At 63.0% G+C, this 56580-nt stretch carries 47 protein-coding genes and 2 pseudogenes; 25 read left to right on the forward strand and 24 right to left on the reverse strand.

Annotated features, from left to right (window positions below):
- A pseudogene (locus AC07Z7_RS10565) lies at positions 1-176 on the reverse strand (ArsR family transcriptional regulator); the annotation flags it as partial.
- Between the two features lie 249 nt (positions 177-425).
- Positions 426-968: a helix-turn-helix domain-containing protein gene (locus AC07Z7_RS10570; RefSeq protein WP_494766226.1), complete on the reverse strand. Its 543-nt coding sequence runs from the start codon at positions 966-968 to the stop codon at positions 426-428.
- A gap of 123 nt (positions 969-1091) precedes the next feature.
- On the opposite strand from AC07Z7_RS10570, the gene AC07Z7_RS10575 reads away from it, so the two are divergent.
- The gene (locus tag AC07Z7_RS10575) at positions 1092-1484 is read left to right on the forward strand and encodes a hypothetical protein (protein ID WP_494766227.1); all 393 of its coding nucleotides are present in this window, start codon (positions 1092-1094) and stop codon (positions 1482-1484) included.
- On the opposite strand, the gene AC07Z7_RS10580 is transcribed toward AC07Z7_RS10575, so the two are convergent.
- Positions 1481-1783, reverse strand: a complete 303-nt coding sequence (locus AC07Z7_RS10580; protein WP_207253314.1) for a helix-turn-helix domain-containing protein — start codon at positions 1781-1783, stop codon at positions 1481-1483. The two genes, AC07Z7_RS10575 and AC07Z7_RS10580, sit on opposite strands and share 4 nt — an antisense overlap.
- A gap of 114 nt (positions 1784-1897) precedes the next feature.
- Here AC07Z7_RS10580 and AC07Z7_RS10585 point away from each other — a divergent pair, with 114 nt between their 5' ends.
- Together AC07Z7_RS10585 and AC07Z7_RS10590 are read left to right on the forward strand one after the other, a co-directional pair.
- Positions 1898-2350, forward strand: a complete 453-nt coding sequence (locus tag AC07Z7_RS10585; protein WP_207253315.1) for an HAD domain-containing protein — start codon at positions 1898-1900, stop codon at positions 2348-2350.
- Positions 2351-2476: 126 nt separating this feature from the next.
- Positions 2477-3043 (forward strand): HAD domain-containing protein, encoded by a 567-nt coding sequence (locus tag AC07Z7_RS10590; protein WP_207253369.1) that lies wholly within the window; start codon positions 2477-2479, stop codon positions 3041-3043.
- Between the two features lie 92 nt (positions 3044-3135).
- Here AC07Z7_RS10590 and AC07Z7_RS10595 read toward each other — a convergent pair whose 3' ends face one another.
- Positions 3136-3456 carry a hypothetical protein gene (locus AC07Z7_RS10595; RefSeq protein WP_207253316.1) on the reverse strand — a complete coding sequence of 107 codons (321 nt, stop codon included), beginning with the start codon at positions 3454-3456 and terminating at the stop codon, positions 3136-3138.
- Positions 3457-3608: 152 nt separating this feature from the next.
- Here AC07Z7_RS10595 and AC07Z7_RS10600 point away from each other — a divergent pair, with 152 nt between their 5' ends.
- The 3 genes from AC07Z7_RS10600 (at position 3609) to AC07Z7_RS10610 (ending at position 6426) form a co-directional block, all read left to right on the forward strand.
- Positions 3609-4247: a LexA family protein gene (locus AC07Z7_RS10600; RefSeq protein ID WP_494766228.1), complete on the forward strand. Its 639-nt coding sequence runs from the start codon at positions 3609-3611 to the stop codon at positions 4245-4247.
- Positions 4244-5029 (forward strand): phage Gp37/Gp68 family protein, encoded by a 786-nt coding sequence (locus tag AC07Z7_RS10605; protein WP_207253318.1) that lies wholly within the window; start codon positions 4244-4246, stop codon positions 5027-5029. The genes AC07Z7_RS10600 and AC07Z7_RS10605 overlap by 4 nt, the downstream gene beginning before the upstream one ends.
- Positions 5030-5202: 173 nt before the next feature.
- On the forward strand, positions 5203-6426 hold the full coding sequence (locus AC07Z7_RS10610; RefSeq protein ID WP_207253319.1) for a three-Cys-motif partner protein TcmP: 1224 nt from the start codon (positions 5203-5205) through the stop codon (positions 6424-6426).
- A gap of 27 nt (positions 6427-6453) precedes the next feature.
- Here AC07Z7_RS10610 and tcmP read toward each other — a convergent pair whose 3' ends face one another.
- Entirely contained in the window at positions 6454-7644 is a 1191-nt protein-coding gene (tcmP, locus tag AC07Z7_RS10615; protein WP_207253320.1) for a three-Cys-motif partner protein TcmP, read from the reverse strand.
- 356 nt (positions 7645-8000) lie between these two features.
- Here tcmP and AC07Z7_RS10620 point away from each other — a divergent pair, with 356 nt between their 5' ends.
- A complete protein-coding gene (locus AC07Z7_RS10620) occupies positions 8001-9089 on the forward strand; it encodes a DNA-binding protein (protein WP_207253321.1) in 1089 nt (362 codons plus the stop codon).
- Between the two features lie 56 nt (positions 9090-9145).
- Positions 9146-9514: pseudogene (locus tag AC07Z7_RS10625) on the forward strand (cation efflux transmembrane domain-containing protein); the annotation flags it as partial.
- Between the two features lie 30 nt (positions 9515-9544).
- Here AC07Z7_RS10625 and AC07Z7_RS10630 read toward each other — a convergent pair.
- The gene (locus AC07Z7_RS10630; RefSeq protein ID WP_067513109.1) at positions 9545-11476 is read right to left on the reverse strand and encodes a cytochrome c/FTR1 family iron permease; all 1932 of its coding nucleotides are present in this window, start codon (positions 11474-11476) and stop codon (positions 9545-9547) included.
- Between the two features lie 159 nt (positions 11477-11635).
- Here AC07Z7_RS10630 and AC07Z7_RS10635 point away from each other — a divergent pair, with 159 nt between their 5' ends.
- Complete coding sequence (locus tag AC07Z7_RS10635) at positions 11636-14662, forward strand: Tn3 family transposase (RefSeq protein ID WP_258536615.1); 3027 nt, start codon at positions 11636-11638, stop codon at positions 14660-14662.
- Positions 14659-15009 carry a Tn3 family transposase post-transcriptional regulator TnpC gene (gene tnpC / locus AC07Z7_RS10640; protein ID WP_207253322.1) on the forward strand — a complete coding sequence of 117 codons (351 nt, stop codon included), beginning with the start codon at positions 14659-14661 and terminating at the stop codon, positions 15007-15009. Before AC07Z7_RS10635 ends, tnpC begins: the two co-directional genes overlap by 4 nt.
- 173 nt (positions 15010-15182) lie before the next feature.
- On the opposite strand, the gene bioB is transcribed toward tnpC, so the two are convergent.
- The 7 genes from bioB to scpA form a co-directional block, all read right to left on the reverse strand.
- A complete protein-coding gene (gene bioB / locus AC07Z7_RS10645) occupies positions 15183-16259 on the reverse strand; it encodes a biotin synthase BioB (protein ID WP_207253323.1) in 1077 nt (358 codons plus the stop codon).
- Between the two features lie 432 nt (positions 16260-16691).
- On the reverse strand, positions 16692-17162 hold the full coding sequence (locus tag AC07Z7_RS10650; protein ID WP_094291186.1) for a VOC family protein: 471 nt from the start codon (positions 17160-17162) through the stop codon (positions 16692-16694).
- A gap of 117 nt (positions 17163-17279) precedes the next feature.
- Entirely contained in the window at positions 17280-19328 is a 2049-nt protein-coding gene (locus AC07Z7_RS10655; RefSeq protein WP_207253324.1) for an acetyl-CoA carboxylase biotin carboxylase subunit, read from the reverse strand.
- A 21-nt stretch (positions 19329-19349) separates the two neighbouring features.
- On the reverse strand, positions 19350-20882 hold the full coding sequence (locus tag AC07Z7_RS10660) for an acyl-CoA carboxylase subunit beta (RefSeq protein ID WP_056062687.1): 1533 nt from the start codon (positions 20880-20882) through the stop codon (positions 19350-19352).
- Between the two features lie 35 nt (positions 20883-20917).
- Positions 20918-21937 carry a methylmalonyl Co-A mutase-associated GTPase MeaB gene (meaB, locus tag AC07Z7_RS10665; protein WP_207253325.1) on the reverse strand — a complete coding sequence of 340 codons (1020 nt, stop codon included), beginning with the start codon at positions 21935-21937 and terminating at the stop codon, positions 20918-20920.
- Positions 21934-22404 carry a GNAT family N-acetyltransferase gene (locus tag AC07Z7_RS10670; RefSeq protein ID WP_207253326.1) on the reverse strand — a complete coding sequence of 157 codons (471 nt, stop codon included), beginning with the start codon at positions 22402-22404 and terminating at the stop codon, positions 21934-21936. The genes meaB and AC07Z7_RS10670 overlap by 4 nt, the downstream gene beginning before the upstream one ends.
- Before the next feature lie 17 nt (positions 22405-22421).
- Positions 22422-24593, reverse strand: coding sequence for a methylmalonyl-CoA mutase (scpA, locus tag AC07Z7_RS10675; protein WP_207253327.1), 2172 nt, complete (start codon positions 24591-24593; stop codon positions 22422-22424).
- Positions 24594-24735: 142 nt separating this feature from the next.
- Here scpA and AC07Z7_RS10680 point away from each other — a divergent pair, with 142 nt between their 5' ends.
- Positions 24736-25371 carry a GntR family transcriptional regulator gene (locus tag AC07Z7_RS10680; protein WP_207253328.1) on the forward strand — a complete coding sequence of 212 codons (636 nt, stop codon included), beginning with the start codon at positions 24736-24738 and terminating at the stop codon, positions 25369-25371.
- Between the two features lie 14 nt (positions 25372-25385).
- On the opposite strand, the gene AC07Z7_RS10685 is transcribed toward AC07Z7_RS10680, so the two are convergent.
- A complete protein-coding gene (locus AC07Z7_RS10685) occupies positions 25386-26603 on the reverse strand; it encodes a GGDEF domain-containing protein (RefSeq protein WP_207253329.1) in 1218 nt (405 codons plus the stop codon).
- A gap of 292 nt (positions 26604-26895) precedes the next feature.
- Here AC07Z7_RS10685 and AC07Z7_RS10690 point away from each other — a divergent pair, with 292 nt between their 5' ends.
- Entirely contained in the window at positions 26896-28752 is a 1857-nt protein-coding gene (locus tag AC07Z7_RS10690; protein ID WP_494766229.1) for an AMP-dependent synthetase/ligase, read from the forward strand.
- Between the two features lie 111 nt (positions 28753-28863).
- Here AC07Z7_RS10690 and AC07Z7_RS10695 read toward each other — a convergent pair whose 3' ends face one another.
- On the reverse strand, positions 28864-29979 hold the full coding sequence (locus AC07Z7_RS10695; RefSeq protein WP_207253370.1) for a saccharopine dehydrogenase NADP-binding domain-containing protein: 1116 nt from the start codon (positions 29977-29979) through the stop codon (positions 28864-28866).
- A 138-nt stretch (positions 29980-30117) separates the two neighbouring features.
- Here AC07Z7_RS10695 and AC07Z7_RS10700 point away from each other — a divergent pair, with 138 nt between their 5' ends.
- Positions 30118-30603, forward strand: coding sequence for an Lrp/AsnC family transcriptional regulator (locus tag AC07Z7_RS10700; RefSeq protein ID WP_494766230.1), 486 nt, complete (start codon positions 30118-30120; stop codon positions 30601-30603).
- A 221-nt stretch (positions 30604-30824) separates the two neighbouring features.
- Here the strand turns inward: AC07Z7_RS10700 and AC07Z7_RS10705 are convergent, their stop codons facing one another.
- Entirely contained in the window at positions 30825-31412 is a 588-nt protein-coding gene (locus AC07Z7_RS10705; RefSeq protein ID WP_207253331.1) for a lysophospholipid acyltransferase family protein, read from the reverse strand.
- Positions 31413-31768: 356 nt separating this feature from the next.
- Between AC07Z7_RS10705 and dusA the strand changes: the two genes are divergently transcribed.
- Together dusA and AC07Z7_RS10715 are read left to right on the forward strand one after the other, a co-directional pair.
- Positions 31769-32803 (forward strand): tRNA dihydrouridine(20/20a) synthase DusA, encoded by a 1035-nt coding sequence (gene dusA, locus AC07Z7_RS10710; RefSeq protein WP_494766231.1) that lies wholly within the window; start codon positions 31769-31771, stop codon positions 32801-32803.
- Positions 32800-33369, forward strand: coding sequence for a GNAT family N-acetyltransferase (locus AC07Z7_RS10715; protein WP_207253333.1), 570 nt, complete (start codon positions 32800-32802; stop codon positions 33367-33369). The genes dusA and AC07Z7_RS10715 overlap by 4 nt, the downstream gene beginning before the upstream one ends.
- Positions 33370-33424: 55 nt before the next feature.
- Here the strand turns inward: AC07Z7_RS10715 and AC07Z7_RS10720 are convergent, their stop codons facing one another.
- The gene (locus AC07Z7_RS10720) at positions 33425-36250 is read right to left on the reverse strand and encodes a bifunctional diguanylate cyclase/phosphodiesterase (protein WP_494766232.1); all 2826 of its coding nucleotides are present in this window, start codon (positions 36248-36250) and stop codon (positions 33425-33427) included.
- 179 nt (positions 36251-36429) lie between these two features.
- Here AC07Z7_RS10720 and AC07Z7_RS10725 point away from each other — a divergent pair, with 179 nt between their 5' ends.
- The 3 genes from AC07Z7_RS10725 (at position 36430) to rsxB (ending at position 39933) form a co-directional block, all read left to right on the forward strand.
- Positions 36430-37515 (forward strand): RelA/SpoT domain-containing protein, encoded by a 1086-nt coding sequence (locus AC07Z7_RS10725; RefSeq protein WP_207253335.1) that lies wholly within the window; start codon positions 36430-36432, stop codon positions 37513-37515.
- 139 nt (positions 37516-37654) lie between these two features.
- Positions 37655-39253 carry a polyhydroxyalkanoate depolymerase gene (locus AC07Z7_RS10730; protein ID WP_207253336.1) on the forward strand — a complete coding sequence of 533 codons (1599 nt, stop codon included), beginning with the start codon at positions 37655-37657 and terminating at the stop codon, positions 39251-39253.
- 38 nt (positions 39254-39291) lie between these two features.
- Complete coding sequence (gene rsxB, locus AC07Z7_RS10735; RefSeq protein ID WP_494766233.1) at positions 39292-39933, forward strand: electron transport complex subunit RsxB; 642 nt, start codon at positions 39292-39294, stop codon at positions 39931-39933.
- A 55-nt stretch (positions 39934-39988) separates the two neighbouring features.
- On the opposite strand, the gene AC07Z7_RS10740 is transcribed toward rsxB, so the two are convergent.
- Positions 39989-41473, reverse strand: coding sequence for a methyl-accepting chemotaxis protein (locus tag AC07Z7_RS10740; RefSeq protein WP_494766234.1), 1485 nt, complete (start codon positions 41471-41473; stop codon positions 39989-39991).
- A gap of 172 nt (positions 41474-41645) precedes the next feature.
- Here AC07Z7_RS10740 and dapC point away from each other — a divergent pair, with 172 nt between their 5' ends.
- From dapC to AC07Z7_RS10770, 6 genes are all read left to right on the forward strand, one after another.
- Positions 41646-42851, forward strand: coding sequence for a succinyldiaminopimelate transaminase (dapC, locus tag AC07Z7_RS10745; RefSeq protein WP_207253339.1), 1206 nt, complete (start codon positions 41646-41648; stop codon positions 42849-42851).
- Between the two features lie 45 nt (positions 42852-42896).
- The gene (gene dapD, locus AC07Z7_RS10750; protein ID WP_094291170.1) at positions 42897-43730 is read left to right on the forward strand and encodes a 2,3,4,5-tetrahydropyridine-2,6-dicarboxylate N-succinyltransferase; all 834 of its coding nucleotides are present in this window, start codon (positions 42897-42899) and stop codon (positions 43728-43730) included.
- 68 nt (positions 43731-43798) lie between these two features.
- Positions 43799-44962, forward strand: coding sequence for a PilT/PilU family type 4a pilus ATPase (locus AC07Z7_RS10755; RefSeq protein ID WP_094291169.1), 1164 nt, complete (start codon positions 43799-43801; stop codon positions 44960-44962).
- 163 nt (positions 44963-45125) lie between these two features.
- Positions 45126-46319, forward strand: coding sequence for a succinyl-diaminopimelate desuccinylase (gene dapE, locus AC07Z7_RS10760; RefSeq protein WP_207253340.1), 1194 nt, complete (start codon positions 45126-45128; stop codon positions 46317-46319).
- The gene (gene prmB, locus AC07Z7_RS10765) at positions 46316-47254 is read left to right on the forward strand and encodes a 50S ribosomal protein L3 N(5)-glutamine methyltransferase (protein ID WP_207253341.1); all 939 of its coding nucleotides are present in this window, start codon (positions 46316-46318) and stop codon (positions 47252-47254) included. The genes dapE and prmB overlap by 4 nt, the downstream gene beginning before the upstream one ends.
- 110 nt (positions 47255-47364) lie before the next feature.
- Positions 47365-49398, forward strand: coding sequence for an ATP-binding cassette domain-containing protein (locus AC07Z7_RS10770; RefSeq protein ID WP_207253342.1), 2034 nt, complete (start codon positions 47365-47367; stop codon positions 49396-49398).
- Between the two features lie 494 nt (positions 49399-49892).
- Here the strand turns inward: AC07Z7_RS10770 and phbB are convergent, their stop codons facing one another.
- The 3 genes from phbB to AC07Z7_RS10785 form a co-directional block, all read right to left on the reverse strand.
- Entirely contained in the window at positions 49893-50630 is a 738-nt protein-coding gene (gene phbB, locus AC07Z7_RS10775; RefSeq protein WP_094291165.1) for an acetoacetyl-CoA reductase, read from the reverse strand.
- A gap of 326 nt (positions 50631-50956) precedes the next feature.
- Positions 50957-52135: an acetyl-CoA C-acetyltransferase gene (locus AC07Z7_RS10780; protein ID WP_207253343.1), complete on the reverse strand. Its 1179-nt coding sequence runs from the start codon at positions 52133-52135 to the stop codon at positions 50957-50959.
- A gap of 249 nt (positions 52136-52384) precedes the next feature.
- Positions 52385-54085 carry a PHA/PHB synthase family protein gene (locus tag AC07Z7_RS10785; RefSeq protein WP_207253344.1) on the reverse strand — a complete coding sequence of 567 codons (1701 nt, stop codon included), beginning with the start codon at positions 54083-54085 and terminating at the stop codon, positions 52385-52387.
- A 125-nt stretch (positions 54086-54210) separates the two neighbouring features.
- On the opposite strand from AC07Z7_RS10785, the gene AC07Z7_RS10790 reads away from it, so the two are divergent.
- Positions 54211-54528, forward strand: a complete 318-nt coding sequence (locus AC07Z7_RS10790) for a hypothetical protein (protein ID WP_094291162.1) — start codon at positions 54211-54213, stop codon at positions 54526-54528.
- Here AC07Z7_RS10790 and pgeF read toward each other — a convergent pair.
- The 3 genes from pgeF to AC07Z7_RS10805 all read right to left on the reverse strand — a co-directional run bounded on the left by pgeF (position 54448) and on the right by AC07Z7_RS10805 (position 56526).
- Positions 54448-55317, reverse strand: a complete 870-nt coding sequence (gene pgeF / locus AC07Z7_RS10795) for a peptidoglycan editing factor PgeF (RefSeq protein ID WP_207253345.1) — start codon at positions 55315-55317, stop codon at positions 54448-54450. The two genes, AC07Z7_RS10790 and pgeF, sit on opposite strands and share 81 nt — an antisense overlap.
- Entirely contained in the window at positions 55317-55985 is a 669-nt protein-coding gene (gene maiA, locus AC07Z7_RS10800) for a maleylacetoacetate isomerase (protein ID WP_207253346.1), read from the reverse strand. Before maiA ends, pgeF begins: the two co-directional genes overlap by 1 nt.
- An 85-nt stretch (positions 55986-56070) precedes the next feature.
- The gene (locus AC07Z7_RS10805; protein ID WP_063460880.1) at positions 56071-56526 is read right to left on the reverse strand and encodes a MarR family winged helix-turn-helix transcriptional regulator; all 456 of its coding nucleotides are present in this window, start codon (positions 56524-56526) and stop codon (positions 56071-56073) included.
- Positions 56527-56580 lie beyond the last annotated feature (54 nt).

Here is a 56580-nt window from a genome sequence, read left to right on the forward strand (position 1 = left end):
TTGAGATGCGCGCTGGATTGGCGCATGTCGATACCAGCCTGCGAGGCCAAGGTCTCGACCGATTTCTCGCTTTGGGCGAGCAACTCCAGCAGCTCCAGCCGTTTTGGGCTGGAGAGGGACTTTCCGATGCGGGCAACCTGCTCGTAGAGCAGATCCTTCAGGGTTCGTGCGCTCATGATCTTTCATTCCAACGATTGTTAGATTGTATGGGAAAACCTTCTTTTCCTGCACAACCTGACTCGTACCCGCGAGAGTGGGACGTTTTTCTGGCACGGCTAAAGCGCCGTCGGGAGATGGGGAAATAACTCGATTAAGACCGGTGCGACCCGGTCGCCCAAACGATCTGTCACGGGCCGCCTAACACGCGCGTGATTGCTACCAGGCGCGTGTTACCTCTACGCATTGAGCGTTAAGGTGCTTCTTGCTCACCAGAGTCCTCGCTTGTTCACTTGGGCGAGTACGGTGGACAGGGTTGCCAGCCTTTGCTCCTCAGTCAGAACATCGGTTGCAGCGAGTGCTGGCGGCATCGGAAATCCGGCAACTTCATGAGTGCGCCTGAGCACCTGTTCCACCAAGCTGGTTCGCGGGACAAACACATAGCGCACTTCACAATCCAGTCCATGGGCCAGGCGCGCAAGGGTGTTCAGCGTAATGTTCCCGTTCGCCTCGGCCTGCTCCAGTTTGCGGGCACCCTGTGCTGTCACGCCCAAACGCGCTCCGAGTGCTTGGGAGCTCATGCCCAGAGCCAGTCGTACAGTCTTCGTCCAGCCGCACCTAGGGGCGGCCGTCGGCTGCAGCTTTGCGAATTCGCAAAACTGTCTGTCAAGTTCGGCTAGGCGAGTGAGATTGAGACGATTTTTCAAGGGGCAAATGGGCAAGGCAACAGGATGGTTGCCTGTCTGACCCAATCGAGGCAACCGGATTGTTTCCATTGAGAGACGTGCGCACCAGAAGCACGGAAATGGCATTCCTGCTCCGTTATCTTCGTACGTGACGGCCTTACACGGGACCAATTGGTCTCATATTAACTTGAAGAATGAACGATGCTACGTTTGGAAAGAGCCACTTTCGGAAAATTTGGACCACAAGACATGATGGGCCTGATCACGTCACAGGGTTGGGAGGCCATCCTGCCCGATGCCCTCCAGGACAACCACCTGTTGCTCATGTCAGACCAACTTAGAGACCTTCTTTCCGGCAACGATTGGAACGATGATGACCCGGAACCTGCGAGCGCAGCGCTACCGCTGGCCTTGTTGCTGCTTACCAAAGCCGGTGCCAACTCATCGGGAGATGGCTTTGAAGTCGGTCTGGAAACTTTGCAGGAGGCGCTTTGTTTGCTCAACACCGCCGTTGACCGCGAGATCGTCAACCGCATGCTGCAGCGCCAAGACGCCACTCCGATTGGCGCGGGGCTGATACAGGGACTTCAAATGCTGGTTCAACACGCGAAGAAGGAAGCGGATTCAAACTGCCACGCCTAATCGGCAACAAGGCCTTTGAGGTCAGTTTTGAGGGTCTTGAGCAAGTCACCGACCGATGTCGCATCCAACTCCGGGCAGTAGGCGACGGCAACCAGTGTCAAAGGATGGATCTGCATCTGCTCGGCCAAGACCTCTATGGTACGGACACTGGGAACTTGGTGGCCCTGCTCGATGCGGCTGATGTGGCGGCGGCTGGTGGCCAGCAGCATGTCTTCCTGCACCAAGCCGCGTGCCGCGCGCAGTTGGCGCAGCGCTCGACCGAAGTCGGCTTGCGGTGGGAAACGCTTTCGGGAAGACATCTCCCCGATTTCCGCCCAACGAGACTAAAAAGACCACGACCAACTAGTCTCATCGGCGTTCAAATCCCAACAGAAATTCAGTCGTTGTTGAAAAGTAGGAATTGAATCATCAACATGCCCGTCCTGTTTCTGGATTTTGATGGGGTACTGCACCCAGAGCATTGCCATGAATCGAAGCACTTCTGCCGAATGCCCATTCTGGAGGATGCATTGCGGCAGGTGCCCGAAACCAAAGTAGTGATCACGAGCACATGGCGACTGGAGCGGAATTTGACGGACTTACGGCAGATGTTCTCGCCGGACATAGCCAACATGATCCAAGGTGTCACCCCTAGGTACTGCGATCTGCAGAACGTTCCGAACACCTTGGTCAGCTATCAGCGGGAAGCAGAGTGCCATGCCTGGCTTCGGTCCAACAACTTGCCCCATTGCAATTGGCTTGCTGTCGATGACCGATCTTGGCTCTACAGACCGTTTTGCAAGTCGTTGTTGTTGGTCAATGGTCGCGATGGGCTCACAGTAGCCACCGCATACCAGTTGGTAACGCGTCTTCACGGCCTTTTGTAGAAGGACAGCGAGGACGGTGGGTCACACTTCATCAAACAAGAAATTAGGGCAATGAGCTCGCTCCGAAGTGATGACGAGCACCGAATTCGAAACTGCGTCGCGATGGGAGTTTCTCTTTCAGTGAACATGACTTCAAGCCATTTGGAGCCCTACATCCCAGCGTCCACTCCCCGCAGCGCTGACTTGATCGTGTACCTCGACCTCGACGGCGTGCTTCACCATGAAGCCGTCCTCTGGCACCCGAACCGTGGCATCTACATGAGTCCTTACGAAGCCGCAGGCCATAAGCTGTTTGAGTGGCTTCCTTTTTTGGAAGAGGCGCTGGTACCGCATCCCTCAGCAGCACTGGTGCTGAGTAGCTCCTGGTGTGTCAGGCCAGGCTATGCCAAAACGCTTGAGCGCCTACCGGCGCAGCTTCGGGCCCGATTCATCGGAGGCACTTACCACAAGCGCGTCCATGGGGCCGATCCAGGGACCCTTGCATCGTTCCAGAGTACGCCCCGTGGCATGCAGATCTTGGCGGATGTGCGGAGAAGAAGGCCACGCCACTGGATCGCCTTGGACGATGACATTGAGGGCTGGCCCTCCCAAGCCATCGACAACTTGGTCGCTTGTAAGGGCACTACTGGTCTCTCCAGCCCCGAAGTCCGCCGTGAACTTCGGCGAAAGCTGATGCGAAGTACTGTAGCTTGAGTGGTTTCCGCTGGGTGATTGATGCGCAACCAACCTTTCAAGGCCGTATCTCCAGGCCCTACTGAAACTGCGCTTTGCAGGTCTCAGGTTTCTCAGTTCGTCAATTCGATCCAGCGCAGTCCAAAACGCTGCATGTCGCCCGAATCGGGCCACCAGCCTCCAACTTCCCCTGCATCTGTCTGCGTGAGTTCGAGCCCATCGTCGGTTACCAAGCGGGTGTGCTCTGGGAAATCCAGAACGTAAGCGTGGCCCTCGAAGTCAATGACCGTTTTGACCCCAGACCAGCCGAAATGATTGGATCCATTGTTCTTCCCCAGATCAATGAGACCCACCACCTTGCCTACAGATCCCTGAGGCAAGAACTCATCCGGAGCATTCAATTTACGGCCTTCGCCGGAAGCAAAAATCTGCATAGGTGATCTCGTTTGACGCGGTCTGCCCAATGGCAGTCGCAAGTTCTGATTAGCAGGCGCTTCTAGGGAAAGAACAAAGTCTGCTGGACACCTGAAGGCGTGTTGGTGAGTTAAATTTGATTAGTGTACGTTTGTACACTAAAATATCGACCATGGCCCGAACCAACCGCGACACCATGCATTTACGCAGTCTCCGAGTTCTGTACAGGAGTGAGGGATGCTTTCCGTCCTACAGTCGGATCGCTTCCCACCTGGGGTTCAAGGCCAAAAACGCCGCCTTCAAGCTCATCGGCCGACTTGTCTCAAGTGGGCACTTGGTGAAGTCTCCTGGGGGACGCGTGGCACCAAGCGAGAGATTCTTTACGCTGGACCTCAGTGACGACGAGGTGCGCGCAGGATTTGGTGCCGACTTTGAGGCCAATGGCCTTATGCAAGCTCAGGCACTAGACCAAATGCTGACGGCAAAGCCTTCAAAAACAGTCTTTGTAAAAGTGCGCGGTGATTCAATGGTGGACGCTGGGATCCTGAGCGGGGACATTGCAGCGGTTGAGATTGCGCATCAAGCTGCACAAGGCGAAATCGTGATTGCGGAGGCGGATGGCCACGTCACGGTGAAAGAATTCCAGATGTTCGAGGGACGGCCTCGCCTAGTGCCTCGAAACGTCAGCATGCAGCCTCTAGAACCTCAAAAATCGCTGAGGATCATTGGTGTGGTCAGGGGAATTGTGCGAACTTTTAGACCACCGCCAACCGGCAAGGCTAAGCTAACGAAGTGGGGGGTAACGGTATGACAACGACCAGCAAAATTGAGTGGACAGAGCAAACGTGGAATCCAACAGTGGGTTGCACCAAGATTTCTCCTGGGTGTAAACACTGCTATGCGGAAGCCATGGCCAAACGACTCAAGGCAATGGGCACGCCGGGCTACGAGAACGGATTTGCTTTGACGCTCTTGCCGGACCGCCTCAATGATCCCATCAAGCGTAAGAAGCCGACGGTCTACTTTGTGAACTCAATGTCCGACCTCTTTCATGAGCGGGTGCCCAATGAGTACATTGAGAAGGTATTTGAGGTGATTGCGCAGACGCCACACCACACGTACCAAATTCTGACGAAACGGGCTGCCAGGATGGAACGCTTTTTCCGGCATCGCTCTGTTCCGAGCAACGCTTGGCTAGGCGTGTCCGTTGAGGACCGGAAATATGGAGTGCCTCGCATCGACCATCTGCGCAAGGTGCCGGCGAGTATTCGGTTTCTTTCCGTAGAACCGCTTCTTTCCGATGTGGGCGAGCTTGACCTCACAGGTATTCACTGGGTCATCGTCGGTGGTGAATCGGGGCCCAAGGCGCGTCCGATGAAAACTGAATGGGCGGAGGCTGTGCGTGTTCAATGCCAAGAACAAGAGGTCGCATTCTTCTTCAAGCAGTGGGGTGGCTGGGGTGCTGATGGCAAAAAACGTGCAAAGGCAGCCAACGGACGCGAACTCAACGGACGTACTTGGGACGAAATGCCGACTACTGTTGTTCAACGCGTGACCATTCCCATAAGGCTGGAACAAAGCGCTCAGTTGTGAAGTGTCAAGACCTTGATTCTTGAGCAGCCGAGCTTGGCTATAGAGGCTCTGCAATCGGTAGCGCGGCGATATCATGGAGCAGGCCCACTGCAACAACCAAGATGGTGAAACACTCCGATAAATACGTTTGGGTAGTTGGATCCTCACCGCCACCGCTGGACCCCCACAGCGTTGTGAAGCATGAAATCGTCAGGGAGTACCTGAGCCGCTATGTTCAGGTGCTCATGAGCAACTACGTCATTGATCGGCTTGTCCTTTCCATCGTGGATGGCTTTGCGGGAGGTGGAGAGTACAGCGGGGAGAAGGCGGGCGAATTCGTGCCTGGCTCCCCACAAATCGTGATTGACGCGTTGACCGAGCAAGGTGCACTTCTGAACGTGGGTCGCGAGAAGCCGCGTACCCTGGACGTGCGCTACTACTTCGTCGAGAAGACGCGCTCAAACTTTGAATACCTGAACGCGCTTTTGACTGCCCGATATGGTGTTCATCGCAAGGGACAAGACATCATCACTTTGCCAGGGACGTTTCAGAAGAACTTTGCTGGGATTCGGAAGGACATTCAGAGCAGGTCTAGAAAACACCGGTCGATATTCCTCCTTGATCAGTACGCCTGGGACCAAGTCCCAGGCGCATTGCTCAAAGAAATCTTCAGCACCATCGAAGGTGCCGAGGTCATCCTTACTTTCGCTGTCGATAGCCTGATTTCCTTTCTCAGCGACAACCACAAGAGCCGCGAGAAGATGGCGCAAATGGGATTCGCGGAGTACATCGACTGGACAGCGCTTGAATCCTTGCGCGGTACGAACGGGCCCGCCTGGCGAGGGGCTATCCAGCGCAACTTGGCCAATGCGCTGATACGGACCAGTGGCGCACGACATTCCACCATCTTCTATGTGACACCGCTCGGCAGCACTCCTTGGACGTATTGGCTCGTGCACCTGTCGAACAACTACAAGGCGCGCGATGTCATGATGGAAATTCATTGGAGCAAGTCCAACCAATTCACTCACTACCTTGAACCAGACATGTTCACGCTTGGATACTCTGCAAGCAAGGATGGTGAAGTGACAGGTCAGGACGCGCTCTCGTTTGGCGAAGAGTTTCAGTTCGACAAGCTTGCTGCACACAAGTGCACCTCGGGGTTGGAGCGCAAGCTCGTGCCTTGGGTATTTGACAAAGGCGACCAAGCAGTCACCTTTCGCGAGCTGGCCCACCACGTGGGCAGCAATACCCCCGCAACGGAAAAAATGCTCAAGTTATCTCTGGATGATGCCATCCGCTGCGGCGATATTCTCGTGACGACCAAGAATGGCGGCCAACGCAGGAAGGGCAGCTCACTGGAGGCCGAGGATCAGCTATCGGCACCAAAACAGCGATCTCTGATCCATCTCCCATAAGGAATGCGATTGTCAGCGCGAGATGTGCTAGAGCAGGACAAGCCTTTCCGCCTTTTCTGGGTGCAAGGGCCGCGTGTTTCGGGGATTCTGAGCATCCAGATTTTTGAGTTTTCCGGCCTTGATCAGGCGCAGCAGTGAAGCTTGCAAGTCTTGCGGCATCCAGTTTGTCGCCTCCAGAATATCGGCGAAGACGGGCTCATCCACTACCGTTGGAACTTGGCTGAGAGTGGTAAGCCAGTATCGATCCACGTCGTTCGCGTTGTGCAGCCCTGCGGGCTTCATCGGCATCTCGTCTGCAAACATGTCCCGAATACCGCTCGCTTCTTCGCGCGCATCTTTGCGGCGATCAGCGCGCACGCGTTGCTGTATGGCCTCAACCCCATGGGAGATAGTCATGAACTCGATGGTGCCCTTCGGATGGCTACTGAGATAGACCAGGTGATACTTGGCTCGTTCGCGGCTCGGATCAAGAACTCGAACGTAGGCTGTGCGTCCGATGAAGGGACTTCGCTGGGGTGGCAGAGCTGCTTTGAGGCTGCTGCGATAGTGCCCCAGTAGTTTCTCCTCGCGGTCCTGTGGGGAGTGATGCTCAAGCTCTTGAACCGCCCCAATAGGTACTCCCAGGAACTCCGCGATGTCGGACTGCCACTCGGCCATGGAGGCCGTGCGATTGATGAAGTCGTAGATGAAGTTGATCAGAAACTCGGAACGTGGCCGTTGCAGAAGCGGTCTTATCTTTTCAACTCCAATCGACTTCCAGCCCTTTGGGTCGATGAAGAAAAACGTGAATGCATCGCGTCCGCTCCAAGTGAGAATTTGCTCGCGGAGATCCACAAAGTCACCATGAAAGCACTTTGCGTTCACCGTATCTGGCGTCGCGCTATCGAGGTACCGTTCAAGGTTTGCGAAAGCCTTGTCGTCCCGTTCGATATAGAGGGCTCGCATAGACGCCGTGACGCCAAGTTCAGCAAGCTTCTGCCGACACTTAGCCATTGTCCTCAAAGATACGGCGATGGACGTGCTCTCCAATTCGCTCGTGCCCCATGGGCCGGAGAAGCAGTCAACGTAGCAAATCTCTATCGTGCCCTGCCTCTTGGCCGCCATGCCCACGATCAGCATGAGTTTCTCAAGGTAGCTTTCCAGCAATTGGTGCTTTATCCACGCCTGCTCGCGCCCTCTGTAACTTGGCGGGACTGACGATTGTCCTGCTTCAATCATGCAATAACTCCAAACATCCGCATGCCTCCTCACGCTCTCTTGCCCAAATGGGGCGCGATCCATGTTACGAGAGTGTTGCGCGAAGCCGCAAGAAATCTCTGAAAGCGCTGGAAGGCACAAGAGGTTGCAGGTCCGTTGGGTCCATCTGCGCGATACCGCTTTCCAGGCTCACGACGAATTGGCCCTCCATTCAGCGCAACAGCCGTCCGGCAGCGTCGGCACTTCAATTTGAAGGATCACAATCGATAACCTCCAATTACCCATTGTTAGATTTCACAAGAATTATGAATCCTTGACCGCTCAAATAGTATGCAATATCATAATACGTACTACGGTACGAAATTGTAGGAGCAACGATGGCAAGAGCTGGAATTTACAAGTCAGAGGTGCTGCGTGCACGTGATAGGCTGCTGGCCAACGGACGCTATCCGTCCATTGATGCGGTGCGAGAAGAGCTGGGCAATACCGGCTCCAAGGGCACGATCCACCGCTACCTCAAAGAGATCGAAGAAGAGGAGGGGCCGTCTACAGGCAGCCGCGTGGCCGTCAGCGAGGCCATTCAGGATTTGGTGGGGCGGCTGGCCGCCCGGATAAACGAGGAAGCCGAAGAACGCGTCACAGTCGCCCAGGCCAAGCATGCCGAACAAGTTGCCCAGCACCAACAGACTGCTGCCGAACTGAAGGCTGAAGCGCAGTCTGCCCGGCAGCAGCTGGAGCAAACCCAGCGATCACTGTCTGAGGAAAAGGTTGCCCACGAAAAAACGAGTCAAGCACTGAGTAGCAAGACTCTGGAGTGCACGCAACTCTCACAGCAGGTGCTCGACCTCCAGGAGCGCATGGCGGCCGAAGAGCGACACCGGTTATCTCTGGAGGAAAAGCATCAGCATGCCCGTCAGGCTTTGGAGCACTTTCGTGAGTCCGCAAGGGAACAGCGCGAACAAGACCAACGCAAACACGAGCAGCAAGTGCAATACCTGCAGGCCGAGCTACGCACCGCGAACGAGACTTTGGCTGCGAAACGACAGGAGTCCATTCACACCCTTCAAGAGAACGCGCGCCTGCTGGGAGAGCTGTCTCGCGCCCAGGGAGATTTGCGCCTTGTTCAAGAGGAGGTGCGGAGCCTGCGGCAGCTTAAGGATGAGCTGGGGTTCGCTCAAAGGCACGCGGAGGATTTGAGTAGACGCCTGGTGGAGCAGGATGCGGTCGTTCAACAACTGCGCAGCACGAATGAGCAGTTGCAGCACAGTTTTGATGAACTGCTTGCCACCAAGCAGCAACTGGAATTAGCGCTGGCAACGGCCAGATCATCGGTCACAGCTCAAGAGCAGGTCGTTGCGAGCATGCTGGAGCGGCTCAGCTCAATAACTGCGGGCCCAGATCAGCCGACAGGCAACTCGGATGAAGGGGCGAAAAGGTCAACTGCGAAGAGTCAAAAAACCCAATAGCGACAATGGGTTAAGCACGTTTCTGCGGTTTTTTACATGAATCCCTGCCGACCCTCTTCTTGCTCATCGGCCTGGCCGCGCTGCTGCTGTTGGAAGTCCTGCGCCGCTTCGCAGGAGGGGAAGAGCCTGTCGGCCCAGCCATGATGGCCATGGCCGCGCTGAACGCGGCTTTGAACCTGGTGTGCCTCAGACTGCTGCGCCGCCATCGCGGGGAAGATGTGAACTTCAAGGCGTCCGCGATCTTCACCAGCAACGACTCCATCGTCAATGGCGCGGTTGTGCTGTCCGGCGTGCTGGTGATGGGGTTCGGATCGAACATCCCGGACCTGATGCTGGGCGTCATCGTGGCCGGGATCGCTGCGAACGGCGGCCGGGAAATCCTGCGCGAGGCGTCGCAAACGGCACGGCGCAACGCCAGCGCATGAGGCCCGCCGTCGCCCCGTGCCTCCCGAAGGTCATGCCGGCTGCAACCGCCGGCCTCTGTATGCATTCAACGCGAAACCCGAAACTGCGATCAGGAGAACGACGATCTGCGCCACCACGGTCTCGGCCGACGGGTACATGCCCAGCAATTCGATCCGCGGCGCCATGATGGGACTGGCACCCAGCCAGCCAGCTTCCTGCAGCCCCGCCACGCCCTTACCGGCCAGGACAACGGCGAGCACAGCGACCAGGATCGAACTGATGCTGAAGAACTTGCCGATCGGCATCCGGGCGCTTGTGCGCAGCATCACCCAGGCAAGGACCGCCAGCAGGCCCACGCCCAAGCCGAACCCACCCAGCAGGGCATTGCCGTTGCCGTCTGCCGACAGCGCAGAGTAGAAGAGCACGGTTTCGAATACCTCGCGGTAAACCGCGATGAACGACAGGCCAAACAGGGCCCAAGCCGAGCGCTTCGACATGGCCGAGGAGAGCTTTTCCTTGAGGTAGGCCTGCCAGCGGCCGGCGGCGCTCTTCTGGTGCATCCACAAGCCCACGCTCAGCAGAACGAGCGCGGCAAAGAGGGACGAAAGTCCTTCGGTCACCTCGCGGCTTGCCCCGCTGATGTTCACGAAATAGGTTGCCACGGCCCAGGTCAGCCCGCCGGCGGCCAGGGCCACGATCCAGCCGCCATGCACGTAGCGCAGGACGTCTGGGCGATTGGCTTTCTTCAGGAAAGCCACCATGCCCACAACGATCAGCAGGGCCTCGAGGCCTTCTCTCAGCAAGATGGTCAGCGAGCCCAGGAAGGTGGTGAGCGGGTCCGCCGATTCGCCGCCCAGTTCCTTTTCTACCTCGGCAAAGAGGTAGTCCAGCTTTTGAGCTGCGGCCTCGGCTTGGGCCAGCGTGCCGTTGTTGATGGCCGATCGATAGGCCAGCATGCCGCTCTCCACCTCGGTCAGGAGTGCCTTGTTGCGCGCACCCAGGGACGGCTCCAGCGGCTCGAAGCCATCAAGATAGGCAGAGAGCGCCAGTCGGGTTGCCGCAGGCTTGTCGCCCTTGCGAATTGCGGCCAGGCTCTCACCCAAGCGCGTGCGGGACAGGGTCAGCCCGCCGGCGTTGCCGGCTGCCGATGCCACCTCGGGTCGGCTGCGCACGAAGGCCGTCAGATCACGGGCCGCTTCGGATCCGATGCGGCCGGCCGCTGCAGCCTCGGTGCCCGTGGTCACCGCGGCCAGGTCGGCGAACTCCTTGCGGGCAGCGGCATCATGTTTCCACAGCTGCTCGCCACGTTCGCGCATGCCGGCGTCATGGGAAAGCGTGCCGGCAAAGAAAGCGAGCGCCCATCGGTCCTCATCGGGCAGCCCAGCAAAACTCGGCATCGCCGTGCCGGTAACGCCCTGGGAGACGACTTGATAGAGCGCCATGAGGCTTCGCGAGCGAGCACGTTCCCGGTCCGTGAAAGCGATCGGCGGTGGCTCCAGTTTGGCTGCGAGTGGTCCGTCGCCTCCACCTGCGGTGCCGTGACAGGATGCGCACTGGGCTTGGAAGAGCGCTGCGCCTCGCTTGAGGTCAGGCAAGGCCTTCGGTGCCACGGGAATGGGATAGGCGGCCACCAGCAGCGCCTCCGCTTCATGCGCCAGGCGCGCGACCTCTGCGCCATCTGCCTTGCTGGAGACAGCCTCCTGCAGTTTGGTGGCAGCAGTGACTACCGCGTCCTTGGAGGCATGCGCAGGAAGGCCGCGCGCCTGGGTCACCGCATTGGCAGTGAAATCGCGCATTTCCGCATATTCCGATTCCCTGACGATGGCGCCCTTGTCGACCGCACCACCGTAGTCCACGGCAACATAGTCCAGGAGTTGCCATAGCTGACGCGGTCCTTCGTCGGCTCCAGCAGGAGGGGTCTGCGCGGTGGCAGAGCCCATGAAACACAGCCCAACCCACAGAATCAATAGCAAGCGCTTCATTCTTCAATCAGCCTCAAATAAGAACGACAACTATTTTCGTTCATCCGACCGTGCTTTTGGCCAGCCTGCTGGAAGTGCCTACCTTTCGCCCGGCGAGCAGGTCTTCGATCGGCTACGCTGCGTGTCCAGATCGACCCTGACCAGCGGGAGCTTTGTGCCATGGCGAGCATAGAACGTACGGCTTACCCTCGATTTCCTCGAACGTTGACGCTCAAGGATTTGCAGTCGTCGTTCACGCCGAGGCCCCAGGAGATCGAATGGGTCCACCAGCATTCGCGGACGCAGGAACGTCGTCTGGCCTTGCTCGTACTGCTCAAATGCTTCGAGTTCCTGCGTCACTTTCCGGCGCTCGAAGTCATTCCTGTCGAGTTGGTCGAGCATGTTTCCGCCACCCTGGGCATGGCGCCGACCGAGAAGATCGAGTTCGCGTCCCTGGCCACGCTGTATCGCCACCACAAGGCGATACGCGAACTGCTCGGTGTCAAGCCCTACACCGATGAAGAGACAAGGAAGCTGACGAGCCGGATCGCCCAAGACGCCGCCGGCATCGTGGAGACCCGTGCGGACATCATCAACATCACGATCGAGGAGTTGGTGCGACTGGGCTACGAGCTGCCGGTGTTTCGAACACTCGACGAAATAGCCGAGCAGGCGCATTCGACCGCCGAGGCTGCCTTGCACAAGCGGATCACCCAACGCCTGACCCTGGCCCAGCGAAACTGGCTTGATCGGCTGCTGATGGCCGAACTTCCAGCCCGACGCACGCTGTACAACCAGATCAAGAAGTCTGCGAAAAAAGCCTCGCGCAAGCACCTCGACCTCCTGCTGGACCAGATGACCTGGTTGGAGTCCTTGCCCGACAGCGACACGCTGCTCGACGGCGTGCCGGCGACCAAGCTCAAGCACATGGCCGACATGGCATCCGCGCTCGATGCGGGCGACATGAAGGATCTGCTGCCAGCCAAGCGCTACACGCTAATCCTGGCCTTGGTCCGTCAGATGCGCGTGCGGGCGCGTGACGACGTGGCCGAAATGTTCATTCGCCGCATCGGAGCCATTCACAAAACCGCCAAGGAGGAGCTGCAGGTGATCCAGGCGCGCCAGCGCGAACTGAGCGAGGAACTGGTGGCCACGCTGGAGCAGGTGCTGGAGATCCTCGCCGAAAACCTGGACGACGCGAGCACCGGGCAGCGCGTGCGCGATCTGCTCGCTCCGCACGGCAACCTGGACCAGCTGAGGACGGACTGCGAAGCAATTCGCGTGTGGAGCGGCGGCAACCACCTGCCTTTGATCTGGAAGGCCTTCAGCAACTGGCGCGCGGCGATGTTCCGGATGGCGAAGGCGCTGCAGTTCGAGGCGGCCACCCAGGACCGCAATCTGCTCGATGCCCTGGAGGTCGTGCTGGCCAACGAACACCGCAAGGTCGAGTGGATCTCAGACGACCTGACGCTGTCGTTCGCCTCTGAGCGCTGGCGCAAGCTGGTGCGCCGTTCGCATGGCTTGGGCCCCCCGACGAACCGGCGCTACCTGGAGGTGTGCGTGTTCAGTTATCTGAGCGGCGATCTGCGCTCCGGCGATGTGTGCATCGAAGGCTCGGAATCCTTTGCCGACTATCGCGCGCAGCTATTGCCCTGGAAGGAGTGCGAAGCGCTTCTGCCGACTTACTGCGACCGGATCGGCATACCAGCCACCGCGGGTGACTTCGTCGACGGTCTCAAGCAGCTGCTCACCGAGACAGCCGAAAAAGTCGATGAAGAGTTCCCGCAGCATGCAGGAGACGTGGTGATCGGCAGCACCGGCGAGCCGACCTTGCGGCGTGTCGTTGCGCGCGAAGTGCCAGCGTCAGCCATCGCTTTGCACGCCGCTATCGAAAATCGCACGGTGCCGCGCAACCTGCTGGATGTTCTGGCCAACATTGAGCACTGGACCGGATTTACGCGGAATTTTGGTCCGCAGTCAGGCGACGATCCCAAACTTCGCAACGCACGCGAGCGCTACTTGCTGACCGTGTTCGCGATGGGCTGCAACCTCGGGCCCAACCAGGCCGCGCGCCACCTGTCCAATGGGGTGACACCGCATCAGCTGTCCTATGCCAACCAGCGGCACATGAGCCTGGACCAGTTGGACAACGCCTGCCGGGATCTGACCGAGCTGTACCTGCGGCTCGAGTTGCCCAAGCTATGGGGCGAGGGCAAGAAGGTGGCGGCCGATGGCACGCAGTACGATTTCTACGACCAGAACCTGCTGGTAGGCATGCATTTCCGGTACCGGCGCATGGGGGCGGTGGCTTATCGGCATGTGGCTGACAACTACATCGCGGTGTTCCGTCATTTCATACCACCAGGGGTGCTCGAAGCGGTCTATGTCATCGAGGGTCTGATGAAGGCGGGCCTGAGCGTGCAGGCTGACACGGTGTATTCGGACACCCATGGTCAGTCGGAAACGGTCTTCGCCTTCACGCACTTGGCCGGCATTCAGTTGATGCCTCGCATCCGGAACTGGAAGGACCTGCGCTTCTATCGACCCGAGAAGGGCACGCGCTATCGCCATATCGACCGCCTGTTCAGCGACGTGGTGGACTGGAAGCTGATCCGCGACCACTGGCGGGATCTCATGCAGGTGTCCATCTCGATCCAGGCCGGACGGATCGCCTCGCCGATGCTGCTGCGCAAGCTCAGCCAGGAAGGGCGGCACAACCGGCTCTTTGCCGCGGCTCGCGAACTCGGCCGCGTGCTGCGCACCGTCTATCTGTTGCGCTGGATCTCCAGCAAGGAGATGCGCCAGGAAGTCAGTGCCACGACGAACAAGATCGAGTCGTACCACGCATTCACGAAGTGGCTGGACTTTGGGGGGGACGTGATCAACGAGAACGATCCCAACGAGCAGCAGAAGCGGGTGCGCTTCATCGACCTGGTGGCGTCGTCGGTGATCCTGCAGAACACGGTGGACATGATGCGAGTGCTGCAGGAGATGTACGCCGACGGGGAGCCGGTGTCTGCGGCCGATGTCGAATACCTGAGTCCGTACATGACCTCGGGCATCAAGCGTTTCGGCAACTACCACCTCGACCTGAAGCGGCCACCAGAGCCCTGGGTCAAGGAGTCGCAGTTTCGGGAGGCGGCCAAGCGCGCGCGAGCTGCTGCCGCAGAGGCGCAGCGCGCCGGGCAGAAAGGAGCAGGGACATGAGCGATCCAGACGCCACCATCGTCACGGCCTACGGCCGGCTGGACCGGGCTGCGCTGACGCGTGCGCAAAGCAGCTACGACACCACAGCGCTTCTGAGCGCGGTCGAGGAGTTGGACAGGATTGTTGGGAGTGCGCGAGGGCAGGATGGCCTTCGGGACATCCTGCTGCGGCTGCACGGCATGGCTCACGCCGTGATCAACGGCGCAGGGCTGTCGGTCTCAACGAGCCAGGGGAGTCTGCCGGAGATAGCCCTCGATGCGACTGCGGAGATTCTGCAAACGATCTCTACGCTGCAAAGGTGGGTGGAACTGATCGAACCATTGGAGAGCCTTCAGCCTCGCGATTGAGTGATGAAATCGCATAAAAGGTTCTGACTAAATAACCGCAGGGCTTATGAGTCAAAACTGGCTTTATCCCGGCTTGCCCTCCATAGCGGCGCCGCGCACAAGCACCCTCCTCCCACGGCCTTCCGCCTACCGGTGGCGCCCGTAAGCGCCATCCCGATGCGGCGCGCCGTGCCTCAGGCGTGGTGGTGGGCGTGCTCCGCCTCGGTGGTGGTCGTGCGGTGGCCGTTCAGCCCCAGCTTGGCCAACAGCTGCACGTCGGCATCCACATCGGGGTTGCCCGTCACCAGCAGTTTGTCGCCGTAGAAGATCGAATTGGCCCCGGCCATGAAGCACAGCGCCTGCACGGCCTCACCCATTTGCTGGCGCCCGGCCGACAGGCGCACGCGCGCCTTGGGCATGGCGATGCGGGCCACGGCAATCACGCGCACAAAGTCGAACGGGTCGATGGGATCGCTGTCGGCCAGCGGCGTGCCGGGCACGCGCACCAGGCTGTTGATGGGCACCGACTCGGGGTATGGCTGCAGGTTGGCCAGCTGCGCAATGAGGCCAGCGCGGTGGACGGGCGCCTCGCCCATGCCCACAATGCCGCCGCAGCACACGCTGATGCCCGCACTGCGCACGTTCTGCAGCGTGTCCAGCCGGTCCTGGTAGGCGCGGGTGCTGACCACATCGGTGTAGTACTCGGGGGCGGTGTCCAGGTTGTGGTTGTAGTAGTCGAGCCCGGCGTCCTTCAGGGCCTGGGCCTGGTGCGATTCGAGCATGCCCAGCGTGGCGCAGGTTTGCAGGCCCAGGCCCTTCACGGCGCCGATCAAGGCACTGACTTTCTCAATGTCGCGGTCCTTGGGCGCGCGCCAGGCGGCCCCCATGCAAAAGCGGGTGGCGCCCGCGTCCTTGGCGGCCTGGGCTGCGCGCACCACCTCATCCACTTCCATCAGCTTTTCTGCCTTCACGCCCGTGTCGAACTCGGCCGCCTGCGGGCAGTAGCCACAGTTTTCAGGGCAGCCGCCGGTTTTCACCGACAGTAGCGTGGCCAGCTCGATGTCGCCCGCAGGCCAGTGCTGGCGGTGCACGGTCTGCGCCTCGAACAGCAGGTCCATCAGGGGTTTGTCGAGCAGCGCCTGGATGGCCTCGACCGACCAGGGGCCTTGGGCCACGGGGGCTGGGGCGCGGCGGTGCAATTGAACCGGTTGCACGGACGAAGGTGCGGGCTGCACCGTGGAGGCAGCGGTAGGGGCCAGGGTGGCGGACATCGGGTGGGTTCCTTCAATCTAGGCGTTGGCCCTGCGGCGGCGGGTTGCCAGCCTTGGGCCAGGGTTGCTTACTCGGTCATCGATCCTTCGGTACGCACCGCCCGCTCCATCGGGTTGGGGCTGGGTACGCAGCGGCTGGGGCGGATTCTGGAGGAGAAAACGGCACAAACGCGCACCGCAGGGTCACAAAAAGTGCCAACAAAATGGCGTACACAACAGCAGGCAATTGCCAGGTTTTTTGAGCGCAGAAGCCAGCGTTTTCAGAACATTTGCAAGCCGTTCGACATCGGCACAAAACAGGCCTTCCACCCGTGGCGGCAACATGGGCCTATCTGCAGCCATCTGCCACGCAACAGCCGCCGCGCCCGCAGGGAGATGAGCGACGTTGCCGCAGGCTTGGGGCCCGTTGGCGGCCCGCAGCCCCGCAAAACCTCAGCCCAGCGCCGCAATCACCTCGGCAGGCGCCTGCACCAGCTCGATCAACACCCCTTCGCCCGCAATCGGAAACTCGTCATTGCTTTTGGGGTGCAAAAAGGTGATGTCGTAACCCGCCGCGCCCTTGCGAATGCCGCCGGGCGCAAAACGCACGCCCTTTGCTGTCAACCACTCCACCGCCTTGGGCAGGTCGTCGATCCACAGGCCGATGTGGTTGAGCGGTGTGGTGTGCACGGCCGGCTTTTTGTCGATGTCGAGCGGCTGCATGATGTCCACCTCGACCTTGAACGCGCCCTGGCCCATGGCGAGGATGTCTTCATCGACGTTCTCGCGCTCGCTCTGGAAGGTGCCGGTCTGCGTGAGGCCCAGCATGTCCACCCACAGGGTTTTCATGCGCTGCTTGTCGGTGCCGCCAATGGCGACCTGCTGGATGCCCAGGACCTTGAACGGGCGTTGGGGGTGGGTCATGATTACTCCTGATTTGATAGCTATCAGCGCTTGCTGGATGCGCGGAGAAGGCCAAAAATATTCAAAAAAGGGGCACAAGGCCCCGAGGATGGATGGGTCGCGGCGCCGCAGGGCCTATCACTGGAATTCCAGAATGATCTGGTCCACCGCCAGCGACTCGCCCTTGCCCGCCGTGATCTTGCCCACCACGCCGTCCTGTGCGGCAAAGAGGATGTTCTCCATCTTCATGGCTTCGATCACAGCCAGCTTTTCGCCCGCCTGCACCTTCTGGCCAGGCTGAACTGCCACATCGACCAACAGGCCGGGCATGGGCGACAGCAGGAACTTGGACAGGTCTGGCGGCGCCTTGAAGGGCATGAGCTTGTGCAACCGCGCGCCCAGTGGCGACAGGACCAGTGCGTCGATCTGCGTGCCGTTGTGTGCAATGCGCAGCGCCAGCGGGTTCTTGCCCACGCCCCGCTCCACCTGGGCGGTGAAGCCTTGGCCGTTGCACGCGCCCTGCACACGGATCTGGCCCAGCGTGGCGTTGCTACTGATCTGATAGCTATTACCGCCCACCTGGATGGCGCTGGAGCCCGATTTGTCTTCAAAGTCAGAGACCGTGACTTCGTGGTGCTGGTTCTGTCCTTCGGCGCCCAGCGTGACCACCACAAACTCCTCGCCCACCTTCACCTCGTGCCCCGCCAGCTGGCCGCTGATGCCCGAGGCACGTGCGCGGTAGCGGCGGTGCATGAACGCGGCCAGCGCCACCAGGAACAGCGGGTCGCTGTGCGGCACGTCTTCCGCGTTGAAGCCCTTGCCGTAGTTCTCGGCGATGAAGCCGGTGTTGAAGTCGCCGGTCACAAACTTGGGGTGCGCCAGCAGCGCGGCCTGGAACGGGATGTTGCTGCTGATGCCGCGAATCACGAAGCCGTTGAGCGCCGCGCGCATCTTGGCAATCGCGTCATTGCGGTCCGTGCCGTGCACGATGAGCTTGGCAATCATCGAGTCGTAGTACATGGGGATCTCGCCGCCCTCGTACACACCCGTGTCCACCCGCACGCCCAGCTTCTTGCTGGTGTCGGACTGGAACATGGTCTCCTCCGGCGGCTGAAAACGCACCAGGCGACCCGTGGATGGCAGGAAGTTGCGGAACGGGTCTTCGGCGTTGATGCGGCACTCAATGGCCCAGCCATCGCGCTTCACATCGGCCTGTGTCAATGGCAGCTTCTCACCCGCCGCCACGCGGATCATCAGCTCCACCAGGTCCAGGCCGGTGATGCATTCCGTCACCGGGTGCTCCACCTGCAGGCGGGTATTCATCTCCAGGAAGTAAAAATCCTGGTCCTTGCCGACCACAAACTCCACCGTGCCCGCGCTCTGGTACTTCACGGCCTTGGCCAGCGCCACGGCCTGTTCGCCCATGGCCTTGCGGGTGGCGTCGCTGATGAAAGGCGACGGCGCCTCCTCAATGACCTTCTGGTGGCGGCGCTGGATGGAGCATTCGCGCTCGTTCAGGTAGATCACATTGCCGTGGCTGTCGCCCAGCACCTGGATCTCGATGTGGCGTGGCTCCTGCACAAACTTCTCGATGAAGATGCGGTCGTCGCCAAAGCTGTTGCGGGCCTCGTTCTGGCAGCTGGCGAAGCCTTCAAACGCTTCCTTGTCGTTGTAGGCCACGCGCAGGCCCTTGCCGCCGCCGCCGGCCGAGGCTTTGATCATCACCGGGTAGCCGATGCCCTTGGCGATTTCCACCGCCTGCTCCGGGCCGCTGATGGCGTCGTTGTAGCCAGGAATGGTGTTGACCTTGGCCTCGTTGGCCAGCTTCTTGGAGGCGATCTTGTCGCCCATGGCCGCAATCGAATGCGCCTTGGGGCCGATGAAGGCAATGCCCTCGTCTTCGCAGCGCTTGGCAAAGGCTTCGTTTTCGGAGAGGAAGCCGTAGCCGGGGTGCACGGCTTGCGCGCCCGTCTGCTTGCAGGCGGCAATGATCTTGTCGGCCAGCAGGTAGGACTCGCGCGACGGCGCAGCGCCAATGTGCACAGCCTCGTCGGCCAGCTTGACATGGCGGGCTTCCTTGTCGGCGTCGGAGTAGACGGCGACGGTGGCGATGCCCATTTTTTTAGCGGTTGCGATGACTCGGCAAGCAATTTCGCCGCGATTCGCGATCAGGATCTTGGTAAACATGTTCTTGTGCTCCTTAGGCTCTTACAGCGGAATGTTTCCGTGTTTGCGCCAGGGGTTCTCCAGCTTCTTGTCGCGCAGCATCACCAGCGACCGGCAGATGCGCTTGCGTGTCTCGTGCGGCAGGATCACATCGTCGATAAAGCCGCGTGCACCGGCCACAAACGGGTTGGCAAAACGCTGCTTGTATTCCGCCTCCCGGGCGGCCAGCTTCACCGGGTCGTTCTTGTCTTCGCGGAAGATGATCTCTACCGCGCCCTTGGCGCCCATCACCGCAATTTCGGCGTTGGGCCAGGCCAGATTCACGTCGCCGCGCAGGTGCTTGGAGCTCATCACGTCGTATGCGCCGCCGTAGGCCTTGCGCGTGATGACGGTGATCTTGGGCACGGTGCACTCGGCATAGGCATACAGCAGTTTGGCGCCGTGTTTGATGATGCCGCCGTACTCTTGAGAAGTGCCGGGCATGAAGCCAGGCACGTCCACAAACGTGACCACGGGAATGTTGAAGGCGTCGCAAAAGCGCACAAAGCGCGCGGCCTTGATGCTCGACTTGATGTCCAGGCAACCGGCCAGCACCAGCGGCTGATTGGCCACGATGCCCACGGTCTGGCCTTCCATGCGGGCGAAGCCGATGAGGATGTTCTTGGCGTACTCGGGCTGCAGCTCGAAGAAGTCGCCATCGTCCACCGTCTTGAGGATCAGCTCCTTCATGTCGTAGGGCTTGTTGGGATTCTCGGGCACCAGGGTGTCCAGGCTCAGGTCCATGCGGTCGGCAGGGTCGTTGCTGGGGCGCACCGGGGCTTTTTCGCGGTTGTTGAGCGGCAGGTAGTTGTACAGGCGGCGCAGCATCATCAGCGCCTCCACGTCGTTCTCAAACGCCATGTCGGCCACACCGCTCTTGGTGGTGTGCGTCACGGCGCCGCCCAGTTCCTCGGCCGTCACCTCTTCGTGCGTCACGGTCTTCACGACTTCGGGGCCGGTGACGAACATGTACGAGCTGTCTTTCACCATGAAGATGAAGTCGGTCATCGCGGGCGAGTACACGGCGCCGCCAGCGCTGGGGCCCATGATCATGCTGATCTGAGGAATCACGCCGCTGGCGAGCACGTTCTTCTGGAACACGTCGGCATAGCCGCCGAGGGACGCCACACCTTCCTGGATGCGCGCGCCGCCCGAGTCGTTAAGGCCAATCACCGGTGCGCCCACCTTCATGGCCTGGTCCATCACCTTGCAGATCTTTTCGGCATGGGTTTCGCTCAGGGCCCCGCCAAACACCGTGAAGTCCTGGCTGAACACAAACACCAGGCGGCCGTTGATCATCCCGTAGCCCGTCACCACGCCATCGCCGGGGATCTTGTTGTCCTCCATGCCAAAGTCGGTGCAGCGGTGCTCGACGAACATGTCCCATTCCTCGAACGTACCGTCGTCCAGCAGCAGCTCGATGCGCTCGCGCGCGGTGAGCTTGCCCTTGGCGTGCTGCGCATCAATGCGCTTTTGCCCGCCGCCCAGGCGTGCCAGCGCACGCTTTTTCTCCAGTTGATCCAGGATGTCTTGCATGGTCGTCCTTTGGTGAATGGGTTGGTGTCTACTATTTATTTGATAGCTGCTTGCGCTTGATGGGTGTGCGCCAGCAGCAGATTTCTTGCTGCAGTCGATGCCGCAATACGTCCTGCGGCCACATCGGCCTGCATCTGGGGCAGCAGCTCACGCACCTGCGGGTGCTGGCGAAATGCGAGCTTGAGGCCCGCGTCGATGCGCTCCCACATCCAGGACAGCGCCTGCTTCTCGCGCCGCGTGGCCAAGCGGCCGTTGGCGGATTGCAGCTGGCGGAACTGCGTGACGGCGGCCCAGAAGCTGTCTACGCCCTGGCCCAGCAGCGCGCTGATCTGCACGACCTTGGGGTGCCACAGCGTTTCGTCGTGGTGTGCGTTTTCCGGATTGCCGTGTTGGCTGAGCAGGCGCAGGCTCGACGTGATCTGCGCCTCGGCGCGCGTGGCGGCGTTCTTGTCGATGTCGGCCTTGTTGATGACCACCAGGTCGGCAATCTCCATCACGCCCTTCTTGATGGCCTGCAGGTCGTCGCCTGCGTTGGGCAACTGCATCAACACGAACATATCCGTCATACCAGCTACCGCAATCTCGCTCTGGCCCACGCCCACGGTCTCGACGATGACCACGTCGTAACCCGCCGCCTCGCAGACCAGCATGGCTTCGCGGGTCTTCTCTGCGACTCCGCCCAGGGTGCCGCTCGACGGGCTGGGGCGGATGTAGGCTTTTTCGCGCACCGACAGGTGTTCCATGCGCGTCTTGTCGCCCAGGATGGAGCCGCCCGATACGGTGCTGGACGGGTCGATGGTGAGCACGGCCACGCGGTGGCCTTGGGCGATCAGGTACAGGCCCAAGGCTTCGATGAAGGTGGATTTGCCTACGCCGGGTACACCGCTGATGCCGAGGCGGAAGGCCTTGCCGGTGTGCGGGAGCAGCTGGGTCAGCAGCTCGTCGGCCTGGGCGCGATGGTCCACCCGCGTCGATTCGAGCAGTGTGATGGCTTTGGACATGGCACGGCGTTGAAGGGGGCCGGGTTGGCCCACCACTCCTTGGTAGAGATTCATGGCGCAACCTCCGCCGTGCGTGCATCGAACTCCGGGCTCCAACGGTACTCCAGATCGAACTCCTGCTCTTCCACCAGCCAGAAGCCATGGCGCAGGTAAAAGCGGTTGGCGTCGCTGCCGCGCAGCGCACCCAGCGTGATGTCCTGGCCCGCAGCCCGACCCTGTGCCTTGACCCATTCCAGCGCCCAGGCCCCCACACCGTGCCCCTGAGAAGCCGGGTGGATGTAGAGGTGATGCAGGCGCAGGCTGTCTGATCCTGTGTGCGGAATGAGCGTGAGGTAGCCCACACGCTCGCCGTTGAGGAGGATGTGCCGCATGCACGCAGGCTCGAACGCGCTGCGCAGGCGCTCTCGCACGCGCACCGGGTCAAAACGGCCCAGACGCTCCAGGCTTTCGCGCAAGGCCTCGGCGCGCAGGTCGGCCATGGACTCGAAGTCCTCGGCGGCGACGCTGCCCAAGCTCAACATGGACGGCTCCACCCAACTCACGCAGCCACAGCCTTGCGAATCTGCTCCAGCACATCCTTCGCGCTGGCCGGAATCGGTGTACCGGGGCCGTACACGCCCTTCACGCCGGATTCGTACAGGAAGTCATAGTCCTGGGCCGGGATCACCCCGCCCACAAACACGATGATGTCGTCCGCACCCTGGTCCTTGAGCGACTGGATGATGGCGGGCACCAGCGTCTTGTGGCCCGCAGCCAGCGTGCTCACGCCCACGGCGTGCACGTCGTTTTCAATCGCCTGGCGGGCGCATTCCTCGGGGGTCTGGAACAGCGGGCCCATGTCCACGTCAAAGCCCAGGTCGGCAAAGGCGGTGGCCACCACCTTGGCGCCGCGGTCGTGGCCGTCCTGGCCCAGCTTGGCGATCATCACGCGCGGGCGGCGGCCTTGTTCTTCGGCAAAGGCGTTGATTTCGGTCTTGAGTTTGTCCCAGCCTTCGGCCGAGTCATAGGCAGCTGCGTACACACCGGTCACCTTTTGCGTATCGGCGCGGTGGCGCCCAAAAACCTTCTCCAGCGCATCCGACACCTCCCCCACCGTGGCGCGCAGGCGCACGGCTTTGATCGACAGGTCCAGCAGGTTGCCTTCGCCGCTTTCTGCTGCAGAAGTGAGAGCATCCAAGGCTTGCTGGACGAGCGCAGAGTCGCGTTTTGACCGAATATTTTTGAGGCGTTCGATCTGACCGTCGCGCACCTTCACGTTGTCGATCTGCAGGATATCGACCGGGTCTTCCTTCGCCAGCTTGTACTTGTTGACGCCCACGATCACGTCCTTTCCGCTGTCGATGCGCGCCTGCTTCTCGGCGGCGGCAGCTTCGATCTTGAGCTTGGCCCAGCCGCTGTCCACGGCCTGGGTCATGCCGCCCATGGCCTCGACCTCTTCGATGATCTTCCAGGCCGCGTCGGCCATGTCCTGGGTCAGCTTTTCCATCATGTAGCTGCCGGCCCAGGGGTCGATCACGTTGGTGATGTGGGTCTCTTCCTGGATGATGAGCTGCGTGTTGCGCGCAATGCGGGCGCTGAACTCGGTGGGCAGCGCAATGGCTTCGTCAAAGCTGTTGGTGTGCAGGCTCTGCGTGCCACCAAACACTGCGGCCATGGCTTCGATGGTGGTGCGCACCACGTTGTTGTAGGGGTCCTGTTCGGTCAGGCTCCAGCCCGACGTCTGGCAGTGCGTGCGCAGCATCAGGCTCTTGGGGTTCTTGGCGCCCGTGGCCTTCATGATGCGGCACCACAGCAGGCGCGCGGCGCGCATCTTGGCGACTTCGAGGTAAAAGTTCATGCCAATCGCCCAGAAGAAGCTCAGGCGCCCGGCGAACTCGTCCACGTCCATGCCCTTGGCGATGGCGGTCTTCACATATTCCTTGCCGTCGGCCAAAGTGAAGGCCAGTTCCAGCGCCTGGTTGGCCCCGGCTTCCTGCATGTGGTAGCCGCTGATGGAGATCGAGTTGAACTTCGGCATGTTCTTGGCCGTGTACTCGATGATGTCGCCAATGATCTTCATCGACGGCTTGGGCGGGTAGATGTAGGTGTTGCGCACCATGAACTCTTTCAGAATGTCGTTCTGAATGGTTCCGGAAAGCTTGTCTTGCGAGACGCCCTGCTCTTCTGCCGCCACCACGTAGCCCGCCAGCACGGGTAGCACCGCACCGTTCATGGTCATCGATACGCTGACCTTGTCGAGCGGGATCTGGTCGAACAGGATCTTCATGTCTTCGACCGAATCAATCGCCACCCCGGCCTTGCCCACATCGCCCGTCACGCGGGGGTGGTCACTGTCGTAGCCCCGGTGGGTTGCCAGGTCAAACGCCACCGACACGCCCTGCCCGCCTGCGGCCAGCGCCTTCCGGTAGAACGCATTGGATTCTTCAGCGGTCGAAAAGCCTGCGTACTGGCGAATCGTCCAGGGCCGCACGGCATACATGGTGGCCTGCGGGCCGCGTAGGTAGGGCTCAAAACCCGGCAGCGTGTTGGCATACGGCAGACTGGCGGTGTCTTCGGCGGTGTACAGCGGCTTGACGGTGATGCCATCGGGCGTGACCCAGTTGAGGGCGCTGACATCGCCCCCCGGTGCCGACTTGGCTGCGGCCTTGGCCCAGGCTTCCAGCGAAGACGCGGCGAACTCTGGGGCGTTGTTGGTGGGTTTGTCACTCATGGCGAAAGCTACTCCGAAGATGGCATGGGGGCGTCCAACACGGCGCACAGGCGGTGACCGCACAGGTGCTGTGGTGTGGCGGCGAGTTTACATCATTCATAATTATTGATTCAAAATATTCTTCGCAGCTTACAATCCGCCCATGTCTGCCCTTACCCTCACGCCCCGCGCCCTGTACGAAGAAGTCGCCGAGCAGCTGCGCCAGCGCATCTTCCGCCGCGAGCTGGAGCCCGGCAGCTGGATCGACGAGCTCAAGATTGCGGAGGAATTCGGCATCAGCCGCACACCGCTGCGCGAGGCGCTGAAGGTGCTGGCCGCAGAAGGCCTGGTCACGATGAAGGTGCGCCGTGGCGCCTATGTGACGGAGATGAGCGAAAAAGACCTGCGCGACGTGTACCACCTGCTGAGCCTGCTGGAGAGCGATGCGGCCGGTGTGGTGGCCGAACAGGCCACCGAGGCGCAGCTGAAAACGCTGCAGGACCTGCACGCCGAGCTGGAAGCCGCCGTGGCAGACCGCGAAAAGTTCTTTGCCATCAACGAGCGCTTTCACATGCACCTGCTGGAGATGGCCGACAACCGCTGGCGCAGCCAGATGGTGGCCGACCTGCGCAAGGTGATGAAGCTCAACCGCCACAACTCGCTGTTCAAGCAAGGGCGTATTGAAGATTCGCTGGGCGAACACCGCGCCATCCTGGCCGCCATGGTGGCGCGCGACGCCAAGGCCACGGTCAAGGCCATGCAGGCGCACTTTGCGCAGGGGCTGGAAGCAGCGACCTGATTCTCAGCACCGGATCAGGCCGGTAGCCCGACGCCAGATCCCGTGGAACTCGGCTCCATCGCCCTCTCAGGAGCGATCTCAACCCGGTTGCGCCCGGTCGCCTTGGCCACATAAAGCGCCTCATCTGCGCGGCGCAGCAAGCTATCGAAGTGGGTGTCGTCGGCACGAAGCACTGCCAGGCCGATCGACACCGTCAATGGCAGCACCAGGTCACCCGCCGTGAACGGTGCCTGGGCGACGGCCTGGCGCAACCGCTCGCCAGCGGCCGGGGCGTCGTGCAGCTGCAGGTTGTCGAACAGCACCACAAACTCTTCACCACCTTGGCGAGCCGGTAGCTCAGCCCCTCGGCAGGCCGACTGCAGCCGCCCCGCCACATGCTTGAGGGCCACATCGCCCATCTCGTGGCCGTGCTCGTCGTTGATGCGCTTGAAGTGGTCAATGTCCACAATCGCCAGTCCAAAACCACCAGACGCCACGCTGGTGCGGGCTTGCTCAAAACGCTTCAGCCCCATCTCCACCAGCGTGCGGCGGTTGGGCAAGCCGGTCAGGTAGTCGGTGGAGGCGGCACGCTCCCACTGGCGGCGAATGCGCTCCGAGCACATCAGCAAGAACGCGGTGGTGCCGATCACGGGCAAGGTGGCGGCCACTATGGGGGTGGCAATGTTCATCCAGGCGCCCGCCCCCAGCACGCTGAAGGCCGGGTTCACCCCGATCACCACAAAGTAGCCCGCGCGGAACAGCACAAACAAGGCGACGGCCGTGAACAGGCCCGCCATCACGCGCCGACTGCGGGCATCGTCACGGCGCTCCTGCGAGACCAGCACCACAATGCAGGCCACCATCAGCACCGACCAGACCACCGACACCGTCAGGATGCGCCCCCCGACATCGGCCGTACCCAAAGTCAGCCAGAAAACGGCCACCGTGCCCAGCGCCGCAGGCACCATGACCCACAGCTGGTCTTTGAGTCCGTAGAACTGCCGCAAAGCACGCAGATAACCGGTAAACCCGAACATCACCAGCGCATTGGCCAGGGCCAACGTGTAGGCAGGCGGGTTGAGACCTTGCGCAGCAAACAGGATGGAGCCCCCGGCAAACAGCAGCGTGGCAACGCGCCAGCTGGCCGCTGCGGGGCGCATGGGCAAAGGCAGGTCCTTGTGCATCAGGCCAAGTACCCCACCGTTTGCCAGCATCATGAGTGTGGCAATGAAAAAGATGGTGACGGGGTCCATGGGTGTTGCAGGTGCGGCGTTCGCGTGGCTGTGGAATGGCGCCTATTGTGCCCATGGCGCCTGCAGCCTTCGGCGCGCCATATGGCAGCCCCCCAAGTGCCCACCCCGGTATTCCATCTTTAGGAATGCACCATTTCTCACAAAGCAGGCCACCGGATGGGCGCCCCAGGCACCGGCGCTGGCTATGATCCCCGGGTTTGCCCTGATCCGGGCCAAACGCTCCCGGCAACGCGCTCCAGAACGAGCGCGCGCCCGACTGAAAGCCCCGCTGCGGGCCCCTTTCGCCAGCCAGATGACCTCCGCCACGACCCCCACCCGAATTTCCGACGTTCAGACACTGCCCCAACTGCTGGCTTTCCGGGTGGGTCAGACGCCCCAGGCCGAGGCCTTCCGCGCCTACGACACAGCCAGCCAGTCCTGGCAAAGCCTGAACTGGGCGCAGGCTGCTGATCGCATCGCCACCTGGACCCAGGCCCTGGCCGCGCTTCAACTGCCCCCGGCCGCCCGCGTGGCCATCCTGCTGCCCAACGGCCTGCACGCCATGTGCGCCGACCAGGCCACACTGGCCACGGGCTGCGTGCCGGTGCCCCTGCACGCCATCGACAACCCCGGCAGCATTGCCTACATCCTGGCGGACTGCGAGGCCTCGATGCTCATCGTGGGCCAGGCCGAGCAGTGGGAAAAGATCCGCGCCGTGGGCACGCCGTTCCCGGCCCTGCGGGCGGTGGTGATCACCGACGACGACACTTCAACCTTCTCTCCCACCGCCGCTTCGGCCGATGGCCCTGCCGTGGGCTCGCTGGCGCAGTGGCTGGCGGGGGCCGGGGCAGCAGCGGCCCCCACACCTCCGGGGGCAGACGACCTGGCGGCCATCGTCTACACCTCGGGCACCACGGGCAAGCCCAAGGGCGTGATGCTCACGCACCGCAACGTGGTCAGCGATGTGAAGGCGGTGCTCGACCGCATCGCCCCCACAGTGGACGACGTGTTCCTGTCGTTCCTGCCGCTGTCGCACACGTTCGAGCGCACGGGGGGTTACTACCTGCCGATTGCGGCGGGCAGCTGCGTGGCCTATGCGCGCTCGGTGGCGCAACTGGCCGAGGACCTCAAGACCGTGCGTCCCACCGTGCTGGTGTCTGTGCCCCGCATTTACGAGCGCATCCACGCCAAGCTGCTCGAAAAACTCTCCCCCACGCCCTGGAAGATGCAGCTGTATGAAGCCGCGCAGAACAAAGGCTGGGCCCGCTTCTGTGCCGTGCAAGGCCTGCCCGCCCCGGTAGCCAGCGAAGGCCAGGCCGCAGGCTGGATGGCCGCCCTGCCCTGGCCCCTTCTGCAGGCGCTGGTCGCCAAGCCGCTGCTGGCCCAGTTTGGCGGCCGTGTGCGGGTGGCGGTGAGCGGCGGCGCGCCGCTGTCGCCCACCATTGCCAAGTGCTTTTTGGGCCTGGGCCTGCCGCTGGTGCAGGGCTACGGCATGACCGAGACTGCGCCTGTGGTGTCGGTGAACTCGCTGGACGACAACGATCCTGCCTGCGTGGGCAAGGCCCTGCCCGGTGTAGAGGTGCGCATCGGCGAAAACCGCGAACTGCAGGTGCGCGGCCCCATCGTGATGAAGGGCTACTGGAAGCGCCCGGAAGACACCGCGCGCATCCTGAGCCCCGACGGCTGGCTGGGCACGGGCGATCAGGCAGAGATTGTGAACGGCCGCATCTACATCAAGGGCCGCATCAAGGAGATCATCGTCACCTCCACCGGCGAAAAGGTGCCGCCGGGCGACCTGGAACTGGCCATGCTGGCCGACCCGCTGCTGGAGCAGACCTTTGTGGTGGGCGAGAACCGCCCCTTCATCGCCTGTGTGGCCGTGCTGAACGCGGGCGAGTGGCAGCGTCTGGCGGCCGACCTGGGCCTGCCCGCGCAAGACGCGGCAAGCCTGAACCACCCGAGCGTGCACCGCGCAGTGCTGGCGCGCATTGAAAAGAACACCGCCAGCTTTGCCCGCTATGCCGTGCCCCGCGCCGTGCACTGCACCCTGGAGCCGTGGACCATCGAGAACACCTTCATGACCCCCACGCTCAAGCTCAAGCGCAACAACCTGATGGCGCACTTTGCCGAAGCGATAGAGGGGATGTACCAGAAGCCGGGCGGGCGCTGAGCGTCTGGCAGCACCGCACCAGGCCAGCAGCACTCCTGCAGCGGTTTTGAGACGAAAAATGCCCCATGACCGTAGGAATTGCAGTTTTTGAATTCATACGGCCAATAGGCTTCATGCGATTTTTTCCAGCGCTTGCGCCCCCTCCCCCGCATACGCCACCCCAAACCGGTTCGCCAGAAAATCCCCCAGCCGCACCGCCTCCTGCCCCACAAAGCCCCGCTGCGGCAGCCGCCCCTGGGCCACCAGGTCGAGCGCCGTGCAGATGCCCGCTGCCGTGGTGAGCTGGATGGCGCTGAGCCGGTGCCCCGCCAGTTCGGTGCCGACGATGCGGGCCGAGTAGGACTCCTGCACCAGCCGCCCGCCGCGTTGGCCCGCTGCGGTGGCAAAAATCACGATCACATCCTGGTCGGTGGTGGGAATGGCGCTCTCCAGGATGTCCTTGAGCAAATCGCGCCGGTCGCGCAGGCGCAGGTCATTGAGCAGCAGTTTGAGGATGGCGTTGTGACCCGAGTAGCGGATGGACTGGTAGTCCACCTGCCGTGCCTTGCCCGCCAGCGTCTCGGTGAGCGTGCCCAGACCACCCGAGGTGTTGAAGGCCTCGTATTCCACGCCATCGAGCGCAAAGGTTTCCAGCCCTTCCAGCGCCGGCACGGTGGTGCGCACGCCGTCCACAATGGCTTCGCAGGGGTTGCAGTACTCGTTGATGAGGCCTTCGGTGCTCCAGGTCAGGTTGTAGCGCAGGGCGCCCTGGGGGTAGCGGGGCAGCGCGCCCACGCGCATGCGCAGGGTGTGCAGGGTGTCAAAACGGCGAGCCAGGTCGTTGCCCACGATGCCGATAAAACCCGGCGCCAGGCCGCACTGGGGCATGAGCACGCTGCGCGCGTTGGCGGCCAGGGCACGGATGGCCTGGGTGCTGGCCACGTCTTCGGTCAGGTCGAAGTAGTGCACACCTGCGCTTGCGCACAACGTGGCTACGGGCACGGCGCGGTGAAACGGCAGCGCGTTCAGCACGGCACAACGGCCGTCGATGGCGGCTTGCAAACTGGTGTCGTCGCTCACCAGGCGGGTGGCCACGCCCAGAGCAGCCACCTCGGCCAGGCGGGCGGGGTCGCGGTCGGCCACCAGGATGTCGTAGTCACCGGCCTGCTGCAACAAGAGCGCCATGGCAAAGCCAATATGGCCTGCACCCAGGATGGTGATGGCGTGGCGGGTGGAAAAAGCGGTCATGGCAGTGCTCCTGATGTGTGCTGGCGGCCGGGCCGCAGCGGCGGTGAAAGATGCCTTGATGCTAGGCAAGGGTACTGTCAATGTGTAGCCACTAGATTGTCGAAAAATCATTCCTGAAACGTCATAACGGCGAATATCATGGCCACTATGACTTTTACGCCCGCCCCCCCCACCGCCCCGCCCACGCTGGACGCTACCGACCGCCAGTTGCTGAGCCTGCTGCAGGCCAATGCGCGCGAAGGCACGGCGCAGCTCGCACGCCAGCGGGGGCGGGCGCGCACCACCGTGGTGGCGCGCATTGCGCGGCTGGAGCGTTCGGGCGTGGTGGCGGGCTATGGCGTGCGGCTGGGGGCACGGCTCGATGCCACCACGGTGCGGGCCTGGTGCAGCATCAGTGTGCTGCCCAAGGCAGCGCCCGCCGTGCTGCGCGCGCTGGAGGCCATGGCCGAGGTCGAGGAGGTGTCGGCTGTGAGTGGGCCGTTTGACTACCTGGTGTTTTTGCGCTGCACGAGCCACGAGCAGCTCGACACCCTGCTCGACCGCGTAGGCCAGCTCGACGGCGTGCACCAGACGCAGACCAGCATCGTGCTCAGCCGCAAGATCGACCGGCGAAGTATTGGGTGACATCCCCCTGAGCGGCTGCGCCGCTTCCCCCTTCTCTCGATTCACTGCGCGAATCGGGAAGGGGGACGATGCCCTCGCTGCGGGGCGGCCCTTGCTAGGCATCCCTGGCCTGGGCCGCGCCAGTCACCACCAGCGCGCCCGCAAGGCACTCGATAGCTATCTTTTTCGGAGCCGCCAGCGCTTACCCATCAATCTCTGTCGGGCAACTCACCACAAACTGATCAGGCCTCGAACTGCGTCGGGTTCTTGCCCCGGATGGGCGCATAGAACGCCTTGATGGTTGCCATGTCGCGCTCCACGTCGCCCGTGGGCTCAAACACCGGGCCCAGGCCACCGACCTTGCGGCCGTAGTCCACAAAGGCCAGCACGATGGGCACGCCCGCCTGCTGGGCGATGTAGTAAAAGCCCGTCTTCCAGTGCCGCGTCTTGCCGCGCGTGCCTTCGGGCGGCACGATGAGCTGCATGGGACCATCCGCTTCCCGCATGGCCTGGGCTGAGCTGGCCACCAGGTTGTTTGCCTGCTCCCGGTTCACCGGAATGCCACCCAGCCAGCGCATCACCCCGCCAAATGGCGCCTTGAAGAGGCTGTGTTTGCCCATCCAGTACACCCGCAGCCGCAGCGAGAACGCCAGCATCAAGGTGTACGGCAGGTCCCAGTTGCTGGTGTGAGGCGCGGCGATCAGCACGCTTTTGGCGGCATGGGCGGGCAAGGCGCCTTCGACCTTCCAGCCGGTGATGCGCAGGATCAAGCGGGAAAAAGCGCGCAGGAGCGTGTTGACAACCGGCGTGTCAAAAATGGTGTGGTGCATGGGAGGGCGGGTGACGAAACAGGGCCCGCAGGCAGGGCCCAGGCGCTGCGCCGGGCGCCGCGCAGGCATCAAAAGCGCCGCAATTGTCGCCGATGGCCCCGATGCCCCACCTTGACGCAAGGCAATGCGCCGCCGGGGCAGCGGCCACTCAAAGGAAAGAAAACTCTCATTTTGATAGCAACTTGGGCACAACAGATATGCGGTAGAGCCCGATTTGGAGCAAAACCACACGCTGGCCCTGGACGGGAGCGCAATGGGATAATTGCGGTCTTTCGACTGCAGCCTGCGGCCGTCTCGCGCACCGAACGGGCGCCCCGCTGCAGACCACTCCCTTCCCCGTCCTCCGTTTTTGCCCCGTGGAACCCACCCTGAGCCCCTGGCGCATGTCCATCGCCCCCATGATGGACTGGACCGACCGCCACTGCCGTTACTTTCACCGGCTGCTGACCCGCCAGACCCTGCTGTACACCGAGATGGTGAACGCGGGCGGCATCCTGTATGGCGGTACCGAGCGCCACCTGCGCTTCAATGCCGAAGAGCACCCCGTGGCACTGCAGCTGGGCGGCAACGAGCCCGACAAGCTGGCCCAGGCCGCGCGGCTGGGCGAGCAATGGGGCTACGACGAAATCAACCTCAACTGCGGCTGTCCCAGCGACCGGGTGCAGCGCGGCGCCTTTGGCGCGAGCCTGATGAAGGCGCCCCAACTGGTGGCCGACTGCGTCAAGGCCATGAATGACGTGGTCAGCGTGCCCGTGACCGTGAAGCACCGCATCGGCATCGACAAGGTGGAGGACTATGGTTTCGTGCGCGACTTCATCGGCACCGTGGCCGAAGCGGGCTGCACCGTGTTCATCGTGCATGCGCGCAACGCCTGGCTGCAAGGTCTGAGCCCCAAGGAAAACCGCGACATACCGCCCCTGCGCTACGAGGTGGTGCACCGCCTCAAGGCCGAGTTTCCGCAGTTCACCATTGCCATCAACGGCGGCATCCAGACCGATGACGTCGTGCTGCAGCAGCTCGACCACCTGGACGGCGTGATGATCGGCCGCGAGGCGTATCACAACCCCTGGTGGCTGGCCCGCTGGGACCAGCTTTACTACGGCGGCGCCCCCTGCCCCCTGACGCGCGAAGAGGTGGAGGTGGCCATGGTTGAGTACATGGAACGCGAGGCAGCGCAACACGGCACCCCCTGGCCCCACATCGCCCGCCACATGCTGGGCCTGCGCCACAGCCTGCCCGGCGCCCGCATCTGGCGCCAGGTGTGGAGCAACCATTTGCTCAAGGACCGGCCCGCGCGCGAGGTGCATGCGCTGGCGATGGACACCTATGGCACCTTCGCCTATGGGCAATCGGCCGAAGCAGAAACGGCAAGTTCAGCGAGACAAGAATGAAGCGGCGTGCCCGTCTCACCGGCAACGAAAAAACAGTGAAGGCGGACCCAGTTCTCGGCCGAACGATTCTGCGCGCTCCCCTGCCGTCGGATGAAGCCATTTTTACAACCTTGGCTCAGCGGAGCCGCAGACTGCATGCCCCCTGGACTTTGGCGCCGTCAACCCCTGAAGCATTTGCAGCCTACCTGGAACAAATGGAGTCACCTGCAAACCGTTGCTTCTTGGTCTGCCTGAAAGACTCGGCCCACGGTGATGAACAAATTGCGGGCGCCTTTCACATCTCCCAGATCGCAATGGGCAATTTCTGTAGCGCCTACCTGGGCTACTACGTTTTTGCGGGGTACGAACGCCGTGGGGTAATGCGCGCGGGACTACAACAACTGATCCGCCACGCATTTGGCGCTATGAAACTGCACCGTTTGGAGGCCAACATCCAAGTTGGAAATACAGCGTCCATCGCCCTGGTAAAGGCCTGTGGGTTCAATCAGGAAGGCTTCTCGCCCCGCTATCTCAAAATCAACGGTCGCTGGCGTGACCATGAGCGCTGGGCCTTGGTCGCCCGGTGATTAGCCCGCCCGCAACCTGACGCTTCTGGCTCGGCTGTTTCTTTGTCGGCGTGCGCTACACCTGCCGAGCCAGCCACACCGCCAGTGGCTCGGGCCGACCGAACAGGTAGCCCTGCAGGCATTCGCACTGGTTCTGCAGCAGAAAATCGGCCTGGGCGCGGGTTTCAACACCCTCGGCCACCACGCGCAGATTCAGATGGCTGGCCACCGAAAGGATGGACTGCACGATGGCGGTGTCGCTCGGGTCGTCGGGCGTGTCCTGCACAAAACTCTTGTCGATCTTGAGTTCAAACAGCGGCAGGCGCTTGAGGTAGGCCAGGCTCGAATAGCCCGTGCCAAAGTCGTCGATGGAAAAGCGCACGCCCAGGCCCACGATTTCGGTCATGCGGGCAATCGTGTCGTCCAGGTCTTCGATGAGCAGGCTTTCCGTCACCTCCAGGATCAGGTTGCCGGGGTGGGCTCCGGTGTGGGCCAGCACATGGCGCACGCGCTCGACAAAATCATCCTGGCGAAACTGCCGCTGGCTCACGTTGACCGACAGCGACAGCTCCCGCCCCGCCGCCTGCAGGTGCGCCAGGGTTTCGCAGGCCTGTTGGATCATCCAGTCGCCCATGCGCAGGATCAGGCCCGAGGCCTCGGCAATGGGGATGAAGCGGCTGGGCGGTACGTTGCCGCGCACAGGGTGGGTCCAGCGCATCAGCAGCTCGCCGCCCACTACGGCGCCTGTGGCGTCCACCTGGCTTTGCACAAAGGCAGCCAGCTGCCCTTCGGCCTGGGCCTTTTTCAGGTCCTGCTCCAGCGCCAGGCGCTCCTGCACGTCGGCCTGCATGGCGGCTTCGTAGAAGCGGATGCGGTTGCGGCCCAGGTCCTTGGCGCGGTACATGGCGGTGTCGGCCTCGCGCAGCAGGTCTTCCACGCCCTCGCCACGCTTGGGGAACAGCGTGATGCCAATGCTGCCCGTGGTGCTGTAGAGGTGGGTGGCAATGGTGTACGGCGCCTCCAGCACCGCGCGGATCTCCTCGGCCACCAGCAGGGCCGCGCGCCCGGCCGATTCCATGTCGGAGGCCACGTTGTGCACCAGCACCACGAACTCGTCGCCGCCCAGCCGGGCCACGGTGTCGCCCGGGCGCAGCTGCTGTGTGAGGCGCTGGGCCACCTGCATCAGCAGCGCATCGCCCACGGTGTGCCCGCGCGCGTCGTTGATCTGCTTGAAGTTGTCGAGGTCGATATAGAGCACCGCCCCCACCTGGGCGGCATTGAGGGCGCTGTGCAGGGCGTGTTCCATGCGGTCGAGCAGCATGCGCCGGTTGGGCAGGCCGGTGAGGCCGTCGAAGTACGCCAGCTGGTGCGAGCGCGCCTCGGCCTGCTTGCGCTCGGTGATGTCGCGCGACAAGGCGATGAACCGGGCTTCGTCGCCGGGCATGGCGGCGTCCTTGCGGGCGATGGACAGCTCAAACCAGTGGGTGGTGCCCCCCAGCTCCAGCCGGTACTGATGGCCCGCCGAGTACCCCGTGTGGTGCGCGGCCTCCAGCGCAGCATGGCAGCCCGCCGCAGCTTCGGGCGGAACCACTTCGCTCATCAAACGCCCCAGAAACATTTCGGGTGGCATGGCCAGCAGGTCTGACCGCGCCGAACGGTAGTGGTGGATCCGGCCGTCGAGGCCCAGTTCGAACAGCAGGTCGGGGATGGCGTTGAGCGTGCTCTCCAGGTCGTCGCGCGTGGCGCGCAGCTCGGCGGTCATGCCATGCGCCAGCGCCACGGCGCGCTCGCGCCCGGTGGCCAACAGCCAGGTCAACCAGGACAGAAGCAGGCCCAGGGTCACGCCCACCGCTGCGATCATGTAGTGGCTTTCCTCCCGATGGCGCAGGAAAAAACTGGGCGTGGGCTGCATCACCAGCGTCCATGTACGCCCGCCAATTTGCAGCGTGCGCAGCGCTTGAGGCGCGGACGCAGCACCTCTGTCGCCCCCGGGGGCCACCGGTGCCTTGTCGGCCGATGTCCCGTACAGGCGCAATCCATCCGGTTTTGCCACACCGTCGTACAGAGTGATCTCGATGTCCGGGTCCAGCTCACGCGCCATTCCGGCGATGACGTCGCCCGCCCGGAACGGGGCCGAAACCCAGCCAACCAGACCGGCCCGGCGCACCAGCTGCGTGCTTGTGTCTGCCTGCGGGGCGTAGATAGGCAGGTACATCACCACCCCAGGCGGTGCTGCCGTCGTCGAGGTGTCGTTTTGCAGCAGGGTGAGCGGTGCGCTGAGCGCCAGTTCCCCGCTGTCCCTGGCCCGCTCCAGCGCCTCGCGTGCAGCTGGAATGGTCAGCGTGTCATATCCCAGCGCACGCACGTTGTCGCCCCGCAGTGGCTCGATGTGCGTGATGGGAGCGTATGCAGCGCGCACACCCGGAGGGAGGACGCTGTAGTGGGGAAACCCGCGCCGACGCATGTCGGCAATGTGCAGGTCAATTTGTGGCTCAAACAGGTGAAGTATCAAAGATACCCCCTGCAGGCCGGGCCGGGTCTCCTGCAATTGCAGGGCCTCCACGTAGGTCTTGAACTCCTCTCTGCTGATGCGCTCGGAACCCTCGAAGTACCCTTTCACGCCGCGCAGCACCACCTCATACGTGGCCATGCGGTCCTTGAGGTTGTAGGCCACCTGGTCGGCTGCGACCTCAAAATTCAGAGCGTTCTTGGCCTGGACATTGTCTTCCTCGCCCTGCCAGTAGAGATAGGAAAGACCCAGTGCCAACATACCTACCAGCGGTGGCAGGACCAGGGGCACCCAGCGCCGCCTGGTGATGGCGCTGGCGCTGGTTACAGCCTCCCGCACGCCAGCAGCGGTGGTATCGTCGTCAGCAGGGACTGGAGGGTGAGATGGAGGCATGGCAAGGTACCAAGGCGTGCACCATTATGGGCCTGCGTTCAGCGCCGCCAAGTGCTGTTTGGCAGCTGGGGCAAGCTCTGCGCCGACAGGCATTGCCCTGATTGGCCCGGTCCTGCACCAGAGCTTCGGCGCTCCTTGGTGGTTGGTTTTCAAATCGGCGCATTCTGCGCACCCCGCACATGGCATCACTTGACTTTGACCTGGAAGAATCACAGTTCCGCACCTACTACGCGCAACAGACCACGGCGCTGCAGGCCGCATGCACGGCCATCACCAGCCTGGTGGCGGCTGCGGTGGCGCAAGCGGGAGGCATCGACATCGCCAAGGTGGAAGGCCGCGTGAAGGATGCCGACGAGTGCATCCGAAAATTTGTGCGCAAGTACCGCCCGGCGCTGGAAGAAAGCAACACGCCTTATGACATCCAGAGCTACATCTCCGACCTCATCGGGGTGCGGGTGGTGTGCCTGTATGGGGACGAATTGGAGAAAGTGGCACAGATCATGCGCGCCCGTTTTGCGGTGATTGACGTCACGGACAAGGTTGCGGCCGTGGAGAGCACCGAGGCATCGTTTGGCTACAAGGGTCTGCACCTGGATCTGCGCCTGGGCGCCGCAGAGCGCGACTTGCCGGAACACGCGGCCTATGCCCACTGGGCGTTCGAGCTGCAGGTGCGCACCATCATCCAGGACTCCTGGAGCGTGCTGGACCACAAGATCAAGTACAAGAAATCCATCCCGCAGCAGCTCAAGCGGCGCATCAATGTGCTGTCGGCCTTGTTCGAGCTGGCCGACCGGGAGTTCCTGCAGATCCGCGACGCCACGGCGGCCGAGCTGTTGCAAGCCCCCGACGAGACTGCCGACACTGCGCTGGACGCCCCTGCCGACGCGCTGGCCCCCCACAAGGCGGCAGGCGGCAGCAGCGAGCTGAACGCCTTCACCTTCCTCAAGATCGCCACCCATTTCTTCAAGGACTTCGAGTTCGAACCCTCCAAGGTCGATGGGTTTGTGGACGACATCCAGGCCTGGTCGCCGCGCATGACACGCGCGCGCTTCAACACCCTGATGCGCGAGACCATCGGCGTGGTCAAGCGCTACAAACAGCACTTCGAGGAGCAGAACCCCCAGGGCAGCTTCAACCCCTACACGGTGATGCGCCACTGTCTGTACCTGAGCAACAAGACCGCCTTCCGCGCGGCGCTGCGCAATTCGGCGCGCGAGGCGTTCGAAGCCTGGCTGGTCGACAACACCGACCCCCGGCCGCATTGACCAGTTTGAGGAGGCGCCACGGGCCGGGCAGCCGGAGGCCCCGCATGTCGCATAGGCGACTTGGCATTGGTGGTTTTACTCCATGCGCTTGTTACCAAGTGCTGCTATATTGCACTGCAACAAATCGGAGTTTCGCCCCATGCTGTACCACATCTACGAAACCCAGCGCTCCCTGATGGAGCCCTTTACAGACTTTGCGCAGGCGGCTTCCAAGTTGTTCAGCAACCCGGTGTCGCCCCTGAGCCAGACATCGGCAGCCCAGCGCATGGCAGCGGGCTACGACCTGCTCTACCGCCTGGGCAAGGACTACGAAAAGCCTGCGTTCGACATCCACACCGTGGACGTGAACGGCATCGGTGTCGCCATCCATGAGCGCATCGAGGTGAACAAGCCGTTCTGCGAGCTGCGCCGCTTCAAGCGCTTTTCGGACGACCCCGCCACGCTCACCAAGCTCAAGGGCCAGCCCGTGGTGCTGATCGTGGCGCCGCTGTCGGGCCACTACGCCACCTTGCTGCGCGACACCGTGCGCACCATGCTCAAGGACCACAAGGTCTACATCACCGACTGGAAAAACGCCCGCCTGGTGCCGCTGTCCGAGGGGGAGTTCCACCTGGACGACTACGTGAACTACGTGCAGGAATTCATCCGCCACCTGCAGGGCCAGTACGGCAACTGCCATGTGATCAGCGTGTGCCAGCCCACCGTGCCGGTGCTGGCGGCCGTATCGCTGATGGCCAGCCGCGGCGAGAAGACGCCGCTGACCATGACCATGATGGGCGGCCCCATCGACGCGCGCAAGTCGCCCACCGCCGTGAACAACCTGGCCACGAACCGCAGCTACGAATGGTTTGAGAACAACGTCATCTACCGCGTGCCCGACAAGTTCCCTGGCGCGGGCCGCCGCGTGTACCCGGGCTTCCTGCAGTACACGGGTTTTGTGGCGATGAACCCCGACCGCCATGCCAACAGCCACTACGACTACTTCAAGGACCTGATCAAGGGCGACGACGCCAGCGCCGAGGCCCACCGCAAGTTCTACGACGAGTACAACGCCGTGCTGGACATGGATGCGGACTACTACCTGGAAACCATTCAGACCGTGTTCCAGGACTACAAGCTGGTCAACGGCACCTGGGATGTGCGCTCGCCCACGGGCAAGATCGAGCGCGTGCGCCCGCAGGACATCACCACCACCGCCTTGTTCACCGTGGAGGGTGAGCTGGACGACATCTCCGGCTCGGGCCAGACCGAAGCCGCCCACGACCTGTGCAGCGGCATCGTGCGCAAGGAACAGCGCCACCTGGAGGCCAAGGGTGCAGGCCACTACGGCATCTTCAGCGGCCGCCGCTGGCGCGATCTGGTGTACCCCAAGGTGCGCGAGTTCATTCTGGAACACGAACTGCCCCGCGCCCAGGCCGCTCCATCCAACGTTGCGCCCGAGGCCAAGGCAGCAACGCCCTCTGCCAAACCAAAGGCCGCCCCTCAGCCCAAGACCGCAGCAAAGACGGCTCAGACAGCCAAGGCAGCACCTTCGGCCCCACGCGCCCGCGCAGCAGCCTCCAAAACTGCCGCGCCCACCGCCACCGTGGCCACACGCTGGGTGAAGACAGAGGGTGCCGCACAGCCGACCGGTGCAGCAGAGCCGGCGCCCGCCGACCTCGGTACAGCCAAGGCCACGGCGGTCACGGCAGCCCCGGCCCGCAGCGCCAGCCGCAGCAGCAAGGCGCGCAAGGCTTGATCCGCCAGCCGGAAGCCCAACCCGCCCGCGCCGCCCCGATGGAACTTGCAGCGCGGATTGACGCCGCGCTGCCCCAGACGCAGTGCACACGCTGCGGCTACCCTGACTGCGCTACGTATGCGCAGGCCATCGCCAGCGGCGAGGCCGCCATCAACCAGTGCCCGCCCGGTGGCTCCGAGGGTGTGGCGCGTCTGGCGGCCATCACGGGCCAGGCCGTGCTGCCACTGAGCGCCGAACACGGCGTGGAAGGCCCGCGCACTGTGGCCTTTATTGACGAAGCCTGGTGCATCGGCTGTACGTTGTGTATCAAGGCCTGCCCCACAGACGCCATCGTGGGCTCCAACAAGCGGATGCACACCGTGATCGAGCCATATTGCACCGGGTGCGAGCTGTGTATCCCCGTCTGCCCGGTGGACTGCATTCAGCTGGAAACCGCTAGCGGCGCAGCCACCGGCTGGGCCGCGTGGTCTGCCCCCCTGGCCGAGCAGGCCCGGGCGCGCTACCAGCAGCATCGCCAGCGGGTGCCTTTGGAAGATGCGGAAGAAGAACCGGCAGCGGCGATGGACGCTCCTGCACCTGGCTCCACCAGCCCCCCAACCAGCGCCGCCGACGCGCGCAAGGCCGCCATAGCAGCGGCTATGGAGCGCGCGCGACAGCTCAGGGAGCAAAACCCGCGCTGAAATTCGGGGCTCGCCCCTTCGACCATGCCACGGGGCAGAAGGAAAAATCACCCCGTCAACGGGCCGCCAGCGACTTGTAGACCCCGCAGCCTACGTACAAGTCCCCCACACGGCTCACATAAGACATCTTGGTCTGCACCGCACCCGTGGCCGGGTTGTTGATGTCGTACTCCACCCAGCCAGGGGTCCGGTCGGCCTGTGCCACGATGTCGCTCACCAGCCGGTCGCCCGCAATGCCGGGGATGTCCTGCACCCGGGTGCCCACCTTGGCGGGGTTGCCCCCAAACGCCCGGTAGGTCCCTGCGCTGTCCAACACAAACACATACATGTCCCGATCGTGGTACGGCTGGTTCTTGTCCGTCAGGCTGCGCAGGAACTGGTCCTGCGAGGTGGTTTTGTAGAGGGCCACGGCCTTCTGCACCAAGGCCACCGCTTCATCGGCCGTGCCCTGCTGCAACCGGAATGCCGCCACCGCCCGAGACAGGGTGGAGGCACGCTGCTCCAGCGCCTCGGCCTGCGCCACCGCCTGGCCCACCATCTGCGCGTTGTGCTGGGTGATCTGGTCCAGCTGCTGCACGGCCGAACTCACCTCGCTCAGCCCTGTGCTTTGCTCTGCACTGGAGCCGGAAATTTCCGTCATGCTGGCGGCCACACTGCGAATACCGCCCGCCATGTTGGCAATCCCATCCCCTGCCGAGCGGATCAACCCGGCGCTGGCCTCGACCTGGCTCACCGAGGCGCCGATCAGCTCCCGGATCTCGCGTGCCGCATCGCCCGAGCGTTTGGCCAGGGTACGCACCTCACCCGCCACCACGGCAAAGCCCCGGCCCTGCTCGCCCGCCCGGGCGGCCTCCACCGCAGCGTTCAGCGCGAGGATGTTGGTCTGGAAGGCAATGCTGTCAATGACGCCAATGATTTCGGTCATGCGGCGGGCGCCCTGCTGGATGGCCTCCACCGACTGGACCGCCCGGGCCATGGCCTCGGCACCCGCATCGGCCGCCTTGCGCACATCGGCCGCCCGCGCATCGGCGCTGCGGGCGGTTTGGGCGTTGTTCTGCACGGCCGACGAGAGCTGCTCGACACTGGCAGCGGTCTGCTCCAGGTTGGCGGCCTGCTGCTCGGTGCGGTCGGCCAGCGAGCGGTTGCCTTGTGCCAGGCTCTGGCCCGCATGGGCTACCAGGGCCGCATTGCTGCGGATGTCGGCCACCATGGACGACAGGGTGAGCACCATCTGGTCCAGCGACTTCGCCTTGGCCCCCACTTCGTCCTGGCCGTACACACCGGCACGGGTACTGAGATCGCCTTGGGTGGTCTTTTCCATGGCGCGGGACAGCCCCTCCAGATCGGACGACAGACTCAGGTACAGCGCCAGCAGCCCATAGAGCAAGGCCAACGCCCCCACGGCCCCGCCCCATCCCGGCGCCGCAGCGGTGGCAACCAGCACCACCGCCATCAACACACCCAGCGTCACCAGTTTGCCGGGCAGGTGCCATCTGCGCATCCACCAGAGTCCGGGGCGCAGTGGTAGAAATCCAGACATCTTGTCTCCTGTTATGGTTCTTTCCAGCGGCGGATGCTATGTCCCCGCTCTTACGTCGGATTGACACAGGGCCTCCGGGGCGACAGGCCTGCATCCGCAGCGGCGCCTGACGACCTGGCCACACCTGGCGCACAGGCCTTTGCACAGTGGCCATCGCCCATAATGTCGCACCATGAACCCCCTGCTCTCCCACCTTCAGCCCTACCCGTTCGAGCGGCTGCGGCAACTCTTTGCGGGGGTCACGCCCCCGGCGGCCTACAGCCCCATCAGCCTGGGCATGGGTGAACCGCGCCATCCTACACCGCAGTTCATCAAGGATGCACTTAGTAACAACCTGGAAGGATTGGCCAGCTACCCCGCCACGGCAGGCGAGCCCCGGTTGCGCGAGGCCTTCACACGCTGGCTGAACCAGCGCTATGCACTCACCCTGGATGCGGGCACCCAGGTCCTGCCCGTCAACGGTTCACGCGAAGCGCTGTTTGCGTTCGCACAGACCATCATCGATCCCTCCAAGGGCCAGCCGCTGGTGGTCTGCCCCAACCCGTTCTACCAAATCTATGAAGGTGCCGCGCTGCTGGCGGGTGCTCAGCCCTATTACGCCCCCAGCGACCCGGCGCGCAACTTTGCGGTGAACTGGGACACGGTGCCCGAGTCGGTATGGGAGCGCACGCAACTGCTGTTTGTGTGCTCGCCCGGCAACCCCACTGGCGCCGTGATGCCCCTGAGCGAGTGGCAAAAACTCTTCGCGCTGAGCGACCGCTACGGCTTCGTGATCGCTTCGGACGAGTGCTACAGCGAGATCTACTTCCGCGACGAACCACCCCTCGGCGGCCTGCAGGCTGCAGAAAAACTGGGGCGGCGCGACTTCAAGAACCTGATCTCCTTCACCAGCCTGTCCAAGCGCAGCAACGTGCCCGGCCTGCGCAGCGGCTTTGTGGCGGGCGATGCGGCGCTGATCAAGTCCTTCCTGCTCTACCGCACCTACCACGGCAGCGCAATGAGCCCCATCGTGCAGGCCGCCAGCATTGCCGCCTGGGGCGATGAGCAGCATGTGGTGGAAAACCGCACGCGCTACCGCAAGAAATTTGCCCAGGTCACCCCGCTGCTGGCAGGCGTGATGGAGGTAGCCCTGCCCGACGCCGGTTTCTACCTGTGGGCCAAGGTACCCGATGCCCTGGGGATGACCGATGCCGAGTTCGCGCGGGCCCTGCTGGCTCAATACAATGTCACGGTGCTCCCCGGCAGCTACCTGGCCCGCGAGGCCCAGGGCAGCAACCCCGGCGCCCAGCGCGTGCGCATGGCCCTGGTGGCCGAAACCGAAGAGTGCGTGGAGGCCGCGCTGCGCATTGTGCAGTTCATCCAGTCCCGCACTGCCTGATTTCTGAATCCCGATCCACAGACTGACCGACTGACAGACAACAACATGACCCAACAACTGCAAACCATCATCGACAACGCCTGGGACAACCGCGCCAGCCTCTCTCCCGCCGCCGCGCCCAAGGAAATCCAGGACGCCGTCGAGCATGTGATCGCCGAGCTGAACAACGGCAAGCTGCGCGTGGCCACCCGCGAAGGCGTGGGCCAGTGGACCGTGCACCAGTGGATCAAGAAGGCCGTGCTGCTGTCCTTCCGCCTGAAGGACAACGAAGTCGTCAAGGCTGGCGACCTGGGCTTTTATGACAAGGTGCAGACCAAGTTCGCCCACCTGACGGAAGAAGAAATGAAGGCCACCGGCGTGCGCGTGGTGCCGCCCGCCGTGGCCCGCCGTGGCAGCTTCATCGCCAAGGGCGCGATCCTGATGCCCTCATACGTGAACATCGGCGCCTATGTGGGCGAGGGCACCATGGTGGACACCTGGGCCACCGTGGGCTCGTGCGCACAGATCGGCGCCAACGTGCACCTGTCTGGCGGCGTGGGCATTGGCGGCGTGCTGGAGCCTCTGCAGGCCGGCCCTACCATCATCGAAGACAACTGCTTCATCGGCGCCCGCTCCGAGGTGGTTGAAGGCGTGGTGATCGAAGAGAACTCCGTGCTGGGCATGGGCGTGTACATCGGCCAGAGCACCCCGATCTTCAACCGCGCCACCGGCGAGATCAGCTACGGACGCGTGCCCTCGGGCTCGGTGGTGGTGAGCGGCAACCTGCCCAAGACGGCGGCCAACGGCGCGCCCTACAGCATGTACGCCGCCATCATCGTCAAGCAGGTCGATGCGCAGACGCGTTCCAAGACCAGCATCAACGACCTGCTGCGCGACTGATTCCGCTGCACAGGGGTGGCCTGTTCGGCCGCTCTGCCGACAGAGACTGACAACAAGAGGGACACACCATGAGCACAATGGAACGAATTCTTCGCCTGATGGCTGAGAAAAAGGCCTCCGACGTCTACCTGTCGGCCAACGCACCGGCGCTGATCAAGATCAACGGCGAGTGCGTGCCCATCAACAACCAGATCCTGCCGCCCGACGCGCCGCGCAACCTGCTCTCCGAGGTGGTCCCCCCGGACCGCATTGAAGAGCTGGAGGAAACCGGCGAACTCAACATGGGGGTGCCGCTCAGCGGCGTGGGGCGTTTCCGTATCAGCGCCATGCGCCAGCGGGGCAGCTATGCGGTGGTGATCCGCTTCATCTCTCAGCAGATCCCCGAGTTCGACACCCTGGGGCTGCCGCCTGTGATGCGCGAGCTCATCATGGAAAAACGTGGCCTGATCCTCATGGTGGGCGCCACGGGCTCGGGCAAGAGCACCTCGCTCGCGTCCATGATCGACACCCGCAACGAGGCCATGACGGGGCACATCCTCACCATCGAAGATCCGGTCGAGTACCAGTTCAAGAACAAGAAATCCATCGTCAACCAGCGCGAGATTGGCAGCGACACGCAATCGCTGCAAACCGCCCTGAAAAACGCGCTGCGCCAGGCGCCAGACGTGATCCTGATCGGCGAAATCCGCGACCGCGAAACCATGTCGGCCGCTATTGCCTACGCCCAGTCCGGCCACCTGTGCCTGGCTACGCTGCATGGCAACAACAGCTACCACGCACTCAACCGTATCCTGAGCTTCTACCCCGTGGAAGTGCGCCCCACCATGCTGGGTGATCTGGCCTCGGCCATGAAGGCCATCATTTCACAGCGCCTGGTGCGCACCGTGGACGGAAGCCGTGCCCCCGCCGTGGAGGTCATGCTCAACACCAAGCTGGTGTCGGACCTGATCGAAAAAGGCGATTTCTCGGGCGTGAAGGAAGCCATGGAAAAATCCATGGCCGAGGGCTCGCAAACCTTCGAGGAAGCCCTGGCCCACCTCATCATGGACGCCAAGATCGACCGCAAGGAAGGCATGTCCTACGCCGACTCGCCCACCAACCTCATGTGGCGCCTGCAAAACGACTTTTCCCTGGCCGCCAACGCCGCCAAGGCCCAGAAGGAGGCACGCGACACCCCCGATGACGCCCCTTCGTTCACCGAAATCGTGCTGGACGTCAAACCAGCGGCATGAAATGTCTGCCCCCTGAGTCGCCTGCGGCGCCTTCCCCCCTGGGGGACGACGCCCTCGCTGCGGGGCGGCCCTTGCTAGGCGTCTCTCGCCTAAGCCGCGCTGATGCTTACGCATCGCTCTCTACTCACCGCTGACTGCACGGCCCCATCCCACCGAATCCCCAATGTCCCGTACCCTGCACCTCGCCGAACAGCTCATTTCCCTGCCCTCCGTCACCCCGGAGGATGCGGGCTGCCTCGACCTGCTGGCCGCGCGGCTGGCCCCGCTCGGGTTTGAGTGCGAGCGCCTGGACAGCGGCCCGGCCGACTTCCGCGTCAGTAATTTGTGGGCAAAAAGGCCTCTACCGCGCGACCAGCTTGCTCAAGTAGCTATCAAAACCGTAGTATTTGCAGGCCACACCGATGTGGTGCCCACCGGTCCGCTGGCACAGTGGGGTAGCGACCCGTTCGTGCCCACGCACAAAGACGGCAAGCTCTACGGCCGCGGCGCCAGCGACATGAAGACCTCGATCGCCGCCTTTGTGGTGGCCGTGGAGGAGTTCCTGGCCGCCACGCCCGAACCCTTGGTCCAGCTCGCCTTTTTGCTCACCAGCGATGAAGAAGGCCCCTCGGTGGACGGCACCAAGGTGGTGGTCGAGCAGCTCAAGGCGCGCGGCGAGCCGCTGGACTACTGCATCGTGGGCGAGCCCACCTCGGTCGAAAAGACCGGCGACATGATCAAGAACGGGCGGCGCGGCACCCTGAGCGGCAAGCTCAGCGTGCGCGGCATCCAGGGCCACATCGCCTACCCGCAACTCGCGCGCAACCCCATCCACCAAGCCCTGCCCGCACTGGCCGAGCTGGCCGCCACCGTGTGGGACAACGGCAACGCCTTCTTCCCGCCCACCAGCTGGCAGATCAGCAACATGCACGGTGGCACCGGCGCCACCAACGTGATCCCGGGCGAGGTCGTGATCGACTTCAACTTCCGCTTCTCCACCGAATCCACGGCCGAAGGCCTGCAGCAGCGCGTGCACGCCGTGCTGGACCGCCACGGCCTGGAATACGACCTGCGCTGGACGCTGGGCGGCCAGCCCTTCCTGACCACGCCGGGCGAGCTGGTCACCGCCGTGCAGCAGGCCATCACCGCCGAGACGGGCATCAGCACCGAACTCTCCACCACCGGCGGCACCAGCGACGGCCGCTTCATTGCGCAGATCTGCCCGCAGGTCATCGAACTCGGCCCACCCAACGCCAGCATCCACAAGATCGACGAGCATGTGGTCGTAGCCGACATCGAGCCACTCAAGAACATCTACCGCCGCACACTGGAAAACCTGCACGCGCAGGCCTTGGCGGCGACGGCAGTGTCCGCATGAGCACGCCCGCAACACCCCGCACTGCCGTCACGGGCGACACCATTGGCGCCCTGGTCGAATCTGGCGCCCAGTGCCTGCGCGCGGCCGGCGTATCCTTCGGCCACGGCACCACCAACGCCCATGACGAAGCCGCCTGGCTGGTGCTGTGGCGCCTGGGGCTGCCGCTGGACAGCGACCTCTCGGACGCCCCGGACTCAATAAAAAAACAGCCCGTACCGCCCGACCAGCTTGCCTTGGTCGCTACACTTTTTGAAGAACGTATCACCACCCGCAAACCTGCCGCCTACCTCACGCGCGAGGCCTGGCTGCAGGGCGTTCCCTTCTACGTGGACGAACGCGCCATCGTGCCGCGCAGCTTCATCGCCGAACTGCTGGCCGACGGCAGCGTGGACGGTTTCCTGAGCGAAAACACCCGCAAGGTGCTGGACCTGTGCACCGGCAACGGCAGCCTCGCCGTGCTGGCCGCCATGGCTTGGCCCGAGGTGGAAGTGACCGGCGCCGACATCTCGCCCGACGCCCTGGCCGTGGCCCGCATCAACGTGGACAAACACGGCCTGCAGGACCGCATCCGTCTGCAACTCTCCGACGGCCTGGCCGCCCTGCCCGGCCCCTGGGACCTGATCCTGTGCAACCCGCCCTACGTTAACGCCGCCAGCATGGCCGCACTGCCCAGCGAATACCGCGCCGAGCCCGAACTGGCCCTGGCCGGTGGCACTGACGGCATGGACTTCGTGCGCCAGCTGTTTGCCGCCGCACCCGCCTGCATGACAGAAGATGCCGTGATCATTCTGGAGATCGGCAACGAACGCGCGTACTTCGAAGCGGCGTTCCCCCAACTGCCCGTTTTCTGGCTGGAAACCAGCGCTGGAGAAGAACAGGTTTTGCTGGTCACCCGACAGGCCCTGGGCGCCCAAGCTCGCCTCACGGCACAATAGAGGGTTGCGCCCACGCCTTGTGCATCGGTTCTACCGATTTGCACTCGCTCTGGCCCCCCGATTTTTCATGCCACCCGCCTTGTGCGGGTGCGTCTTTTTCTGAGTTCCGGATGATCACCCTCAAGAACGTTACCCTGCGACGCGGCACCAAGGTCGTGCTCGACAGCGTGTCCACCACCATCAATCCCGGCGAAAACGTCGGTCTGGTGGGTCGCAATGGCGCGGGCAAGTCCAGCCTGTTTGCCTTGCTCAGCGGCAAGCTGCACGAGGACGGGGGTGACTTCTACATCCCCACCAGCTGGCGCATGGCCGAGGTTGCGCAGAACATGCCGGAGACCGAGCAGTCGGCCACCGACTTCGTGCTGGAGGGCGACACCCGCTTGGCCGAGGTTCAGCAGCAGCTGGCCGAGGCCGAAGCCAGTGACGATGGCATGGCCATCGCCCATGCCTATTCGGACCTGCACGATGCCGGCGCACACGACGCCGTGGCGCGCGCCCAGGCGCTGATCCTGGGCCTGGGCTTTCGCGTGAGTGAACTGGACCAGCCGGTCAACAGCTTTTCGGGCGGCTGGCGCATGCGCCTGCAGCTGGCGCGCGCGCTGATGTGCCCCAGCGATCTGCTGCTGCTGGATGAGCCCACCAACCACTTGGATTTGGACGCCCTGGTCTGGCTCGAGGCCTGGCTCAAGCGCTATGCGGGCACCATGATCGTGATCAGCCACGACCGCGAGTTTCTGGATGCCATCACCAACGTTACGCTGCAAATCCAGCAAGGTGAGTTGAATCGCTACGGCGGCAACTACAGCAAGTTCGAAGAACTGCGCGCCCAGCAGCTGGAGCTGCAACAGGCCAGCTTTGCCAAGCAGCAGGAGAAGATGGCCCACCTGCAGAAGTTCATTGACCGCTTCAAGGCCAAGGCCAGCAAGGCAAAACAGGCGCAAAGCCGGGTCAAGCAGCTCGAACGCATGGAGAAGATTGGGCCCGTGCTGGCCGAGGCAGAGTTCACCTTCGAGTTCAAGGAACCTGCCAACCTACCCAACCCGATGCTGGCCATCAGCGACGCATCGTTTGGCTATGTGGACGACGATGGCGTGCCCACCACCATCCTCACGGGCGTGAACCGCTCGGTGCTGGCGGGCCAGCGCATCGGCATCCTGGGTGCCAACGGCCAGGGCAAGTCCACGCTGGTCAAGACCATTGCACGCACCATGAAGGCCCTGGGCGGCAGCATCACCGAAGGCAAGGGCCTGAACATCGGCTACTTTGCCCAGCAGGAACTGGACGTGCTACGTCCCGCCGAAAACCCGCTGGAGCACATGATCGGCCTGGCCAAGGAGCTGGGGGCAGAAGCCAAGCAGCCGAGCCGCGAGCAGGACCTGCGCAGCTACCTGGGCAGCTTTAACTTCACGGGTGACATGGTCAAGCAGGCCGTGGGCACCATGAGCGGAGGCGAAAAGGCCCGACTGGTGCTGGCCATGATCGTGTGGCAGCGCCCCAACCTGCTGCTGCTGGACGAACCCACCAACCACCTGGATTTGGCCACCCGCGAGGCACTGGCCATGGCGCTCAATGACTTCGACGGCACCGTCATGCTGGTCAGCCACGACCGTGCGCTGCTGCGCTCGGTCTGTGAGGACTTCTGGATGGTGGGCCGGGGTGTGGTCGGGCCGTTTGACGGCGATCTGGATGACTACCAGCGTTACCTGCTCGAAGAATCCAAACGCCTGCGCGAAGAGGCACGCCTGGCCGAGCAGGCACAGGTGGCGGGGGCAATGCACCCTGCAGATGTGCCCAAGGTCGCACCGTCAACTTCAACCGCCCCGGTCGCCACCTCAGCCCCGTCGGTGCCTGCAGCCCGGGATGGCCGCGAACAGCGCAAGATGGACGCCCAGACACGCCAGCAGCTCGCCGAGAAGACCCGTCCCCTCAAGAAAGAGCTGGAGCAGATCGACAAACGCTTGGCAGCACTGTCTGCCGAACGGGCCAGCCTGGAGCAGAAACTGACCGAGCCCCTACCCCCCTCCGAGATCGCCGAGTGTGGCCGCCGCCTGAAAGCGGGGAACGACGAAACCGCTCAGCTGGAAGAACGCTGGCTGGAAATTTCTTCTGCACTGGAAGAAATTTCGGCAGCCACCCCGACCTGAGGATGTAATTTCCTGTAAACGATCGACCGTTTTTTTGGCATCTATCGCCCTACAGCAAATAGATTTACGCTATACAGTTTATAGCATTTTTTGTTGTAAACATTCGGGCACTTGCGGTTGCATTTTTTTGCGAAACGCTGTCAACGGACTGTGAATGGGCCGCGTTGTTGGTACATCACAGGAGTTTTCCAGCATGAACACCACCGCAATCTTGTCCGCTTGGCCCGAAGACGAACGCGATCGCAAGCGCGCCCCGACCCGCTTCTGAACGAAGGCGCGGCAGCTCGTTTCCCCATTCGCAGCTCACACGATGGCCGCCACCAAAGTAATGCAAAAATCATGCCACGGCATGTTTGACGCACTCACTTCACAGCCCATTGTTTGAGTCATCGAAGAAAGGTCCACAGGCAGCCCCTTCCTACTGCTCCTCCCAACAAAAAAACCCCGCATTGCGGGGTTTTTTGTTTTCCCAAGGGGCCCACAGGCCCCAAGGATCAGCCCATGTGCAGGCCGCCGTTGACCGAGAAGTCGGCACCCGTGGCATAGCCGCCTTCTTCCGAAGCCAGCCAGGCAATGATCGAAGCGATCTCGCTGGGTTCACCCAGGCGCTTGACGGGCACGGTGGCAACGATCTTTTCCAGCACGTCGGGGCGAATCGCCTTGACCATGTCGGTGCCGATGTAGCCCGGGCTCACGGTGTTGACCGTCACGCCCTTGGTGGCCAGTTCCTGGGCCAGTGCCATCGAGAAACCATGCATGCCCGCCTTGGCTGCGGAGTAGTTGGTCTGGCCCGCCTGGCCCTTTTCGCCGTTCACCGAGCTGATATTGATGATGCGGCCCCAGCCCTTTTCGACCATGTCGGCCACCACCTGCTTGGTGACGTTGAACATGCTGTTGAGGTTGGTTTCGATCACAGCGTCCCAGTCTTCGCGCGACATCTTGAGGAACATGCGGTCGCGGGTGATGCCGGCGTTGTTCACCAGCACGTCGATGGTCCCATGCTCGGCCTTGGTCTTGCCAAACGCTTCCACCGTGGAATCCCAATCGCCCACATTGCCCACCGACGCATAGAAGGTGAAGCCCAGGGCTTTTTGCTCTGCCAGCCACTTGGCGTGATCACGGGTAGGGCCACAGCCGGCGATGACCTTGAAGCCCTCCTTGTGCAGTCGTTGGCAAATGGCGGTTCCGATACCACCCATGCCACCGGTGACATACGCGACTTTCTGGCTCATGTGATTTCTCCTTGTTAGTGATTTGCCCAGCACCCACTCTACCGAAGAAAACAGGCCCCGCCGTGAAGGAAAACACTGAAGCCCTTTCCTTTTTGGCATATCGGCATGCGTCACACATCTGACACAACGCGGGACCTCTTCCCAGTCACATTTTTGGTGCACGGCGCATGCTCGTGGCCGCCTGATGCACATCAAGGGGGCATGGCAACGATCAGAAACAAAAAAGCCGCGTTGCAACAACGCGGCTTCTCACTCAGGCCACGCCCAGAGCATTCACACCGGATGGCGAGACGCCCAGGAACGCGGCGGCGGCGACTGTCAACCCATCAGCGTTCCAGCGCCAAGGACACACCCATGCCGCCGCCGATACACAGCGCGGCCAGGCCTTTCTTGGCATCGCGGCGCTGCATCTCGTGCAGCAGCGTCACAAGGATGCGGCAGCCGGACGCACCAATGGGGTGGCCGATGGCGATGGCACCGCCGTTCACGTTGACCTTGGCGGGGTCGATGGCGAGTTCCTTGTTCACGGCACAGGCTTGCGCTGCAAAGGCTTCATTCAGCTCGAACAGGTCCACATCGGCCGCATTCCAACCAGCACGCTGCAGGGCCTTGCGCGATGCGGGCACGGGGCCCATGCCCATGGTGGCGGGGTCCAGGCCGCTGGTACCAAACGCAGCGATGCGGGCCAGGGGCTTGAGGCCGAGGGCCGCGGCCTTCTTGGCGCTCATCACCACCACGGCCGCGGCGCCATCGTTCAGGCCCGAGGCGTTGCCCGCAGTCACGCTGCCTGCCTTGTCGAACGCAGGGCGCAGGCCTGCCAGGGCTTCGGCGTTGGTCTTGCGGTTGAGGTACTCGTCGGCATTGAAGAGGATGGGGTCGCCCTTCTTCTGTGCCAGGCTCACGCCCACGATTTCGTCGACAAACTTGCCTGCGTCCTGCGCGGCGGCGGCTTTTTGCTGGCTGCCCAGGGCCAGGGCATCCTGCATGTCGCGGGTGATGCCGTAGGCCTTGGCCACGTTTTCGGCCGTGATGCCCATGTGGTACTGGTTGTACACATCCCACAGGCCATCGACGATCATGGAATCGACCATCTTCCAGTCGCCCATGCGCTGGCCGTCGCGCGAACCATTGAGTACATGGGGCGCCAGGCTCATGTTCTCCTGGCCGCCAGCCACCACGATTTCGCTGTCGCCCCAGGCAACGGCCTGGGCGGCCAGCATCACGGCCTTCAGGCCCGAACCGCACACGGCATTGATGGTCAGCGCCGGGGTTTCCTTGGCCACACCGGCCTTCATCGATGCCTGGCGGGCGGGGTTCTGGCCTACGCCAGCCGTCAGCACCTGGCCCATGATGACTTCGCCGATCTGGTCGGACGACAGGCCCGCGCGCGCAATGGCCTCGCGGATCACGATGGCGCCCAGTTCGCTCGCGGGCGTCTTGGCCAGCGCGCCACCAAACTTGCCCACAGCGGTGCGGGCGGCCGAAACGATGACGATGTCTTCCATGGAATGTCCTTGTGGTTGGGGGTTGTTCGGTAAGTCCATTCTCGCAGTGCCGAGAGTCAGGACTTTTGCGTATCGGTTTTCACGCGGCTTCGCACCACCCGCGCTGCCAGAAACTGGCGCGCCCTGCGCGAGTGCCGCCGCGCAAGGGCCGCCCCACCGCGCTGGAGGCGTCCCCCTGCCCGCAACGCGCAGCATTGCGAGAGCGCGGGGAAGGCCCACAGGGCCTCAGGGGGGTGCTGCTGTTTCACTTCAGGATTTCTGCTTAACGTAGCTGCCAGGAGCAGGCTCCAACGCCTTGAACTTGGTGCCCTTGCCATAGCCCTTGGGCGCCGCAATCTGTTTGCCCGCATGGCCCTTGAGCCAGTTCGACCAGTCGGTCCACCAGCTGCCGGGGTGTTCGGTGGCGCCTTCCAGCCATTGGTCCAGGGTGGCGGGGAACTTGCCATCTGCGCGTATCCAGTGGCTGCGCTTGCCCTTGGCAGGGGGGTTGATCACGCCTGCAATGTGGCCCGATGCACCCATCACAAACCGCTTCTTGCCCGGCAGCACCTGGGTGGACGCATAGGCCGCCGTGGCAGGCACGATGTGGTCTTCGCGGGAGCCGTAGATGTAGACAGGCAGGTCCACCTGGCCCAGGTCCATCTTCTCGCCGCACACCGTGAGCTTGCCGGGCTTGATGAGGCTGTTTTCGAGGTAGAAATTGCGCAGGTACCAGGCGTAGAAGGGGCCAGGCAGGTTGGTGCTGTCGCTGTTCCAGTAAAGCAGGTCAAACGGAGGCGGCGTTTCGCCCTTGAGGTAGTTGCCCACCACGTAGTTCCACACCAGGTCGTTGGGGCGCAGAAAGCTGAAGGTCGAGGCCAGGTCTTGCCCCTTCATCAGGCCGCCGTTGCCCATCTGCATCTCGCGGAACTTGACGAACGCCTCGTCGATGAACACATCGAGGATCCCGGTGTCGGAGAAATCAATCAGTGTGGTGAGGAAGGTGGCACTGGCCACAGGCTCGTCGCCGCGCGCTGCCAGCACGGCCAGCGCATTGCTCAGAATGGTGCCCCCCACGCAGAAACCCAGGGCATTGATCTGCTCGGCCCCCGTGATGTTCTGCACCACGTCGATGGCGGCCATCGCGCCGTCTTCCACATAGTCGTCCCAGGTCTTGTGGGCCAGGCTGTCATCCGGGTTGCGCCAGCTCACCACAAAGGTGCGGTGGCCTTGTTCGATGGCATAGCGGATCAGCGAGTTCTCGGGCTGCAGGTCGAGGATGTAGAACTTGTTGATGCAGGGCGGCACGAGCAGGAAGGGGCGCTCGTACACCTTGGCGGTGAGCGGCTTGTATTCGAGCAGCTGAAAGAGTTCGTTCTCATACACCACCGCGCCTTCGGTGGTGGCCACGTTGCGCCCCACCTCGAACAGGCTCTCGTCGGTCATCGACACATGGCCCTGCGTGATGTCGTGCAACAGGTTCTGCATGCCCTTGGCAATGCTCTCACCCTTGGTCTCGATGGCTTTTTTCTGCGCTTCGGCGTTGAAGGCCAGGAAGTTGCTGGGTGCCATGGCGGCCATCCACTGCTCCACGCCAAAGCGGATGCGGGCCTTGGTCTTTTCGTCGGCCTCCACGGCATCGGCCAGGCCCATCAGAGTGCGGGCGTTGAGCAGGTAAGCGGCGGCCGAGAACGCGGCCACCGGGTTGCTGGCCCAGCCCTCGCCAGCAAAGCGCTTGTCCTTGACTTCGGGCGTCCCTTGCAGGCCCTGGGCCCACAGCTCCTGGGCTTCTTTCAGGTATTGCTGCTGCAAGGCCTGCAGCTTGGGCTGCGAAAGCTGCAGCGCCGGGGCCGTGGGCATTTGCGCGCCCAGGTCCATCTTCTGAAACGATTGCAGCGCCTGCGACCAGCTTTGCCCGAAAATCTGTTGGAACTGCTGGGCGCTCTCAGCCCAGGGTGATTCAGAATTCATGCTCTTTCCTCAATGGTTGATCGCTCGCAGCGGCAGAAGACCTTGGCGATCTCCCCCTCGGGCTCATTGTTGCCGACCCATTGGCGCATGGCAACGGATCCGGCACTTGCAGTGAACACAAGTCAATGTACCTCATCGTCATCGCCTGGACCTACGTCACCCTCATGATGGCCGTGGCCGAAGCCACCAGCCCCACGGGGACGCTGCTCGGCGCCATCATCACCTTTGTGCTGTATGGCGTGCTGCCTATGGGCATCCTGGTCTACATCCTGGGCACACCGTCGCGCAAGCGGGCCATCAAGGCGCGCGAAGCTGCCGAGCAGGCCGCCTACGATGCGGAGCAGGCAGCGGCTGCAACCGCATCAGCCACGCCAGATGCAGGCAGCGAACCGGCCGCTGGCGCCGAGCACGGCGGCGTCGCGCCGGTGCGAAAAGAACCGTGAGGCGTTGGTCACCGTGCACCATAGCGCCGTGCTGTCATTGCCGTATATCTGGGTGATGCCCAGGGCCCGCAGCCGCAAGCGGGCCAGGCCTGCCAGATCGCACAGGTACTTGCCCGGGACATCTGCGCGGGGCACAAAGCAGGATTGCGCGGCAACATCCGCATCGCAGAACGCCGCACGCACCTCGGCGCCGACTTCAAACGCCTGGGGGCCGATGCAAGGGCCCAGCCAGGCCAGCGTGTCCGCAGCCATAGCAGGCGCCACGGCGATTGCTCCACTTTTTATAGCTATTGAGGCAGCAGGACCGCGCGCAAGGGCCTCAAATTCCTCAAAAGTGGACTCCAGAACCCCCCGCCCCCCCGTCCCAGCCAACCCCCGCCAGCCCGCATGGGCCGCAGCCACCACCCGGCCATTGCGGTGGGCGAACAACACCGGCAGGCAGTCGGCCACCATGATGGTGCAGACAGCCCCAGATGCCGTGGTCACGCAGGCGTCGGCCTCGGTGCCGTCGGGCGTGGCGGCATCCAGGTGGACTACGCCGACGCCGTGCACCTGGTTCAGGAACACGGCCCGGGCCGCTGCCGCGTGTGCCTGCAGCGCCGCTTGCAATGTCTGCCGGTTGGCCTGCACCGCAGCCGGATCGTCGCCCACATGGGTGCCCAGGTTCAGGCTGTCGTAGGGCGGCTGGCTGCTGCCCCCCATGCGCGTGGTACACAGCGCCCACACGCCGGGCGGCGCGGGCCAGTCGGGCACCAGCCAGTCGGCGCCCGCAGGCACAGGGGCGGCCATCAGGCCTCGAAGTCCGGGCAGGCCGAGGGCTGCGCTTGCTGAAACGCTGGCAGCGCCATGCAGGCCTCAAACGCTCCCATCGTCAGCGGCAAGCCGTCCATGTTCACGTTGAACCGCTGGCCATTGAATATCTGCGGCACCAGGCAGCAATCGGCCAGGGTGGGCGTGTCACCCCAGCACAGCACCGACGGGGCTAAGCCCTGGGCGGCACGCTCCTGCGCCAGCAGCGCAAGCTGCCGCTCGAAAGCCTCCAGCCCGCTGCGCACCCAGTGGCGGTACCACGCGTTCTTTGCGTCCTCGTCCACCTTCAGGTCGCGCACCAGGTACTTGAGCACACGCAGGTTGTTGAGCGGGTGGATCTCGCAGGCCACCATCTGCGCCAGAGCCCGCACGCGGGCGCGGGCCAGCGGGGTGCCGGGCAGCAAGGCGGGCGTGGGGTGGGTCTCGTCCAGGTACTCGATGATGGCCATCGACTGCGACAACGCCGTGCCCCCGTCCGTCACCAGCGTGGGTACCAGCGCGTCACCGATGCGGCTGGCGTACTCCGGCGCCTTGTGCTCGCCTTTGACGAGGTGCACGGGCAGATAGTCGTAGGTCAGACCCTTGATCTGCAGTGCGATGCGCACACGGAACGAGGCGGAGGAACGGAAGTAGTTGTAGAGCTGCATGGGAAACCCGTCGATGAATCGATGAACCGGCGCAGGGGCCGGGGAGTGTTGGTGCGGCGGCGCCCCCGGCGGCCAAGGGCGCAGGTCAGGCGCCCGAGGTGCCTGCCGGGTCCTGGTGGTTGTAGACCACCTTGGACAGGATGGACATCAGATCCACCCGCTCCTGCGCATTGAGCGGAGCCATCAGGCGCTCTTGCACACGCTGTGCTGCATCGCGCATCTGCAGAGCGGCCACTTCGCCCTCGGGCGTGATCCACAGGAGCTTGCGGCGGCGGTCGCGGGTGTCGGGCTCGCGGCGGATCCAGCCGCGTTTTTCCAGCCGCCCGATGACCGAACCCGAGGTTGCTGCATCAAACGCCACCCGCGCAGCCAGCGTGACCTGGTCTTCGCCCGGCTGGGCCAGCAGCTCGTGCAGGATGGCGAACTGCACCGGCGTCACGTCGAACCCGGCGGTTTCTTCCATGAAAAGCGCCACGGTCCGCTGGTGGGCGCGGCGCACCAGGTGGCCCGGCGTGTTGTGGAAATCGAAGCTCTTTGCCATGGGCGCGAGTGTAGCGCCCCACAGCAGGCGGCCAGCAGCCATGGCACACTGCCA

The organism is Acidovorax sp. GW101-11A03 (assembly GCF_059424825.1).

Coding starts and splice junctions, on each gene's coding strand:
- AC07Z7_RS10635 (WP_258536615.1), top strand. CDS start 11,636: ATGGCGAGCATAGAACGTACGGCTTACCCTCGATTTCCTCGAACGTTG.
- AC07Z7_RS10740 (WP_494766234.1), bottom strand. CDS start 41,473: ATGTCTGGATTTCTACCACTGCGCCCCGGACTCTGGTGGATGCGCAGA.
- AC07Z7_RS10650 (WP_094291186.1), bottom strand. CDS start 17,162: ATGACCCACCCCCAACGCCCGTTCAAGGTCCTGGGCATCCAGCAGGTC.
- AC07Z7_RS10720 (WP_494766232.1), bottom strand. CDS start 36,250: ATGCCTCCATCTCACCCTCCAGTCCCTGCTGACGACGATACCACCGCT.
- dapD (WP_094291170.1), top strand. CDS start 42,897: ATGACCCAACAACTGCAAACCATCATCGACAACGCCTGGGACAACCGC.
- AC07Z7_RS10705 (WP_207253331.1), bottom strand. CDS start 31,412: ATGCACCACACCATTTTTGACACGCCGGTTGTCAACACGCTCCTGCGC.
- bioB (WP_207253323.1), bottom strand. CDS start 16,259: ATGTCCGCCACCCTGGCCCCTACCGCTGCCTCCACGGTGCAGCCCGCA.
- AC07Z7_RS10690 (WP_494766229.1), top strand. CDS start 26,896: ATGACCTCCGCCACGACCCCCACCCGAATTTCCGACGTTCAGACACTG.
- tnpC (WP_207253322.1), top strand. CDS start 14,659: ATGAGCGATCCAGACGCCACCATCGTCACGGCCTACGGCCGGCTGGAC.
- maiA (WP_207253346.1), bottom strand. CDS start 55,985: ATGCAGCTCTACAACTACTTCCGTTCCTCCGCCTCGTTCCGTGTGCGC.
- phbB (WP_094291165.1), bottom strand. CDS start 50,630: ATGAGCCAGAAAGTCGCGTATGTCACCGGTGGCATGGGTGGTATCGGA.
- AC07Z7_RS10700 (WP_494766230.1), top strand. CDS start 30,118: ATGGCCACTATGACTTTTACGCCCGCCCCCCCCACCGCCCCGCCCACG.
- prmB (WP_207253341.1), top strand. CDS start 46,316: ATGAGCACGCCCGCAACACCCCGCACTGCCGTCACGGGCGACACCATT.
- AC07Z7_RS10685 (WP_207253329.1), bottom strand. CDS start 26,603: ATGGACCCCGTCACCATCTTTTTCATTGCCACACTCATGATGCTGGCA.
- AC07Z7_RS10580 (WP_207253314.1), bottom strand. CDS start 1,783: ATGTCTTCCCGAAAGCGTTTCCCACCGCAAGCCGACTTCGGTCGAGCG.
- tcmP (WP_207253320.1), bottom strand. CDS start 7,644: ATGATTGAAGCAGGACAATCGTCAGTCCCGCCAAGTTACAGAGGGCGC.
- AC07Z7_RS10770 (WP_207253342.1), top strand. CDS start 47,365: ATGATCACCCTCAAGAACGTTACCCTGCGACGCGGCACCAAGGTCGTG.
- pgeF (WP_207253345.1), bottom strand. CDS start 55,317: ATGGCCGCCCCTGTGCCTGCGGGCGCCGACTGGCTGGTGCCCGACTGG.
- AC07Z7_RS10595 (WP_207253316.1), bottom strand. CDS start 3,456: ATGCAGATTTTTGCTTCCGGCGAAGGCCGTAAATTGAATGCTCCGGAT.
- AC07Z7_RS10570 (WP_494766226.1), bottom strand. CDS start 968: ATGCCATTTCCGTGCTTCTGGTGCGCACGTCTCTCAATGGAAACAATC.
- AC07Z7_RS10620 (WP_207253321.1), top strand. CDS start 8,001: ATGGCAAGAGCTGGAATTTACAAGTCAGAGGTGCTGCGTGCACGTGAT.
- AC07Z7_RS10575 (WP_494766227.1), top strand. CDS start 1,092: ATGATGGGCCTGATCACGTCACAGGGTTGGGAGGCCATCCTGCCCGAT.
- meaB (WP_207253325.1), bottom strand. CDS start 21,937: ATGAATCTCTACCAAGGAGTGGTGGGCCAACCCGGCCCCCTTCAACGC.
- AC07Z7_RS10785 (WP_207253344.1), bottom strand. CDS start 54,085: ATGAATTCTGAATCACCCTGGGCTGAGAGCGCCCAGCAGTTCCAACAG.
- dapE (WP_207253340.1), top strand. CDS start 45,126: ATGTCCCGTACCCTGCACCTCGCCGAACAGCTCATTTCCCTGCCCTCC.
- AC07Z7_RS10805 (WP_063460880.1), bottom strand. CDS start 56,526: ATGGCAAAGAGCTTCGATTTCCACAACACGCCGGGCCACCTGGTGCGC.
- rsxB (WP_494766233.1), top strand. CDS start 39,292: ATGGAACTTGCAGCGCGGATTGACGCCGCGCTGCCCCAGACGCAGTGC.
- AC07Z7_RS10600 (WP_494766228.1), top strand. CDS start 3,609: ATGGCCCGAACCAACCGCGACACCATGCATTTACGCAGTCTCCGAGTT.
- AC07Z7_RS10695 (WP_207253370.1), bottom strand. CDS start 29,979: ATGACCGCTTTTTCCACCCGCCACGCCATCACCATCCTGGGTGCAGGC.
- AC07Z7_RS10585 (WP_207253315.1), top strand. CDS start 1,898: ATGCCCGTCCTGTTTCTGGATTTTGATGGGGTACTGCACCCAGAGCAT.
- AC07Z7_RS10790 (WP_094291162.1), top strand. CDS start 54,211: ATGTACCTCATCGTCATCGCCTGGACCTACGTCACCCTCATGATGGCC.
- AC07Z7_RS10680 (WP_207253328.1), top strand. CDS start 24,736: ATGTCTGCCCTTACCCTCACGCCCCGCGCCCTGTACGAAGAAGTCGCC.
- AC07Z7_RS10730 (WP_207253336.1), top strand. CDS start 37,655: ATGCTGTACCACATCTACGAAACCCAGCGCTCCCTGATGGAGCCCTTT.
- AC07Z7_RS10590 (WP_207253369.1), top strand. CDS start 2,477: ATGACTTCAAGCCATTTGGAGCCCTACATCCCAGCGTCCACTCCCCGC.
- AC07Z7_RS10780 (WP_207253343.1), bottom strand. CDS start 52,135: ATGGAAGACATCGTCATCGTTTCGGCCGCCCGCACCGCTGTGGGCAAG.
- AC07Z7_RS10670 (WP_207253326.1), bottom strand. CDS start 22,404: ATGTTGAGCTTGGGCAGCGTCGCCGCCGAGGACTTCGAGTCCATGGCC.
- dapC (WP_207253339.1), top strand. CDS start 41,646: ATGAACCCCCTGCTCTCCCACCTTCAGCCCTACCCGTTCGAGCGGCTG.
- AC07Z7_RS10725 (WP_207253335.1), top strand. CDS start 36,430: ATGGCATCACTTGACTTTGACCTGGAAGAATCACAGTTCCGCACCTAC.
- AC07Z7_RS10755 (WP_094291169.1), top strand. CDS start 43,799: ATGAGCACAATGGAACGAATTCTTCGCCTGATGGCTGAGAAAAAGGCC.
- AC07Z7_RS10660 (WP_056062687.1), bottom strand. CDS start 20,882: ATGCAAGACATCCTGGATCAACTGGAGAAAAAGCGTGCGCTGGCACGC.
- scpA (WP_207253327.1), bottom strand. CDS start 24,593: ATGAGTGACAAACCCACCAACAACGCCCCAGAGTTCGCCGCGTCTTCG.
- AC07Z7_RS10605 (WP_207253318.1), top strand. CDS start 4,244: ATGACAACGACCAGCAAAATTGAGTGGACAGAGCAAACGTGGAATCCA.
- AC07Z7_RS10630 (WP_067513109.1), bottom strand. CDS start 11,476: ATGAAGCGCTTGCTATTGATTCTGTGGGTTGGGCTGTGTTTCATGGGC.
- AC07Z7_RS10715 (WP_207253333.1), top strand. CDS start 32,800: ATGAAGCGGCGTGCCCGTCTCACCGGCAACGAAAAAACAGTGAAGGCG.
- AC07Z7_RS10655 (WP_207253324.1), bottom strand. CDS start 19,328: ATGTTTACCAAGATCCTGATCGCGAATCGCGGCGAAATTGCTTGCCGA.